Source organism: Mesorhizobium sp. M0437 (genome assembly GCF_040321335.1).
In the GTDB taxonomy this organism is placed as follows: domain Bacteria; phylum Pseudomonadota; class Alphaproteobacteria; order Rhizobiales; family Rhizobiaceae; genus Mesorhizobium.
Map to the genome: position 1 here is coordinate 1 of NZ_JAMYRK010000003.1, position 53067 is coordinate 53067.

Here is a 53067-nt window from a genome sequence, read left to right on the forward strand (position 1 = left end):
CCGCCCCCCCCCCCCCCCCCCCGCCCCCCCGCCGCGCGGGGCCCCGACACCACCCCCCCCCCGCCCCGCCCCCCCCCCGCCGCCCGCGCCGCGCCCATCGCACGCTCGCGCTTCCTGATGATAGCAGTGGCGGTTTTTGCCGGCCTCGGCCTCGCCTGGTGGGCGGCAACGGGGTTGGGGCTGGTAAAGCCGATTTTCCTGCCCTCGCCGGGGAGCGTGGTGACCCAGCTCGGCAAGCTCTCGGGTGACGGCACGCTGTGGCTGGATCTCAGGACCTCAATATACCGTATTTCTGTTGGCTTCCTCATCGCCTCGGCATTGGCGATTCCGATTGGCGTGCTGATCGGCAGCTTCAGGACTTGGGAAGCGGCGATCGAGCCGCTTGTGGATTTCATCCGCTACATGCCGGTGGTCGCTTTCGTGCCCCTCTCCATCCTGTGGTCGGGGACCGGCGATGCCCAGAAGTTCCTGATCATCTTCATCGGCACCTTCTTCCAGCAGGTGCTGATGATCATGGACAATGTGAAGCGGGTTCCCGCTGATTTCATCGGCCTTGGCAGGACGCTCGGCCTGCCGGATCGCAGGATCCTGACGCGCATCGTGGTTCCCAGCGCCTTGCCAGGCATCTGGGATACGTTGCGCATCAGTCTCGGCTGGGCATGGACCTGGCTGGTGTTGGCGGAACTTGTCGCGGCGACATCAGGGCTCGGCTACCGCATCACCGTGTCCCAGCGTTATTTCCAGACCAACACCATCATCGGCTACATCTTGCTGCTGGGCGTGCTTGGCCTCATCACCGACCAGGTCATGAAGGCACTGGGAAAAGTGCTGTTCCGGCAGGAGGGCCACGTGCAATGAGGCCGGGCCGATGAGTTTGCCCAAATTGCGGATCGAGGGTCTCCACAAGAGCTTCGGCACGGGCGCGCGGCGCACGGAAGTGCTGCGCGATATCAATCTCGATCTTGCCGACAACGAGTTCGTCTCGCTGGTGGGCACGTCGGGTTGCGGCAAGAGCACGCTGCTGTCGATCGTTGCCGGACTGCAGGATTTCGACGCGGGAGATCTTGCCATCGATGGCGCGCCGATCCTGCAGCCGGGCCTCGACCGCGGCGTCGTCTTCCAGTCCTACACCCTGCTTCCCTGGCTGACGGCGCAGCAGAACATCGAGTTCGCCCTCAAGGCCGCGGGTCATGATCGCGCGACCTGCCGCAGGATAGCACGCGAGCATCTCGATCTGGTCAAGCTCCCTCACAGCGCCAATCGTTATCCGTCTGAGCTTTCGGGCGGCATGAAGCAACGGGTGGCCATAGCGCGTGCTCTTTCCTATCGACCCAAAATGCTTCTGATGGACGAGCCCTTTGGCGCGCTCGATGCCTTGACCAGGCATCAGATGCAGGAACTCCTGACGCAGATCTGGGAGGAGCACAGGCTCACCGTGCTCTTCGTCACCCATGATGTGGAAGAAGCCGTCTACCTGTCGGACCGCATCGTCGTGATGGGGATCGGCCCAGGACGCATCATGCAGACCTTCAATGTCGACATCGAGCGCCCGCGCCGGGAAGAGGTCATGGAAACCCCGGCCTTCATGGATTTGCAGCGCAGCGTGCACAAGGCGATCCGCGAGGCCTCAAAACGTCCCGAAATGGTTTAGGCGGGCCACTCAATTACTTACAATCGGCGACCAGCGTTGCGCCCAATCTCGATATCGCGCCATCGCGATTCCTGACCAGGGGAGCCGCGATCGGCGGCTTCTCCTCAACCTCGAAAAAAATTTGCAGGACAATGTCGATTTCCTAAACTCCGTTCGTCGTTTCGATGCCGGGCCGGTGAGTCCGGCTCAACAAGGAGACAGACGATGCGTGTGATGGTGCTCGTGAAGGCTACCGAGGACAGCGAAAAGGGCTTTGTCCCCACGCCCGAGGCGAAGGAGGCGATGGAGGCGATGGGCAGGTTTAACGACGAGCTGCGCAATGCCGGCATCTTGCTCGACGCCGATGGCCTCAAGCCCTCCTCGCAGGGCAAGCGCGTTGCCTTCGATGGCCCCCGCCGGACGGTCATCGACGGGCCTTTCGCCGAGACCCGCGAACTGGTCGCCGGCTTTTGGCTCTGGGAAGTCAAGGACATGGACGAGGCGGTCGCCTGGGTGAAGCGCTGCCCCAATCCCATGCCGGGACCGAGCGAGATTGAAATCCGGCCGCTGTACGAGATGGCTGATTGGCAATGGGAATCTGACGCCGGAGGTCACGGAAATCCATGACCGGACGCGCGAGAAGCTCAGCGGCAACTGAACCTGTCGGCCGCAACCTGCTTTGCCTTCGTTATGGCTTTGGCCGATAAGGCAGCATGACGGCAGGCGAGACGCAGCAGGCGATCGAGGCGATTTTTCGCATTGAACGGGCCCGGCTCATCGCGGGCCTGGCCCGCCTCGTGCGCAATGTCGATCTTGCAGAGGAACTGGTGCAGGACGCCCTCGTCATAGCCCTATCCGAATGGTCCATGACCGGCGTTCCGGCCAATCCTGGCGCTTGGCTGATGACAGTCGCCAAACACCGCGCCATCGATGCGATCCGTCGCGACAAGATGCGCGAGCGCAAGCATGAGGAGATCGCGCGGGAGCTGGACGGCGAGTGCGACGATACGGCCGAGGGAAACGAAATGGCCATGAACAACGATCTTGGCGACGAACTGCTGGGCCTCATCTTCACAGCCTGCCACCCCATACTTTCGGCCGACGCCCGCGCGGCCCTCACGCTGCGTGTCATCGGCGGCCTGACGACGGACGAGATCGCCCGTGCTTTCCTGTCGAGCGAGGTGACGATCGCCCAGCGCATCGTCCGCGCAAAGCGGACGATCGGAAAGGCCAGGCTCAGCTTCGAGGTGCCGCGCGGCGCCGAGCGTGCGGCGCGTCTGTCCTCGGTGCTGGAGGTCATCTATCTCATCTTCAATGAAGGCTATGCCGCCACGGCAGGCGACGACCTTGTCCGGCCGAGCCTGTGCCTGGAGGCACAACGGCTCGGCCGCATGCTGGCGGGGTTGATGGCCGAGGATGCCGAGGTGTTCGGCCTGCTGGCTCTGATGGAAATCCAGGCATCGCGCCTGCCGGCACGCATCGGGCCGGACGGCGCCCTCTTGACCCTGACCGAGCAAAACCGCGCGCGCTGGGACCAGCTGCTGATCCGCCGAGGCCTTGACGCGCTGGCCCGTACCGAAGCCCTTGGGGGCGATGGCCCCTATGTGTTGCAGGCCGCGCTTGCAGCCTGTCACGCGCGGGCGCGCAGTCCGGCCGACACCGACTGGCCCCGCATCGCAGCGCTCTACGACCGGCTGCGTGCAGTGATGCCCTCGCCGGTGGTCGATCTCAATCGAGCGGTCGCCCACAGCATGGCCTTCGGGCCCGAAGCGGGCCTGCGGCTGGTAGACGAGATTGCCGACGCCGCCGCCTTGCGCAATTATGCGCCATTGCCGGCGGCGAGAGGCGATTTTCTGTTTCGGGCCGGCCGGCTGGCCGAGGCCCGCGCCGAATTCGAGGCTGCGGCCAAGCTCACCCGCAACGTGCGCGAAGCGGCCTTTCTCCTCGCCCGCGCAGACGCTTGTGGTTGACAGCATCGCTCTCCGTGCCCGACGCGCCGCTCGGCAACATCGAAAGCCGCCAGTTCGCTCCCGGCCAGCCCCCTTCAATGAGCGTGATCAGCTCGCAACGCGAAAGGGATTAACGATGCGCAAGCCTTCGTCGAGCGCCATTCCGTGCTGCATGTCCTCTGACCAGAGTGTATCGCAGCCAGCGTGAACCGCCGCGGAGGCGATCATCGCTTCATAGGTGGAAAGGCCGTACCGCTCGGCGAGCCTCAATCCTGTTTCGTGGGTCTCGTGCGTGAGCGGATGAACCGTCAACAGGCCGCGCAGCGTGGTCAGCAGCGCATGCGTGTCGTCCCATGACATTTGCATCTTCCGACGCGCGACATTGGTGAGTTCATTGAGAACCTGCACGCTGATCGCCCCGCCATCGGCGATGACCGCCTCGGCCCGATCCGCCTTCGCCGTGTCGTCTGACGCGATATAAAGAAGGACATTGGTATCGAAAAAACTAGCGGGCATTTGCCTCGTCCCGATCGAATTTGAAGTCAGCGGGAAGCCGACCGCGGAAGGCGCGGAGACGCTTCAGCAACTCCTCACGCCCGGGCTTCCGCGCGACGCCAAGCTGGCGGGCGTCAGCGACATGGATTTCGATCTCATCGCCTTCCCTGAGTTCAAGCGCTTCGACCACAGCGGCGGGAAGGCGGACCGCAAGACTGTTTCCCCATTTGGCGACCTGCATGCCACTTCCTCGCTTAGATATACGCTGGAAGCAATGTATATCCACAAGTCGTGAAGGTCAAGAATTGCAGCCAATAGGTGTGTTCATTTTGGAGGAGAGGGCCTCGATCATGCCATCAACTGCGTCGGCACGCCGACAATCGGTCCTGCCTCGGCGAGCCGCTGGTCGAGGGTCCACACCGTGGCGCCATGCTCCGATGCCGTCGCGAGGTGCAGGGCGTCGCCAGCACGAAGCCCGAGGATATGCTGATCGGCGAATTTCGCGGCGACCCGAAAATGCCCGCCCGTCACCGGCAGCACGGTGAAGCTCTCAGCGACAAGCTTATTGAACATCGCGAGCGCTGCCGCGCGTTGATCCAGGTCGATCTGTCCGGTCCGAAGCTTGACCGCCATGGCGGAGGACATCTCGGTGATGGTCCAGTCGCTGATCACAAGTTGCGCAGGGTCCTGCTCCGCCAGCCAGCCCTGAACGCGCGCGGTCACGGCTTCGTTGGATAGCGCCGCGATGATCAGCGAAGTATCGAGATAGGACGTCAATAGCGATCGCCATCTCGCATCGATCGCACCAGATCGGGGGCAGCCTGAGCCTGCAGAGACATGGTTGCGGTCAGGGATTGGAGCAGGACGGCGTCGATCCGTTTGCGAGGGCGGGCCACGGCCGTGAGCCTGGCGACCGGCTTGCCACGCCGGGTTATGTCGATCGAGTCTCCAGCTTCAACCCGGTCGACGAGCTCACTCAGATGTGCCTTGGCGTCCGCCAGATTGACTGCATCCATGTCACGCTCCTGACCATGTAGATGGTCATGTAGCGCATAACGCGTGACAATTCCAGTGCAGAGCACGGGGAATAAGCAACTGGCTGCGTGAGCGAAGCAGGTGACCTGCAACGAGAATTATGCCGCTTCCCGCTTGACTCACACATATCCCGGCGGTTATACATCGATCAATAGCCGAAGAGTTATCGATCCCAATGCCAAACGCTCACGATGTACTCTTCAGAACGCTTGCCGATCCGACTCGGCGCGCTATTTTTGAGCGGCTGTGTCGCGAAGGAGAGCAGACGGTCGGGGCTCTGACGGCTCAGGCCGGAATTTCGCAACCGGCCGTGTCAAAACATCTCGGCGTTTTGAGGCAGGCCGGGCTCGTGCGCGACCGCCATGCAGGGCGACAGACCCATTATAGCGCGCAGCTTGCTGCGCTTGCCCCCCTGATCGACTGGACAAGCCAGATGACCGGGTTCTGGCAGAGCCGGTTCGACGACCTCGAAGACCTGCTCAAAAGGATGGACCAGTGAACCGAACGTCGACCGAAACGCTCTCCGTCGTTGTCGAACGGGAAATCGCTTATCCGCCCGAGAAGATCTGGCGCGCGCTCACGCAACCACACTTGATCGAGGAGTGGCTCATGAAAAATGACTTCAAACCTGTCGCGGACCACCGTTTCAATCTTCACGCAGACTGGGGCGTTGTCGAATGTCAGGTGCAGACGGTCGAGCCGAACAGAACACTGACTTACACGTGGGATACCAAGGATCTCAAGAGTGTCGTCTCCTGGACCCTCACCCCCACGAGCACCGGAGCCCGCTTGCGCATGGAACAGTCGGGCTTCCGGCCGGATCAGCAGCCTTACTTCCGGGGTGCCAAAATCGGCTGGCCGAGGTTCTTTGACGATCTGGAGCAGGTTCTGGCGCGGACGGACTGAGATCCGCTGGGCTATCCAGGCAAGGGCTCTGTTACAGAGCGACATCACGAGGCGATAATGGAGGCAAGCCAATGAAGATCAAGTTGGCCAAAGTATACGTGGACGACCAGGAAAAGGCACTGGGCTTTTACACCGAAACGCTCGGCTTTACCAAGAAGGCCGATTTCAGCAATGGGCCGTTTCGCTGGCTGACCGTCGCATCACCCGACGAGCCGGACAGTGCCGAGCTGCAACTCGCGCTCAATGACAACCCCGCTGCAAAGACCTACCAGCAAGCCATTTTCCAGCAGGGCCAGCCCGCGGTCATGTTCTTCACCGATAACGTCAAGGGCGACTACGAGCGCATCAAAGCGCGCGGCGCCGAGTTCACGATGCCGCCGACCGAAGTGACCGGCTCGACCATCGCCCAGCTGAACGACAACTGCGGCAATCTCGTTCAAATCACCCAACTGGCGCGCTGGTAAAGCATGCGTTCAGTGGCGTGGCTGCCCGGCGGGAGTCGCCAAACGGGCTGCCCGATCCGCTTCGGTTCGTCTTCAGAGGAGGTCTCAATGGATTGGAACAAATGGGTTCGGCAGATCCACCGCTGGCTATCGATTATCTTTGCGACGGTCGTCGCCGCCATCTTCATCAGCCTGGGAGTAGGCAAGGAACCCGCCTACTGGGTATACCTCTTGCCGCTGTTTCCACTCGGCTTGCTCCTGCTTACCGGGCTGTACATGTTCGTGCTGCCTTACGCTCCCAAGTGGCGCAACGCAGGGGGCACCGGCGCATTGGAGTGAACGCATGGCCGACAAGACGTCCATCAAGTCAGCGGCGGTCGCGAAGAAGCCCGCCGCCAAGCCTGCAGCCGCCAAGCCGGTCCTCCTCGCAGGCGGCAACCCGCAGATCCCGAAGGGTGATGGTGACGCTCCCGTGCAGGCCTACATCGCGGCCATGCCGGGCTGGAAACGCGACGTCGGCCGCCGCCTCGACGCACTCATCGAGCGCAACGTTCCCAACCTGCGCAAGGCCGTCAAATGGAACTCGCCCTTCTATGGCGTAGAGGGTCAAGGCTGGTTCCTCAACTTCCATTGCTTCACAAAGTACATCAAGCTGGCTTTCTTCCGCGGCACGTCGCTGCATCCTGTCCCTCCAGGCGAGTCCAAGCACAAGGACGTGCGCTACCTCGACATCCGCGAGGACGACCAGCTCGACGAAGCTCAACTCACCGGCTGGGTAAAGCAAGCCAGCCAGTTGCCTGGCGAGCGAATGTGAGTGGAATGCGAGTCATTCCCGCAAACCCGGTGCCGACTAGCGGTATTCATGTGACGGGCGAGCGGCAACAACCCTAGGGAAAGCGACAATGATGATGAAGAGTGGCTCTATGGAAGGAAATGCAGAGAGCTCTCCCTCTCAGCTGATAGATGCGAGGATCAGTGAGCTGGGCGATTGGCGAGGCAAGACGCTTTCCCATGTCCGCGCTCTCGTCAAGCAGGCTGACCCGGAAGTCGTCGAGGAGTGGAAGTGGCGAGGCGTTCCGGTGTGGTCGCACGCCGGAATAATCTGCACCGGCGAGACCTACAAGAACGTCGTGAAGGTGACCTTCGCAAAGGGCGCCGCCCTGCAGGATCCTTCAGGCCTGTTCAACTCCAGCCTCGAAGGCAACACCAGGCGCGCCATCGATATCCGTGAGGGCGAAGACATAGATGAGAATGCGTTCAAGGCGCTGATACGCGCCGCTGCCGCCCTGAACACGGCCCGATAGTCAGCTCCGGCCGATATGGTCGGCTAGCGGGCCGAGAGCGGCGAGCAAAGCTTCGCCGGTGGCTTGCGTCGCGTTCTCATGGGGCGCGCGCAGGTTCAGCCAGCGTCTGTCGCCGGACCGTACCGCCAGCACTGCCTTCATCGCGGAGATGAGGCCGGCGTCCTGGATGATTTTGCGGAACGCGTTGATGGCGGCATCCGCGTCAGTAATGTCCTCTCCCGCCAGCGCTGCGTCGTAGAGGGCCCGGATCGCTGCGGCATTCAGATTGACCGTCGCCGAGATGCACCCCGCAGCACCGTTGGCGAGGCCTTTCGTCAGCTGTGCTTCCGAGCTCGGGAACACCGCGACCCCTGGAGCTGCCGCAATGACCGCCACGGTGTTGTTCCAATCGCCGGCGCTGTCCTTGTAAGCCACCACGACATCCGGAAACGCTTGGCTCAAGCGGGCGGTCAGCGCCGGGCTCACCGGTACGCCGGAATTCTGCGGGATGTGGTAGAGGATCATCCTCATCGCCGGGTTCGCCACCCGTTCGATCAGCTCGCCATAGTAGCGGGCCTGTCCGTTGTCGCCGGCGGCCGTATAGAAGAACGACGGCAGCACCATCACCCCGGCACAGCCGAGCCCGACGGCATGCGCCGTCAGCTCGACGGTCTCGGCAAGTGCCGTGACACCGGTGCCGGGCATCAGATGGCTTGGCGAAATGCCGGCCTCGACCAGCCACTCCAGCGCTTGCATGCGCTCGCGCAACGAGACGGACAACGCCTCGCCCGTGGTGCCGAACGGCGACAGGAAATGCGCTCCCTGATCCAGCACCCACTTGGCGTGTGATATCCAGAGGTCGCGGGCAATGCGGCCGTCGTTTTCGAACGGCGTCAGGATCGGTGCGATGGTTCCTTGTGGGCGGATCATGTGCGTCCTTCTACGGGTGAAAATCTGTTCTGTGCTCAAAGCCGGCATCAGAAATGTCGAGCAAGCTACATGAAGCAGTGTTGCTGAGTACCGGCCGTTCGACCTCGAAATCAAGCGGCTCGCGCATAGGCGCGCGATTGTGATCGGGCGGCGGTTCTGAGGCTCTCGAGGTATATCCTTGTCACGGGACAACCTCGTCCGGCCGAAAGGGGGGTGACAAACGAGTTCTGCTGTTTCATCAATGCCGCCTTTTGAGGAGAAGCCCATGCGCAGCATCGGCGTCGGCATTATCGGCTGCGGCAACATTTCGGATGCCTATCTGAAGGCATCGCCACAATTCCCGGTGCTCGACATTGTCGGCGTCGCCGACGTCAACCGGACGGCGGCCGAGGCCAAGGCAGCGACCTACGGCCTGGCTGCCATGCCGGTCGACGCGCTGTTGGCCGATCCGCGCGTCGAGATCGTGCTCAACCTGACGACGCCGCAGCATCATGTGCCGGTCGGCCTGCAGGCTGTCGGGCAACGCAAGCACGTCTATTCCGAGAAGCCGCTGGCAACGACGCTCAGCGACGCCGAGCGGCTGGTCGCGGCCGCGCGCGAAAAGGGCGTGCGCGTCGGCTGTGCACCCGACACCTTTCTTGGCGGCTCCCACCAAACGGCGCGGCGGCTGGTCGATAAGGATACGGTCGGGACCATTGTCGCCGGCTCTGCCTTCATGCAGGTGCCCGGCCACGAGCTCTGGCATCCCAATCCGGATTTCTACTATCAGCCCGGCGGCGGGCCGATGCTCGACATGGGACCGTACTACCTGACCTGCCTGGTCAATCTCCTGGGTCCGGTAAAATCCGTGACCGGGCAGGCGAAGTCATCCTACGCCACCCGCACCATCGGTTCTGGACCGCGCCAGGGCGAGACCATCCGGGTCGAGGTGCCGACCCATATTTCCGGCCTGCTCGCATTCGAGAATGGCGCCGCGGTCTCGATCACCACCAGCTTCGACGTCTGGAAGCATGAACACAATCACATCGAACTTTACGGAACGACGGGCTCGATGATCGTCTCCGATCCCAACCAGTTCCAGGGCGACATCAGGACCAGCCAGCGCAAGGGCGACTGGACGGTGGCCGATCAGATCCATTCCTATGGCGACGGCAATTACCGGGGCCTCGGCCTTGCCGACATGGCGCAGGCGATCGTCTCGGGCAGGCAACACCGCGCCAGTCTCGACCTTTCCCTCCATGTCCTGGAAATCATGGAATCGATCATCTCTTCAGCAGACGTAGGGCAGCGTATCGATCTCAGATATGGCTGCGCCCGGCCGGCGCCGATGCGCGCCGATCTGCCTTTCGGAATTCTGGAATAGGGAACAATGCGATGAGCAAGACGGCACTGATTTTCTGGGGCGGCTGGGAAGGTCACACCCCGGCTCGAAGCGCCGAAATCGTCAAGGAGATGCTGGCCGGCAACGGCTTCGACGTGCAGCTGGAGCAGGGGACTTCGGCGCTTGCCGATCCGCAGCTGAGCAAGCTCGATCTCATCGTCCCGGTGATCACGATGTCGACGATCGAAAAGCCGGAGCTGCAAAACCTGACCAGCGCCGTCGGGGCCGGCACCGGCCTTGCGGGCTTTCACGGCACGATGTGCGACAGCTTCCGAAATGAGCCGGAATACCAGTTCATGACCGGCGGCCAGTGGGTCGCCCATCCCGGCAACATCATCGACTATCACGTCGATATCACCAGTCCAGACGATCCGGTCATGCAGGGCATCGACGGCTTCGCCTACCGTTCAGAGCAGTATTACATGCATGTCGATCCGACCAACGAGGTGCTGGCGACGACTACTTTCACCGGCGAGCATCTCGATTTCATCGCCGGCGTCGTCATGCCGGTCGTCTGGAAGCGCCGCTACGGCAAGGGCCGCGTCTTCTACAGCGCGCTCGGCCACACCGCCGACGAGTTCGCCGTGCCGCAAATGCGCACGATGTTCGAACGCGGCGCGATTTGGGCCAGCCGAAACTCGGACCTTGCATAGCCGTTCAATCTGAACGCCACGTACCGTTGTAATCTCTCATAGGGCGGCCGCCCGAACGCGGACACAGGACCGGCTGCGGCAAGCAATTGCCTGCCATGGTAGTATCCAATATATCAGCGGTTCTCATCGAGAAATTCCGCAGCTGGAGGTCGAATGGAGCAGACGTGGCGATGGTTTGGCCCGAGCGACGCGGCAACGCTTGCTCATGCCAGGCAGGCCGGCGCGACCGGCATCGTGACGGCACTGCACGACATCCCTTGCGGCGAAGTCTGGCCGATCGACGCCATCAGGCAGCGCCAGGCGCTTATCGAGGCGGATCCGGCGATGGGCCTGAAATGGAGCGTCGTCGAGAGCGTGCCCGTGCACGAGGACATCAAGCTCGGCCGCGGCGATCTCGACCGGCTCTACGACAATTTCAGGCAGACCTTACGCAATCTCGGCGCCTGCGGTGTGCGCACGGTCCGCTACAACTTCATGCTGATCCTCGACTGGACCCGGACCGACCTGGCTGCGCCCCTGCCGGGCGGCGGACGGGCGCTCCGCATGAACATGCACGAGCTTGCCGCGTTCGATTGCTACATGCTGCAGCGCAAGGGATCGGAGCGCGACTATGCGTCCGATGTTCTCCAGCGGGCGAGCGAATGGTTCGAGACGACGCCGGATACGTCAAAAGAACGTCTCCTCGCCAACATCATGGCCGGCCTGCCGGGCGCCTTCAAGCGCTACGACATAGCAGAATTGCGCGAAGTGGTGGCCGAGCAGTCGGGCCTGTCGCACGACCGGCTGCGCGAGAATCTCGTCCGTTTTCTCGAAAACGTGCTGCCGGCGGCCGAAGAGGCGGGCGTCACGTTGGCGATCCACCCGGACGATCCGCCGCGCGATCTCGTCGGCCTGTGCCGGATCGTCAAGAACGCCGACGACATCGCGCTTATCCTGGACGCCGTGCCGTCGGCCCATAGCGGCCTCACCTTGTGCACGGGGTCTCTGGGCGCCAACCCGGCCAATGACGTGCCCGCCATCGCCAAGCGCTTTGCGCACAAGATAAACTTCGTGCATCTGCGCAACGTCAGCAAGGACCCGGACGGTTCGTTCATGGAATCCGAGCATCTGCGCGGCGATCTCGACATGGTGTCGGTGGTTTCGATCTTGCTCGACGAGCAGCAACGCCGCCGCGACGCCGGCGAACCGACGGCGCTGCTGCCGTTTCGCCCGGATCATGGCCACGAGCTGATCGATGACGCTGCGCGGCACACCCATCCCGGCTACCCCGTAATCGGCCGTCTTCGCGGCCTTGCCGAATTGAGAGGCGTGATGACCGCGATTGCCCATCAGCGCGGCTACCGGCTGCAATGACAGCGCCCCGCCTGCTCTGCGTGGGCGCGCTCACCTACGACACGATCTTGCGCCTCGATGTACTGCCCTCCGGCGCCGGCAAGTTCCTGCCAAGCGAGGCCGTGCAGATCGCGGCCGGTATGGCGGCAACCGCCGCCGCGTCAGCCAGCCGCCAGGGCGGGCAGGTCTGGCTATGGGCAAGCGTCGGCGACGATGCTGTCGGCCGCGATGTCATCGGCCAGATGGAGGCGGAGCGGGTCGACTGTTCGTTGGTGCGCAGGGTTGAAGGTGGCCGCTCGGCCATTGCCACGATCCTGGTCGATGCCGCCGGCGAGCGTATGATTGTGCCCTTCTACGATGCCGTCACGCAAGCCGATCCTGACCTTCTTCCGCCCGCGGATTTTTCCCGCTTCGACGCCGTGCTGGTTGATGTCCGCTGGCCCGGAGCCGCGGCCCTGGCGCTGGCGAAGGCTCGCGAGTGCGGCATCCCGGCGATCCTTGACGCCGATGTCGCGTCGCGACCGGTGCTCGACCGGCTACTGCCGCTCGCCTCGCATGTCGTTGCTTCGCTGCCGGCGGCACGCATCCTTTGCGGTCCAGAGGTTTCCGCCGGTTCCGCCGTCGCCATTCTCGGCGAACGGACCGGCGCCTTCGTGGCGGTCACCGATGGCGCGAACGGCACCGTGTTCCGCTACTCGGGCAGCAATGACGTCCGTCATCTGCCGTCGCCGCGGGTCGAAGCCGTCGACACCCTGGCGGCGGGCGACGTGTTTCACGGCACCTTCGCTCTCGGCCTGGCCGAAGGTTGGGACGAAGAGCGGGCGATAGCAGTGGCCAGCGCCGCCGCCGCGCTAAAGTGCCTGCGCTTTGGCGGACGGCTCGGCGCACCGACGCGCGCGGAAACGCTGGCTTTCATGCAAGGATCGACATGACGCCGAACACGCTTGGGCCGGTTCGGCAAAGAAAGGCACGTCAAGTGGCGCCGATCGACTACCATGGTAGTCACTGCGCAACTGTTCGAGGGAGAATAAATGGCTGAGTTCAAAAAACGCGCACTGGTCACGGGAGCGGCCATGGGCATCGGCCGTGCTGTCGCCGAAAGACTGGCCGGGCAAGGCGTCGACCTGATTCTGTTCGACCGGGCGGGCGATCAGCTGGATGACGTCGCGGCGCAGCTTTCGGCGCGCGGCGTGACCGTGCACACCGTGCTTGGCTCGACCGCCGACACTGAAGCCTGTGGCCGCGCCGTCGAGCTTGCCCGGTCCGCGTTCGGCGGGCTCGACATGCTTTCCCACAATGCCGGCATTCAGCGTTACGGAACGGTGGAGACCACGGACGAGGCGCTTTGGGACGAGGTGATGAACGTCAACCTCAAGGCTGCCTACCTGCTCTCCCGCGCGGCGATGCCGCTGCTGCGGCAAAGCCGCGGCGCCATCGTCCATATGAGCTCGGTGCAGGGTCTGGCCAGCCAGGAAGGGGTTCTGGCCTACAGCACGGCCAAGCACGGCCTGATCGGCCTGGTCAAATCGATGGCGGTCGACTATGCGCCGCTCGGCGTGCGCGTCAATGCCGTGGCTCCGGGCGCGGTCGACACGCCGATGCTGCGGGATGCGGTTAAGCTCAACGATAAGCCCGACGAGATCCTGCGCATCCTCGACAACATGCATCCGCTCGGCCGTACCGCCCAGCCGCAAGAGATTGCCGCAGTCGTCGCCTTCCTGCTGTCCGACGATGCCTCCTTCGTCACCGGCGAGGTCGTACGCGTCGATGGCGGCCTGCTGGCGCGCATCGGCGGTTCTCCGCGCAAGGAATAACGTCGGCGCTGCTGCTTGCGCAGGCATTTCATGAACGGCTTGAAGCTGCAGAGCCTATAAGGGGTCGCCGATGGCACGGCTTTTGGGAACGCGGACCATCACCGAGGGGCGGCTCGACGAAACCACCCCCGGCGCTTCAGTCGCGGCTAGGACGTTCGAGGTTTTGCTCGACCAGATCCTGACCTTCCGTCTGAAGCCGCACGAGTTGATTTCTGAAAAGGCGATGTCGGAAGCCCTCGGCGTGAGCCGCACGCCGGTCAGGGAGGCCCTCGCCCGGTTGGCCGGTCTTGGCTTGATCGACATTTATCCGCAGCGCGGCAGCATGGTGGCGCCGCTCCGGATTGCCGATCTCGAGAAATCGCAGTTTCTGCGCGAAGCGCTCGAAGTCGGCCTGATCAAGCGCGCGGTCGAGAGCCCGCGCCGTGCCGACCTGCTTGCCGTGCTCAAAGGCGAACTGGCCGTCCAGGAGACGTTCGCCTCCATCGCGGACGACAGGCGCTTCTTCAAGTCGGACGAGCTGTTCCACCAGCACATCGCGAGTCATGCCGGGTTTCCCGGAATCTGGGCCGACATCAGCGCGGCGAAGCTGCACATGGACCGCTTCCGCTTCCTGTCTTTTCCGCGCCTCGACAGCGTGTCGGTAGTCCTCGGCCAGCATCGGCGGATTGTCGATGCGCTTGAGCAGGCCGACGCGTTTGCGGCGGAAGAGGCGATGCGAACGCATCTTCGCCGCATCTTCGAGGTGCTCGAAATCGTCCAGGAGCGCTATCCCTATTATTTCGAGGCAAACGGCAGTGTGAGCCCGCTTTCGGCCGGCTCAATCCAAGCCTGAGCCTTTCTTGCGCGCTTCCGAAGGTGTCTTGGTCTTGCTGCCGGATTTGTCGCAAGCTGGCTCGGCTTTGCGATTTTGACCCTCACCGCCTTGCTCCTTGCGGAGCTGCTTTTCCACTATCGATCGCGATCCTTCCGCCGGGTCTTGTTCAGGATGAGTATCGGTTCCCGTCATGTCGGTTCCTATCCATTTTGATCAATTGCGTGCGGCGTGGGCTGACCTCCGCCGCCGGTTCTGTCGCGCCCGATCATCAGCCAGGCGGCGAACAGCACGACCAGTACGACCACGATCCAGGCGACGAAACGAGGCATCGGCCTCATGTCCCTCGCCGCCGCTTGCTGCCGCGTGCCTCCGGATCGGAGCCGGCCTCGACCGTTGGATCGGGCACGACCGGGCCGCGTTCGGCCTCGGAACCCTCAGCTTCGATCTCCTGCACGGCCTGAGCCCAATGCTCGCGCTCGCGTCCTTGCGGACGGCCTTCGCGCTCCCAGATCTCATGGGCTCGCTGCCTGATACGCTCTTCCCTGTCCATGGCCTTTGCCTCCTCATCCCCTAATCCGGCGATCGCTGGTTTGTTCCGCGGTGCCAGCGCCGTTCATCGCGGTTCAGTTGACCTGATCACCCAGCGCTCTAGATCAAACTTCGCGCCGAAGTCGCCTGGTGCCGGGGAGAACAATCGTGTGGCAGCAACGCTACAAGCACGTATTGTAAATGCCGTTACAGCCGTCGGTTCTCGACCAGACCGCCTGCGCTTGCTGCTGATAATATTTGTAGTGACGGCATGCTCGCCTTCCGGCCAGGTCGAGCAGCAGTCGAAAACCGCGGCTTCCGCCACACAGACCGCATCGCTGGTCCTGGAGAGCTGGATCGCTGGGGAAGCCCCGTCGGAATACACGTCGCGCACTTTGCAATCGGCCGGCAAGGCGCTCGCCGATGCCGGTGCGCAAATCCAGTCCGGCAAGTCGCCTGAGTCCAGCGGCCAAGCCGGTCTGAAGATGGCGGTTGGACGGCTTTCGGCAGCGGTAATTCGCGCGGCGACGGCCGTGCAGAACGGCAACCGCTCGGAAGTGGAACACGCGCAGCAGGATCTGCGGGCCGCCGCCGCCGACCTGAGCACGTCCTACGCGAAATATTTCGCGCCGAAATCATGAAGAAGCTGCTCGAAATATCGCTCGGCGTCGTCACCAGCGTTGGCGGCTTTCTTGAGGTCGGATCAATGGCGACCGCCGCCCAGGCCGGCGCGGCGTTCAGGTTTCAGCTGATATGGGCCGTCGTCCTGGGCACGATCTGCATCATCTTCCTGGTCGAAATGGCCGGACGCTTCGCCGCAGTTAGTCATCACACCATCGCCGACGGGATCCGGGAACGGTTTGGCTTCAACGCCTTTCTGTGGCCGTTGCTCGCCACTTTGCTGGTTAACTTCCTGGTCATGGCAGCCGAAATCGGCGGTGTTGCCATTGCGCTCGAGCTCGCCACCGGCATCGGCTTTCAGTGGTGGGCGCTGCCGGTCGCTTTTCTGGCATGGCTGTTCCTTTGGAAAGGCACGTTCGGACTCATCGAAAAAGGCGTCGCGATCCTCGGGCTGGTCACGCTGTGCTTCGTGGTTGGCGCCGTCATGCTGAAGCCCGATTGGGGGCAGGTCGCGGCCGGGGCCGTGCCAACACTGCCGGATCACGACGCGGCCAACTACTGGTTCATGGCGGTCAGCATTCTTGGTGCGTCGATCTCGCCCTATCTGTTCATGTTCTATTCGTCGGGAGCGATCGAGGACGAGTGGGACAAGAGCTATCTCGGAGCCAATCGGGCGATTGCCGGCCTGGGCATGAGTTTTGGCGGCACAATCGCTATGGGTGTGCTGATTGTGGCGGCGCTCGTTCTGGCAGCACACGGCATAGTGCAGGTCGACGACTACCACCAACTGCCGCTGATGCTGATCCAGATCTTCGGTTTCTGGGGATTTGTCCTGTTCGTTGCGTCACTAGGCATTGCCTGTTTCGGCGCCGCGCTCGAAATCGGCCTGCAGCAAGCCTACCTTGTGGCGCAGGGTTTCGGCTGGACCTGGGGCGAGAACCTGAAACCGCGCGACGACCCGGGCTTCAGCGCCGTGTATACGGTCTCGCTGTTTCTCGCCGCCATTCCGATCGCACTGGGTCTCGATCCGCTGAAGCTCACCATCTTCTCCATGGCGCTGACGGCCGCCAGCCTGCCGCTAACCGTGGTGCCGTTCCTCTTCCTGCTGAACGACGAGCGTTATGTCGGCGAGCACCGCAATGGCATGATAGCGAATGCCGCGGTCATCTTCATCATCGCGCTCGGTTTCGTGCTCGCGATCGTGACCATTCCTTTGCAGATATTCGGAGGCACGTGATGGATTTGCTGCGCGACATCCTGGACAAGCAAGTGGTCGACCGCGAGCAGGTCAAGATCGGCAAGGTTGACGGGCTGGTGGCCGAACTCAGGCCAGGCAAGCCGGCAAAAATCATTGCGGTCGAGCTCGGCTCGATCACGCTGGCGCGCCGGCTTGGCCAGCGGCCCGGGCGCTGGATGGCGCGGCTTGCGGCAAGGCTCGGCGGCAAGCGCCATGCCGAGCCGCACCGCATCGCCTGGAACAAGCTGCGCGACATCGGCGTCGACATCGAGTTCGATATCGACGTCCGCGAAACGGCGATTTTCGACTGGCAGGACTGGCTGCGCGACCGTGTCATTGGGCGTATCCCGGGAGCTGGATGATGGCTACTATCAATCTCGAGCAATTGGCTGGCAGGAATGTGCTTTCGCAGCGCGGCAAAAGCATCGGTCATATCGAGGAGATACGCGCAGAATCGGATGGCGACGACCTGGTGATTGCCGAGTACCATGTCGGCATCTACGCGGCCTTCGAGCGTCTGTCCGCTTCGGCCATCGGCATTGCGGTCCTCAATGTCTTTCGACTGCGCAGTCGCGAAAGCATGTACCGCATCGCTTGGGACAAGCTCGACATCTCCGATCCGGCGCGGCCGCGGTTGTTATGCACGACGGAAGAACTTTCCGGTATGAAGGGGAGTATCGAGGGCGATAAACCGGAATGAACGATACTTTCCCGCCGTCGGAGAATGGGGTCCAGTGAAAGTCCTGGTTACCGGCGCCACCGGCCTAATCGGTGCCTCCGTCGTGGCACGCCTTCTTTCCGAAGGACATGAGGTGATCGGATTGGTCCGCAGCCCCGGCGCAAACCGGACCGGCAATTATCAATTGCTGGTGCTGGACATGGCGGTGGCGCTGCAGCCCGAAGACTGGCTACCGCATCTCAGGGGCATAGACGCCGTCGTCAATTGTGCCGGCGTTCTGCAGGATAGCCCTCGTGAAAAGACGCGCGAAGTCCATCGCGAGGCGGCGGCAGCACTCTTCCTCGCCTGTGCGCGGGCAGGGGTTGCCCGGGTGATCCACTTCTCGGCAATCGGCGTCGATCGGGCGCAGCCTTCGGCATTCTCGGCGACGAAGCTGGCTGGCGACCAAGCGCTTATGGCGCTTGATCTGGATTGGGTGATCCTGCGCCCGTCCGTGGTGCTCGGCCGGCCGGTGTTTGGGGCCAGCGCATTGTTTAGGGGTCTCGCCTCGCTGCCGGTGCTGCCGTCCATGCCCGGCACCGGCCGGCTCCAAGTGGTGCAGCTCGACGACGTGGTCTCAACCGTCGTCTTCCTTCTCGATCCCGCCAGTCCGTCTCGCATCGTGCTGGAACTTGTCGGTCCCGAACAGCTGAGCACGGACGAGGTCGTCGGCAGCTATCGCCGATGGCTCGGCTGGGCTCCTGCAGCCAGGTTTGTCTTGCCGGCGGCTGTTGCAAGGCTTCTCTACCGCCTCGGCGACCTTGCCGCGATGTTCGGCTGGCGTCCACCGATGCGCACCAACGCGGCCAGAGAGATTGCCCGAGGAGCGGTTGGAGATCCCTCGGACTGGACCGCCACGACCGGCATACGCCCGCAAACCCTGGCGGGCTTCCTCGCGCTCAATCCGGCAACGGTGCAGGAAAAATGGTTTGCCCGGCTGTATTTCATCAAGCCTGCGATCTTCGTCGTCCTGCCCTTCTTGTGGATCGTGACGGGAATTGTGTCGCTGACCACCGGCTACGGCAGCGGCGTCGATCTGATGCAAGGCACTGGGGCGGGCATCTTGTCGGCGCCGATCGTGATAGCCGGTGCTCTTGCCGACATCGCCGTCGGCGCGCTCCTAGCCTGGCGGCCGGCGGCGCGAAAAGGCCTCTATGGCGGCATCGCGCTCTCGCTCTTCTACCTGGTCGTCGGAAGCTTTCTGAGCCCCGAGCTGTGGAACGACCCGCTTGGGCCGTTCCTCAAGGTGTTGCCGATCCTGGTGCTGCACTTTGTGGCCTTGGCAGTGCTGGAGGAGCGTTGATGCTCTATTTCCTGCTGAAATTTCTGCATGTCATCGGCGCATCCGTGCTGCTTGGTACCGGCGCCGGTATCGCTTTCTTCATGTTGCTCGCCCACAGGACCGGCAATGCCGCGACGGTTGCGGCGGTGGCGCGTGTCGTCGTCGTCGCCGACTTCCTTTTCACCGCGACGGCCGTGGTCGCGCAACCTTTGACCGGAGCCGCGCTCGCCTGGCAGGCCGGCTACTCGCTGTCGGAGGGCTGGATCGTACTTTCGATCGCGCTCTATATCTTCACCGGAATGTTCTGGCTCCCGGTCGTCTGGATGCAAATGGAGATGCGCAAGCTGGCATCGCAAGCCGCCGCTGCAGGCGCGCCGTTGCCGCCGCGCTATCATCGGCTCTTCTGGCTGTGGTTCGCCTTCGGCTTCCCCGCCTTCGCTGCCGTACTCGGGATTTTCTGGCTGATGATCGCGCGGCCTGCGATCGAGTGGTAGGTCGCAGGCAGGTCCCACTGCGATAATGCCCAGTCAAAGCACTACGGAAAGATTCCGGCCCATGCAGCGCCATGTGCCGGAGCGGACCTGCGCCTCGACCTGTAAGTCGCACCGGAGTCCGGTCTCGTATCATTTCCAACCGCGCGCTCACCGCCATCGGCACAGGACAACATCCCGTCTTGAGGCTGGTTAGGCTTCGCTTACCAAAAAAGATGACGCCTGAGGGGAACACGGGAAGCACAGGCAAGTTCGGTGCGCAGTGGAGGAGATTGCGCCATGAACAGCGTTATTTATCTCATCGGCCTCGTCGTCGTCGTGCTTGCGATCCTCTCCTTCCTCGGATTCCACTAGGAGACACCATGCAGGACCAGGACGATCAGGGCCGTCAGACGGCCGATTTCGAGACAGCCAGAAGCGAGCTTTCGGAAAGACTACAGCGAGAAAAGCAGACCGCGACGGAAGCGCTCCACGATGCGCGTGACGAGATCACCAGGAAAGCCGGAGACTCCGCATCGGAAGCAAAGCAAGCATTGTTCAACAAGGCGGAGGGAACGCAGCGCGACGTGAGCGCCAATCTGAAGGCCTTCAGCGGCGCATTGCGCGCGGCAAGCGAGCATCTTGCCAATAGTGATCAACGGACCGCTTCGAAATTCGCCCTTGACGCCGCAGGCGGGCTCGAGCGGCTTTCCTCGTCCCTGAAGGATAAACCGTTCGACGAGGTGCTTGGCGAAATTCAGTCGTTCGGCCGCGAAAACTCGGGGGCGCTGATCGCCGGTTCGGTATTGGCAGGCCTGGCGCTGGGGCGGTTCATCAAGAGCTCGCCGCCCTCTGCCCAAGCCGGAGCACCGCGCCGGTCGGGAGCAGGCCGGGCGCCCGAGACCGGTCCTAGCTCGAATGAGTTCGGAGGGCGATCGGCAGAGGCAGTGGAGCCGGCCCCGCTAGTATCCGATCAGTCCGGCGATGACTGGGCCAATGCAAGCCTGGAGCAAAACCCATGACTGACAATCAGGACACTCGCAGCCTGACAACCCTTGTCAGCGATCTGGCACAGCAGGTCACAACACTGCTTCAAACCGAAAGCAGGCTGTTGCGGGCTGAAATGTCGGAAAAGGTAAGCAAGGCCGGCGCCGGCGCCGTGGAGGTAATGGGAGGCGCCATTTGCCTGCTCGCCGCCCTGATAGTGCTTTTGCAGGCGCTGGTGATTGCCTTGGCGAGCGCCGGGCTGGGAGCCGGATGGTCCTCGCTGCTCGTCGGCGTCGTGGTGGCAGTACTGGGCGTCATACTCTTGCGCTCCGGCAAGGCAAGCATGGCTCCCTCAGAGTTGACCCCCGACCGGACACAAGACCAACTTAAACGCGACGCACGCGTGATCAAGGAACAGATAAGATGACCGACAAATCCGCAGCCGAGTTGGAACGCGATGCTGATATTGCTCGCGCCAGAGTGGCAGATACCGCAGACTCGATCCGCAGCAAGATGACACCGGGCCAACTGATCGACGAATTCACCGGGATGTTCAGCGGCGAGGGATCCGCCATGCTCAGCAATCTTAAGACTCAGGTCAGGGACAATCCGTTGCCGCTTACATTGGTCGGCGCGGGCCTGGCCTGGCTGATGCTTGGCAAGGGCACGTCGGTAGACAGTTCAGCACTTGGTGCCTATTCGACCAGCAGGGAACCTGACGGCAGCCGAACCTTCTCTGACCAGCGGAGCTTGGGCGGGGCCTGGCAGGACTCAAGCGGCGATGAGTACGGTGCCGAGAGCGAAGATTCCGCCGGCTCCATGCTCTCCGATGCCGCTCGTTCGGTTGCTTCCGTGGCAGGCGGTGGGACTGAGGCTGTCGCAGACGTTGCGAGCGGCGCCAAAGAAAGATTAAGAAGCACGGCCGGGCAGTTCGGCTCGAGCGCCAACGATATGGCGGGGCGGGTGCGGCAGTCGACGCGGGACCTGTTCCAGCGCGAACCTCTGGCAATGGCCGCGGTGGGCCTTGCCGTGGGCACCGCCATCGGCGTGATGCTGCCTCACACCGCCGCGGAAGACGAACAACTCGGCCCCTACCGCGACAAGCTTCGTGACAGTGCCGAGGAGCTCTTTGAAGAAGGCGTGGAACAAGCCAAGCAGGTCGCCGCCGAAGCATATGAGACTGTAAAGGAAGAGGCTGACCGACAGGGTTCCAGCAGCGACGCCGAGACCTTGGTCGACCGCGTCAAGAAAGTCGTGAAAAAGACGGCAAGCAAAACTGAGGAAGCGATTCGCGATCGTTTGCCGGAGACCGACGAGGTTCCTAGTTCGAACGATTCTCCCGAAACAACGTGATAGCGCTGCGGTCGTTCGTGGCGATTCCGACCACGGGCCGCCTCGCGGTTGGCACATCGAAGTCGGCTAGGAGTCCGCAACCTTCCGCAGACAAATATGATCGCGGCGCTCAAGTCATTAGCCGAGGCGCTCCGGTCCGTTCCGATTCTTCGCTCTGAATCCGTTCGGTTCGTCGGGCTGCATGAAGCGTGTCTGGCCAACGGGCCTCAGCAGCACTGTCCATTCTGAAAAAAAACAACCACCCCGTCAATTCGACAGGGGTGGTTGCTAGGAATTCCTCTCGGCCCGCCGGGCGGCCTAACTCTTGGCGGTCTCTCCCGCCTCACGCAGCCTGGCGTATTGCAAGGTGACACCGCGCAGGTTCTGCCTCAACCAGTCGGCCATTTTCTCTTCTTCGCTGAGATTCTGCTGAAGGGAATTGGTTGCCTGACTAAACCCTCCGGCCTCGGCGAGTACGAGCAACGAGTTGTAAGCGGCGATCTCGTAATTTTCGAATGCAAAGTTGGCGAAGCTGTTCTTGAGGATTTCGTCGCCGGCTACGGAATGTCCCATCGCGGCCATGCTGCCGACCATCGACATGGCCGTGTCCTTCAATGTGGAATGGTCCTCACCGAGGCCATCCAGAATGGATTCCAGGCGGGCCATCTGCCCTTCGGTCTCCGTGATATGCTGCTGCAGGCGGTCGGCGACCTGCGGATAGTTCTCGATCCGCTTGACCTGAGGTTTCATGATCGACAGTGCCTGGTTCTCCATGGCGTGGGCGTTGCGCAGCCCGACAATGAAGATCGAGCGGGTTTCGGAATTGACATCAGTATCCATAGGATTTCCTCGCGGTTTGACGTGTAGAACCAAACCGTGGCTATGCCGATTTGTTCCTGGCGAGGTGTTGACTGTCGAGCTTTTACACCTAACCCTGCTCTTCAAGAAGTGCAGCATAAACAGCTCTCACAACCTGCGACAGTACGTCGAAAGCATAGCCGATGTGCAAACGGTCGCACGGCGTATGGTAGTCTCGTTCCCCACCATATTGAGGGTAGGAATGTTGCCCACATCGGCGTGTTGCGGACGACGACGTCGGACCGGACTCGGCCCCCTCGCCAAAGAAGCTCATATCCGAGATGCCCGCGAAACAATCCGCACCAGCAGATTGCCCGGGCCATAGCGGGCGCTCGCGTCGGCCGCGATGTGCGACGCGACCGCGGGCAGCCTCGCCGATGCGGGCCGGTTCCGAAAGGTTCGTCGGCAAGCAAGGCATCGAGCCGAAGGCGGTGACGATTGCCGGTCCGGCAAACCGGCATCGGTAGACTGCCGGCAGTGTTTGATCTCGACTAGGCGAGCAACGATGTCATTTCAGCGAATAGAGGTAGGCAGCGACGTCCCGCGCCTCCTGATCGGAAATTCTGGTCGAAGGCATTGCCGTATGCGGATTGATCTCCCTTGCCGCACGGATCCAGCGGATCAGGTTCTCCGGCCTATTGCGCAAGACGCCGCCGACATAGACCCGGGTGGCCAGGCTTGCGTCGAGGCGTGGACCGACTAACCCTTGCGCGCCGGGAACACCGGTGATGGTGTGGCAACCGGCGCAGCCATTGGCCATCATGATCGGAATGGCGCGGGCGCCGACGCCGCCGGTCGCATTGTCGGCCTTCTGCTCGACCCGACGGCTTTGCTCGAAGTACAACAAAATCCCGGCCAGGGCTGCAACGAGCACGACAATAACCGCAGCGCCGATTACGGCTTTAGACAGCGTGAAGCGCATGCGACGCCTCCCGGTCCTTTCGGCTGCTCGAGCGGATCCACAGGCCGGCCAGCAGCAACGCCGCGCCGCCATAGATCAGGCCGGCCGGAACCCACATGACCAGACCGGCGAGTTGCTGGTCCTCGAGCGGGCTAAGATTCCATAGGTCTGCGCCTGCGCCATTTTCCGGATACCACAGCCTTGGCGAGACCAGGAGCAGCACTCCGAGCAGGCCAGTGTGCAGCGACGTGAAGAAGAGGTGCATGACTGCGCTGCCACAGGCTTGTTCGCGGCCTGAACGCGGCAGCATCACCCACCAGAACAGCAGGCCGGAACCGAAGAAGCTGGCATGTTGCGCGTAATGAAGGACACCCTGTGCAAGCGCCGCCTCGAACAGCGCCGGAATATGCCATGCCCATATGGCGACGCCGTGCAGGACGGTGGCCGTTACAGGGCGGCTGATGGTGGCCCAAACCGCCTGCAGCATCTTCGCGTGCCCGGCTGGGCCAAATGCCAGCCGCAGCTTGATCGGCAATGCCCACATCATCGCCGCCGCCGGCCGGGAGGCGACCAGCAGGGGTGCCGCCACCGCCATCAACAGTTCGTGCTCGATCATGTGGGCGGTGAAGACCCGCTCACCGAATGCGTGGAGCGGGCTGACCAGTGCTGCCGCCAAAATGGCCCAGCCGGTTGCAAACAGCAGGGCTTGCCGCAACCGCAACGGGCGGCTGCGGGCACTCCGCCGCCACAGCCGAAAGGCGCCTGCCGCGTAAAGCAGTGCGACCAAGGTTAGCGGCAGCGTGATCGGCAACGCCAGCGTCCAGCCGGCCTGCGCGGCGCCGGCACCGTAGCAGATCGTGGTAGAGAAGAGCGCGTCGAAGCTCATCGCAGGCAGCCGTCAAGAATGAGCGAGGCGGCGCCTTGCATGACAATTACCAGCGCAAACAGCACCGCGCTGAGAATGCCGATATTGGCGACGAAATCCTCGGTGCCGCGCGTACGATCCGGTTTAAAGGCGGCGCCACCTTGCTGGCGCGCCCGCCACGAAAGCACGCCGCCGAGCAAGGCCAGCACTGTCAGCACCAGCGCAATGACCAGTATGAGGGGAACGCCGTGGGCGCACTGCCACTCCACGAACGCATAGTTCAGCTGCGTCGACACCGCCCAGGCCAAAGGCCCGGACAACAGCCCGCCCCATGATGTGCCCAAGCGAAGCGCACGCATCTCAGTCAAGCCTCGGCATCCAGTAGATCAACAGATAGATCGGGATCCAAGTCGCGACCACGAAATCCCAGTAGAAGACGTTGTCGCCAACGTCCCCGAAACGCCGGCCGTTATAGCCATGGCGCGTGAACATCAGGACCGTCAGCACCAGCGTATCGCCGACGTCGGTAATCAGATGCGTTGTGTGGAGGCCGAGCAGGACCCACAGCATTGAGCCGTACGCATTGGTATCCCAATAGATGTTGAGGGCCGGAAACTCGAACCACCGCACGACAAGCGGTGCGATACCGAGCAGCGACATGACGATCAGGCCGATGCGCACGGGCACCATGGCACAGGCTTCGGCATAGCGGTTCAGTATGTGGTTGGGCACCACGCTGGCGAGCAGCAACAGCGTGACGATGGTGCCTGGCCAATGGTTGGGCGGCGGCACGCCCAGCGGCCATTCGGGCGACAGATAGGCAAGATAAAGATAGGCGCCTGCGGCGAGCGCGAACCCAGTGCCCTCCAGCGCCATGAAGGCGAGAGTGCCCCACCAGGTCGGGCTGCGTGGTCCGAGCCCGAAGGTCGGGAGTTGGGAAAGATCGGCGGTAGGGCGCTGTTTCATTCCTCATCCTCCGGGTCGCCTTTCGGCCAGAACCAGCCGATCAGAGTGATGGCAATCGGCCCGGCTCCCCAGACCACCGCCCACGGGCTGAAGATCGAATAGAGAAAGGTGGCGCCGACGGCGAGCGCGGCGAACAATGGCCAGATCGACGGTGTCGCCGACTTCTCGCGCACATCTGGATGCGCCTCTGCCACGGTCGATATGACAAGTTCGCGCGCGTCGACGCGAAGCCCGGTCGCGACAGGCAGCGTGTCACGTTCGGCCCAGAGCGGCTCGGCGTGGGTAACCACCGGGATCCGAGCGAAATTATAGCTCGGCGGTGGAGAGTTCGTCGCCCATTCCAGCGTGCCAGCATTCCAGGGATTGTCCCCCGCCGGGGCGCCCCTCGAGGCGCTGTACACCAGGTTTATAGTGAACAGAACGAAGCTTAGGAACAGGATGACCGCGCCGGCTGTGATGAACAGGTTGATGTTGCCCCAGCCGAGTTCCACCGGATAGGTGTAGACCCGCCGCGGCATACCCCACAGGCCGACAATGTGCATCGGAAAGAACGCCGCATTGAAGCCTAGGAAGGCAAGCCAGAAGTGCCAGCGTCCGAGACGTTCGCTCATCATCCGGCCGGTGATCTTGGGGAACCAGAAATAGGTCGCGCCGAGCAGCGGGAACACCGACCCGCCGATCAGCACGTAATGGAAATGCGCGACCACGAAATAGGTGTCGTGCACTTGCAGGTCCAATGGCACCGACGCCAGCATCACCCCAGTCAGGCCGCCCGCGACGAACGTGAAGAAGAAGCCGAACACAAACAGCAGCGGCGTCCGGATTACAGGGCGTCCGTCCCACAATGTCGCCAGCCAGCAGAAGATCTGCAGCCCGTTCGGGATGGCGATCAGCATGCTCGAGGCGGTGAAGAAGCTCGCGCCGAGCTTGGGCAGACCGGTTGCGAACATGTGGTGAACCCACAGGCCGAACGACAGAAAGCCGACCGCGATCAAGGCCAGTACCATGCCCAGATAGCCGAATACCGGACGCCGGGCGAAAGCGGCGATGATCGAGGACACCACGCCGGTAGCCGGCAGGAATATGATGTAGACTTCGGGGTGGCCGAAGAACCAGAACAGGTGCTGGAACAGCAAAACGTCGCCGCCCTCGGCGGGATTGAAGATATGGGTGCCGACCAGCCGGTCGAGGATCAGGAACGTCGACGTGATCATGACCGCCGGCATGGCGAACACGATTACGAAAGAGGTGACCAGCATCGCCCAGACGTAGAGCGGAATCTTATCGAGCGACATGCCCGGCGCACGCTGCTTCAGCACGGTTACGATGGTGGCGACCGCGACCGCCAGCGATGACACTTCGGTGTAAGTGATCATCTGCGCCCACACGTCGGAACGCTTGCCTGGCCCAAATTCAGGACCGGACAGCGGCACGTAGGAGAACCAGCCGACGTCGGGCGCCATGTCGAGTGCAAACGACACCCAAGCGAAGAGGCCACCGGAGAGATAAATCCAGAAGCTGAATGCATTGAGGCGCGGAAAGGCGATGTTGCGGGTGCCGACCATCAGTGGCACGAGGTAGATGCCGGTCGCCTGAACGATCGGCACTGCAAACAGGAACATCATGGTCACGCCATGCATGGTGAACAGCTGGTTGTAGCGGTCGGGCCCGATCAGCCCACGCTCCGGCCCCGACAGTTGGATGCGCATGGCAACGGCGCTGAGGCCACCGAGGCACAGGAAGACGAAAGCGGTGATCAGGTAGCGCCGCGCGACAATTTTGTGGTCGACGCTCGAGAGCGCACCGATGATGCCTGGCGCCGTCTGCCATGTCCGCGCCAACCAGCCGTCAAGGCTGGAGTCGTCGAGGCCGGTGTCGCGAGGACCGTCGCGCTCGGGAGCTAGGTCACCCTTTTGTGCTGCGGCGCGTTGCTGGGCGAGGTCACGCCCATGGGCCAGGTCGGCGCTACTCATTTCAAGCCCTCGAGATAGGCTACGATTGCATTCAGCTCGTCCCCGTTCAGTCCCACCACGGGCATGTGGGCACCTGGCTTGATCCCTTGCGGATCGGCTATCCAGGCAGCGAGATTGCCCCGGCTCATCGCCAGCGTTCCGGCAGCGAGCGTCCGCCGGCTTGCGATATGTGTAAGGTCGGGAGCGACCGTACCGCCGGCGATGGTGCCGCCGATCTTGTGGCACATCACGCAGGGCCGTTTGAGGAACAGGTCGTGGCCGGTTTTGGCCTCGGCCGACACGGGGGCGGCCGCCGGCCGCAGCTGATCGTTCAGCCAGGCATCGAAGACGGGCCGAGGTTCGGCGATGATGAAGGTGCTCATATTGGCATGCTGCGCGCCGCAGAACTCGGCGCACTGGCCGCGATAGACGCCGGGCTTGTCAGCCTTCAGATCGAGAACGTTCTCGTGGCCTGGAATGAGGTCCAGCTTGCCCGAGAGGTTCGGCACCCAGAAGGAATGGATGACGTCGGTCGAGGTCACTACAAGCCGCACCGGCTCGCCCGCCGGGATGTGGATTTCATTGGCGGTCGTCAGGATGCGGTTCGGCTGATCATTTTCGTAGCGCACCTCCCACCACCATTGATGCCCGGTCACCCGGATCGTCAGCGCCGCATCCGAGCCGATAGCAGCGAGCGTCCGGTTGGCGAAGTAGCTCAGCAGGGTCAGGCCTACCAGGATCAGGGCGGTAGCGGCGAGTGCGGCGACGACAATTCGCATCTTGCTGCGCTCGGCGGCAGCTTCGAGTACAAGTGGATCGCCGAGCGGCGCCGCGCGCCGGGCCAATGGCATGATCAGCACAGCCAGCACTAGAAGCCAGACCACCGTGCACAGCGCGGTGAAGAACCAGATCAGCCACGCAAGCTCACCCGCGGCCGGGCCTTTTGGGTCGAGCGCCGATTGCCAGCCGCTGCATCCTGCAAGGAGCAGCATGAAGGCTGCGCCGCAGCACACCCTGCAAACAAGGCGGTTCACGGCGACTTCCCCAGAGTCGCGGCATCCGGCAGGCGATTTTCGGATGGATGGGGCATCATGTCGTCGTCGCGGCTCGGCGCAGCGGATTTTGGCGCGTTGCCGCTCAACGCGCGGACGAAGGCGGCAAGCTCCCAGATCTGGTCGTCCGGGATCTTGTCGCGGAAGCTCGGCATGCCGTTTGGCCGACCGTCCCTGATCGTGGCGTGGATGCTTTCGATCGAGCTGCCATAGAGCCACTTCTTGTCCATAAGGGCCGGGCCCATGCCGCCACCGCCATTGGCATGGCAACCGGAACAGTTGAACCAGTTGAACAGACGCTTGCCCTCGCTGAGGTGGAAGGCGTTGGCCTCGAACACGCCGGCCTTGGTATCGGACGAGGCCGGCCGTTGGCCGCCCGGCTCGAGGGCCGTCACGGCTGACGGTTGGTCGCCCGAGCCGAGCGCCGACTGTGGACGCGTGTCGCGTTCCTCACGCTGGCACCCGGAAACCGCGAGGATCGCGAACACCAGCAAGGGAAGACCGCGCTTCATTTCAAGGCGCTCCGACAGGATCGAGGCGGGGCACCTGGTAGGCCGCCAGGATCGCGTCGATCTCGTCGCGGTGTCTGGTCAGGGCGGCGTTCACCTCGTCGCGCAGCGTATCGTCGCCACGGCGCACGCCCATCGAGATGTCGTAGATCATCGGCAGTTGCGGGCCGTCCACGCGCGGCGAAACCGGCGTGATCCGCAGCGCCACCTTCTGCTTGGATGCGAAGTAGCCGGCCAACGGTCCCCAGACGACGGCCATGTCGATGTCGCCATTCGCGACCGCCTCAATAATGCGCGCTGGCGGGTTCGGCGCCGAATAGTCGCCATAGACGGGGAAACCGATGAGATGGCCGACGATGCCGCGGCGGCCAAGCGCCTGGACGGGCGGCGAGTTGGCGCCGTCGTCGCCGATCAGTTGGACGCCAATGTGCAGATCGCGCAGGCGAGGATCGTTGAAGGACGTGATTTCTGGCACATCCTTGCGTGTCACGAACACATAGGAAGACCGGTAGTAGGGCGCGGTCATGCGCAGCATCTCGAGATTGACGGGCGCGCCGGGCACCAGATCGCACAAGCCGGCTTTCAGCGTGTTGCGGACGAAGCCGCGCCGCTGTGCCCACCACGTGTAGGACACCGTCGCACCAAGCTCCCCGGCGACGAGTTCGGCAATCTTGTTTTCAAAGCCTTCCCTGGCGGCATTGGAGAACGGCATGTTGTTGGGATCGGCGCAGATCCTCAGCTCGCGCGCATCGGCAAGGGTGGCGACAAGCGAGAGCGCCAGTGCGCCAACCGCGACGGCTAACCGCCGCGAACGCGTTCTCCGTGGCCGCGCAACTCGGCCGATCGTCTCAAGGCAGCCGGAACACATACAGCGTACCTCCCGGCGTGGTTACATCCTTCAGATCTTTCATGACGTTGACGAAGCCGAGCGCGGCGGTGGCGTCGCGCGGGTCGAGATCGCCGGATACGATCGCGCCGGCCCAGCCACCGACGCCCGAAAGAATCGCGACATATTGGTGCCCGTCCGGGCCGCGATAGGTGATCGGCTGGCCGATGATGCCGGACGACGTCTTGAACTGCCAAAGCAGTTCGCCGGTCCTGGCACTGATCGCCTTGAACCAGCCTTCCATAGTGCCGTAGAACACGACGTTGCCGGCGGTGGCGACGGCGCCGCTCCACACCGGAAAGTTCTCCTTCAGGCTCCACGCCGGCTTGGCGGCGGCGACATCCCAGGCCGTGAATGCACCACGATTGCCGCCCGGACCGGGAATCATGCGCACGTTCATGCCGACATAGGGCGTGCCAGCGATGTAATTTACCTCGACGCCTTCTTCGTCCATGCACATGTTGTTGTGCGGAATGTAGAGCAGGCCGGTCTTCGGCGAGAAAGCCGAAGGCTGCCAGTCCTTGAGGCCGGACGCGGTCGGGCAGATGTCGCGCACGACCTTGCCGGTGCCGGTTTTTTTGTCCGGATTTACAATCAGCCGGCCGGTCTTGAGGTCGACGCCCTTGCTGGAATTGACCGGCCCGAACGGCACTGCCGACAGGACCTCGCCCGTGGTGCGATCCAACAGATAGACGTAGCCGTTGCGTTCCGGCCGCACCAGCACCTTGCGGGGCTTGCCCTGCCAGGTCATGTCGAGCAGCACCTGTTCGTTGATGCCGTCGTAGTCGTGCAGATCGTGCGGGGTCCATTGATAGAACCATTTGGCTGCGCCGGTGTCGGGATCGCGGGCAAAGATGCCGGCGGTCCATTTGTTGTCGCCAGGCCGCAGATCCGGATTCCACGGACCGGGATTTCCGGTGCCATGGAAGATCAGGTTGAGGTCCGGGTCATAGGAGATCCAGCCCCACACATTGCCGCCGCCGATCTTCCAGGCGTCGGGCGGCCACGACGTCACGCCGAGATCCTTGCCCTTGTCCATGTCGTAATGCGGCTTGAAATCCGGGCCGATCAGCACCTCGGTGTCCGGGCCGGTGTTGTAGGCCGTCCAGACGACGTGGCCGTCGCCGGCGTCGAGCGCCTTGATCCAGCCGCGTACGCCCATTTCGCCGCCGGAATTGCCGACCAGCACCTTCCCCTTTACCACCAGCGGCGCCATCGTGATGGTCTCGCCGACATTGATGTTGCCGATATGGGTGTTCCAGACCGGTTTGCCGGTGGCCGCATCCACGGCGATGGTGTGGCCGTCGAGCGTGTTGAAATAGATGCGCCCGTTGAAGAAGGCCGCACCGCGGTTCACCACGTCGCAACAGGCAACGCCCTGGGCGGCAGGCTCGGGATTGGGCTCGAACTTCCACTTCATCGGCGCGCCGGGCTTGGTAAGGTCAAGCGCATAGAGGATGTTGGGAAACGGCGTCACTATGTACATCGTGTTGCCGACCACCAGGGGCGCAGCCTCCTGGCCCTTGTTGACGCCGGTCGAGAAGGTGAAGGCCACCTGCAGGGTCTTGACGTTGTCTTCGGTGATTTCCGCGAGATCGCTGTAGCGGGTCGAGGCGTAGTTCTTTGCCGGCATCGCCCACTGGCCGTCGTCGGGCGGAGCGGCTGCGGCCGGCGGATTTATCGCAGGGCTTGACGTTGACTGAGCAACCGCCGCGGTAATCAGCGCGAAGCCCGCCAGCAGCGTCCATCCCAGCATCGCAGTCATAGACCTTTTTCCCCCGTTGGCTGACACACTGGTTTGCACGGCCACCTGTCGCACTTTCTTCATTTGTGTATTGACCCGCCCACGCCGGCGCCGAGCTCCGCCGCCACGTCCGCCTCACTTCCGGCACACAATGGATGCCCCCAGCCGGAGGCGCTCTTGCCGCCGGGATCGAGGTCGTAAATGATGGCGTCCTTGCGGTCTGGGTTGATGCCGGCCGGCACCTTGTCCAGCCCCAGCGCGGCGCGCACGCGCCAGGCGACATTGTGGTCGGCACAAGAGGAATCGCCGCTTATGCCAAGCGCCCCGACCATCCCCTTGGCGTCGTAAAGAGCCAGGCCGCCGCCAAATGCGACGACACCGCCGATGGGCTTTCCCAGCAACGGATCGCTGGAGCTTCCAAATGTCGAAGGATCGCCGGCATAGGCTACCGCTGGATTGACCGGATTGGTGGCCTGCAGGCCGTATAGAGGACCGCCGGGCTGCACCGGCGCATAGAGGTTCGCGGTGGACAACGCCATCTGGGCGAGGCTGAGCCCGTTGGCGGTATTGGCTTTTTCGGCGGCGATCAGCCGGCTGCCGGGCCACTGGGCGTCGGCGGTAGGCCCGCTGAACGCGACGGCGCAGACCGTTCCGTCGCGAGCCACGACTGCGGCCCATTCATGAGTATCGAAGCCGCCATTGCCCGGGCCGCCGCTTGCTTTGACGTTGGCCTTGAGAGCGGCCAACAATTTGTCGTGGTCGGCCGGGCAAGGTGCTTGAGCCCAAGCTTTTTGCTGGACGGCGCAGATCGTAAGCAGGAACAGACATAATGCTACTGAGTCAATCCGATTGCGATCCATCAGCTGCGCCGTGTTTGTTGAACACTCCCAACGCGTGACAGGCGCAGAAGTGCCAAATGGAATGAAATAAATATCGGATGGGGTGAGCTAAACTCGGCGGCGGGCGCTCGGGAGGCATTCAATCCGAAATCGGAGTTATTCTCCCGGTGGTCCGGGCTCGGCTGGAACGGAGCGGTATCTATTGCAGTTGTGTCGAATGCTGTCTGCAGTCGAGCAACTGGCCCAATCGGTGAAAGAGCGACGAGCGATCCTGTTCGTTGGAGCCGGGGTGTCGATGAGCGTCGGCTTGCCGTCTTGGCAAAAGCTCATCGAGCACATGCAAAACGAGCTCGGCCTTCACGAGGACATGATAGGCGCACCAGAGGCCAGCTATCAGGCCATTGCAGAATATTACCGGCTGAAGCAGGGGAGCCTCAGCCATTTGCGCAGTTGGATGGATCGCGAATGGAGCGTCTCGCGGGAAGAAGTGCAGCGATCGGCAATCCACAAGCTGATCGTATCGCTCGATTTTCCGATCATCTACACCACCAATTATGATCGCAACCTCGAGGTGGCCTTCGAGATCCATAGCCGCCCCTTTGTCAAAGTCGCCAATGCGAAGGACTTGCCAAAGGCCACCGGCGAGGTGACGCAGATCATCAAGTTCCACGGCGATTTCGACGACGATAAATCGTTGGTCCTGGCGGAGACCGACTATTTTGAACGGCTGTCGTTCGATTCGCCGCTCGATGTGAAATTTCGAGCCGACGCGCTAGGGCGCACCATCCTGTTCATCGGCTACAGCATGTCCGACATGAACATCCGTCTGCTGCTGCATCGGCTTTGGCAGACCTGGCGCAGGTCCGGTTACGAGAAGAACCGTCCGAAATCCTTCATCTTCATGTCGCAGCCGAGCATCGTCCAGGAGGCTGTTCTCGGCCGCTGGGGCATCGATATGCTGACCGAAGAGGCCGACGATCCTGAAGACGCGCTGCTCGCATTCCTGAACGAACTCAAGGACAGGGTCGGCCGGCCGGACGGCGCGTGAGAAAACCTGCGGAAACGAATTGGTCAGGCAGTGGGAACCGGCTGATCCGATGTGAGTTCGGGAGGACTAACATAGCCGGGACCGAGCCTTGGTGGGCGCACGCAAACACAAGCGAAGAATGTATGCCAAACACGACCTGTCGGCCGAGTTGGCCTATGAGATCGATTTTTTTGCCCGCAAGTGCGGCCTGACGAGGGACGAAGCGCTCAAGATGATGCGAGATGCCGGCCAGTTGAAGGACGGCGCAAAGGCATCTTGCGAAACCGGGGCGAAGTAGCGACGTGGATCCCGCTTCGTGGACGGCTTTTGTCGGAACGGTCATCCTGATGCAGATGCCGCCGGGGCCCGACAGTCTGCTGGTGATTGCGCGCGGCATCGGGCAGGGCCGTGATGTTGCCCTGTTCACCGTCCTGGGAATGACCCTCGGCGCCGGTATGGTCCAGCTGCCGCTGCTTGCCCTCGGCATATCGTCGCTGCTCCAGGCATCGCCGTTTGCCTTTGCCATGCTTCGATGGATGGGCGCAGCCTATCTGGTTTGGCTTGGATCGCGTCTGGTGCTGCTGCCGTCGGCCGGCGTCGCCGTCGAGGAGCCCCGCAGTGTCGGGGCGCTTGTGGCCGCACGCGAAGGAATGATCGCCAATCTGATAAATCCCTGGCCGATAACCTTCATGCTAGCTTTCCTTCCACAGTTGGTCGATCCCTCCCGCGGATCGGTCACGCTGCAATTGCTGCTGCTCGGTGGCACCCAGAAAATGACCGGTGTGTTGGTGCTGGGCACATATGCACTCGCATCCGGCACGCTCGGGACCTGGGTCATGAAACGCCCGAAGGTAAGGCTCTGGCAGCAGCGCGTGGCAGGCTGCTTCGTCGTCTGTCTCGGTATCCGCATGGCAGTCGGTGGCGCGCACCGCTGAGGACCAAGCGATGCACCGGCCACCGCCGATGGAACATCCGCCGACAATTTTCGTTGACCTGCTCCACAAGGCGAGAGGTCGAACATGTCGAAGTTCCAAGCCGCTACCCCGGAGCGTTTGCAGCAGCTCAGGCTTGAGGCGACGGCGCACTTTGCGCCACTCATACTGCGCGAGGCGCTGGTGCGTCTCTGCCGGGCCTGCGGAAACGATAATCTCGACCGGTTCGAGAAGACGATGGTCGACCAAATCGAGGCATCGCGTGACGAAAAAGCCGATTTCGACACGATGAAGGAATTTGCCATCGAACAGCTCTACGGCTGGATTCGAGAGGTAAAGTCTTCACCGGACATGAAGCAGCCACTGGAGAACGTAGATACCCGAAGGACCCCCGGCCGGTCTGAAGAGCCGCAAACGCTGGAAGACCAGTTGCAGGCGGGTCTGGAGGATTCTTTCCCGGCAAGCGACCCACCGGCTGTTGTGTCCACCGCGATTCCCGGCGGATCGAAGAAGCTGGTCGGAACCGACGAGGTCCTCAGGCAGCAGCGCGAGAAAAAGGCCGAGAACGCCAATCATTCGCGATAAACCAAGCTTTGGACGGAACTGCGGGAAAACAGCGTGCCGGTTCACCCGCTGTCCGACATGAAGGCTGTCAGGCCACGCGCGTCATGCGGCTCGCCTTCGACAAGAATGTTCGCCTCCCAAGCGGCGTCGACAAATGCTTGCCGCGCTTTGCCGGACGTAATTTCACCGGTCCGGGCGCGATTCAATACATCAGCGGCCGCCAGCGCCAGCGGAGCATTGCGCGCCGGCCATTTCTCGCTTTTCAGGCAATGTACTGCTTCGAAAACGGAACTGACCAATCGCGATCGCCCAGGCTTGCCGAAATAGATGCAAACAGGGGTATCGAACTCTGTTCTCAGCACCGTATTCCTCCCGGTTCAAGCAAGGTGGCCGCTTCAAGCAAGGTGGCCGCTTCAAGCAAGGTGGCCGCTTCAAGCAAGCTGGGCGTCTTCAGGGTCTACACGGCCGTCCGATGGGCATTTCGGCCAGACGTCGTGGCCCTTCGCAGCTGTTGTGGGGCGTGCTGGTATTTCGGCTGCGATATCGTAGGCCAGAATGCCCGCCTTGCGGGCGAACGTATCGAACGCCGCGCGCACCGTCTCGACGTCGACCTCGTCAGCCAGCCCGGCGCGACAGGCGTCGAACGCCGCCTTGTGCGCCGGACCGCGGCTCGGCCATTCGTTTAAGACGTCATAGGCCTGCCAGATATTCTCGACATGGCGAGGGAAACCAAGGCCGACGAGAATTGGAACGGGACGGCCAAACGATTTTTTTGTCATCTGTGTCTCCGCGAAAGAGCCCGTCGCATCAACGTCCGGGGCGCACACGAGGCTCATGCTCTTTAACGCGGGATTGCTGCACGGGTTGCAGCAGGTTTGTTCGATCGTGCGCAGCCGGTCACTTGTTGGTCCGCATCTTTTGCCGGGGATTGATACCGCCTTGCGGCGTGGTGTCGTTCTCGACATCGCCTTCGAACGTATTGTTGCCCTGATCGAGCCGGTCGCCCTCCTTGATCGTGCCCCTGGAACTGCCGATGCCGGGATCGTTGGCAAGATCGCTATCGGCCGGCGTTTTGCCTTTGGCGTGCTTGTTTCCTGTCATGGACTCCTCCTGTTTCTTGAGGTTGCGGGCCGCCCTTGAGGTCGCAGCCAAGGCTCGCTGCGAGATCGCATTTCGACGCGCCAAATGTCGGCGCGCGAATTTGTCGGACGACCTTGATTTTGAACTCCGCGATCCCGATGGTTGTTCCGTCAAAAATATCGCCGTCGCCGGGATTGCTCAGCCAAGTCCTCTCCGGTGTCTGGAGCCGGGTGCTTTCGCCAACCGGAACGATCTTTCGCCCAATGCATTTAACTGGTCTGCGCTCACGAACTCATTCTGGACGGGAGCTGGACCATTGCCACCTACAGCCTACGCCTTGGCGACTCGCGAAACCGAAGAAGTTTCCATCGTCGACCTCATACCCGCTTTGAGGGCTTTCGCCCGCACCTTCTGCCGCACCCCCGATGATGCCGACGACCTGGTCCAGGAGACGCTGACCAAGGGCTTGGCTAACATTGACAAGTTCGAAGCTGGAACGCGCATGAAGTCATGGCTCTTCACGATCATGCGCAACACCTACTACACGCGTGTCAGGGCCGCGGTGAGGGAAGCGCCCGGCCTGCTCGACTGCGCTTCGCTGCGGCCGATCTCGGAAGCGACGCAGGAATGGTCCGTACAGGGCAAGGAGGTCCACCAGGCCATCCAGAGCCTTCCTGAGCATCAGCGCGAGGTTCTGATGTTGATAGGCGTTCTGGGCGTCAGCTATGAGGAAACGGCCGAAATATGCGGTTGCGCGGTGGGAACCGTGAAGAGCCGGCTCAACAGGGCACGCGCCGGCGTGCTGGAATACCTTGGCGAAAGTTCCTCGCAAACCCTGATGGAAAGGCGCAGCTATCTGTCCGAAGGACAACTGGACTTCGAAGCCGAGAGGCGCCGCTAATACACGTGACGTTAGTTGCTGGTCTCGCGCAAGCGCCTTTCGACAAGCGCATGCTGCAACTCGATCGCAAGTTTGGTCAGCCGGTCAGGAACCCTTTCCTGTTCGATGGCCGCAAGCAAGGAAGCGATTTCCCGGTCTATCGTCAGATCGGCACGCGTGCTGACAGAATCTTCCCTTGAGCGAGACATCGCGTTCTCTTGGCAAATGTTGGTCCCTTCACCTCACTCTGGTGGCAACAGTGCGAGTTTGCAAGAATTTGCAGGCCATCCATGCGACCGGCTTCGGTCCTTGCACAGCTTCGTCAGCGGTTGGCCTCTCGCTGCGTTTCAATTGCTCGCCGGCTGCAAGCCATATGCCGCCGCAACGATCAGTCTTCAGGCCGCCGATCCGCCGAATGATCCTGGTACTGCTCGGACTTGACCCGATTGCCGTCGAGCCCACGCTCCTTGGTGTGCTGCTTCTTGTCTCTGTTGGACAGAACGGCGTTCTCTCCGATCTTGTCCTTGGAAAGATCGGTCATCGCGCCAGCGCCAGCGCCTTTGCCGTGACTGCCGCGACCGATGTGCTTCTTGCTGCCGGACGCCATCTTGTCCTCCTTCATACCGTCGAATAGCGGCTTTTCCCGTTCGGCATCCGAACCAGCGTTGGGCCGCAATGTTCCGCCGGAAATCGTAAGCAGGAAGGCATCGCCGTCCCAGTGCCGGAACGGCTTTTCGCCGTCGACAAGGACTTGCATGCCATTTGCGTTGGCGAAGTTTTGGACATCGGCGCGATCCAGCGCCGGCGATCCGCGATATGAATAATTCAAAAGCGCGGCCATGCCCGGCCTCTTCAGCACGCGCGCGATTTCCACGAAATGTCGCTCCGCAAGGCCGGCCAGCACCAGATAGGGAAAGCTGTCGACGGCCAGCACGCGGTCGAAGCTGGCATCGCAAAAATCGGCAAGATCGAAACCGCGCGCAGGGCGGAATTCCACATTGCCGAGCCCGGCGCATCGCCGGCGGGCGATCGAGATCATCGCTGGGGATATATCGACGCCGACGAGCCGGTGCGACAGAGCGGAGAGCGCGCGTTCGAAGCGACCGATACCACAGCCGATGTCCAGTATGTCGCGGCCGGTGCCGGTAAAGCCTCGCCTCTCCAGCCATGCGACGATCTCAGCCGTAGCGGCAGAGAGGTTTTCCTCATCGCCCAACGACGACAGCTGGACGCTCGCCGCCGGGGAGATCGCCGCCGCCGCGTCAAACCCGGCCGCCAGCCGCTTGACGACCGCATCGTCGGTCTCGTCCTCGCCACGCTCGTGCCGAACGGCACCACCTGTTTTGCGCAGCGTGGCGAAGATCTCGGGCCTGCGCCGAAGCAGGTCGGCAATCCGTTGCAGTTTTGCCGTGTTTCGCGGGTCAGCCGAGTGCGTGTTTTGCGCAATCTTCGCCAATTCTGCAGCATCGATTCCTGTCTCGAAACGGAGAGCCAGCCTGGCGATGACGGCTTCGACGCCGGCACCGTCTGCCATGCAATCCTCCAGCACCCGCCTTGCTGATATCGACCGCCGAGATTCTGGCTGGGTCGCGCTCATCGCCCTTTGCTCCGCGTCCAGATCTTGCGCATCGTCCACCGGTCGACGGCGCCCCAGCTGTACTTGTAGGCCTCTTGTCCGCGCAGAAAATCGAACTCTTCCGCGCCTTCGCAGATCGCCTGCCTTATCGCCTGGCCGATGAGCAGCGCGCCCGGACTTTCCTCGGCATAGGCCGGATCGAAGCCACCGAAATAAGCGCAAGCGCGGCCACGATGATGGAACCCGTAATAGGCGCCCACGATCGCGTTACCGATCGTGATGAGCCAGCATCGGGCAAGCACCTGTGCGACCAGCTGCGGCAGCGCCTGACGGTGGAATGCTTCAACGCGGGAATCGGACAGAACGCCGTCGCCGTGTCCGGCCCAGCGCGCGCGATGAAGGCGGATCAGGTGGTCGAGGAATGTCTGCGGATCGGACAAAGCGGGTTCGATGGAGACACTGCCGCGTCTCGACGCGGCCCTGTGGGCGCGCCGCAATTGGCGCCTCCGCCGTGCCGGAACGCAGCCTTGAAGCGTCTGGTCGCCGGCGAGGGCGAGCACCGGGCAAGCGGCATGACCGACGGCTTGGCACGATTCGAGCGCGGCATGCCTGATGGCAAGGCCGGCGCCGCCGGGAGGCAGGTCCTGCAAGATCCACTGTGACCAGCCGACGGAAAGAACGGCGCCACCGATGACTGCGCCGACCGGTTCGGCCATCTCGGGAAGACAAAGGACATCCAGATAGTCGCTCAACGAAATGCCGAGCGGAAGCAATCGCGCGGCGGCGTCGTGGCGTTCCAGATAGAGTGGCGCCAGGCCGACCAGATCGTCGCCACGCCAGACGGCGACCGTCGCTAGCTCGCCGGGAGCAAATGTCCGCCACCATGGCAGCAACCATGCGGGAGACTGGAACGGCGTCGCCGAGGGACTGCGCGACCAGAGTTCCCACCAGTGCGGCTCGAGGGCTTCGAGGTCCGCCGGATCGTCGATGATCTGACTGCGGAGCATGTCCTGCTCACCTCGCCGTCGCGAGCTGCCCGCTGTCTGTGCCGAGCCGTGCCAGCGCCCGATAGGCGTCCATGTAGGAGGAAACCATGCGGTCGAGTGAAAAGCGCCGCCGCGCCTCGGCTCGGCAGGTCTCGGGGTCCAGGCTGCGTGCAGCAGCGATGGCTTCGGCCATCTCGTCGACATCCCCGACCAGATACCCGGTCTTGCCGTGCTCGACCACATCCGGCAGTGCGCCATTCGGGAAGGCCACCACAGGGGTGCCGCAGGCGAGCGCCTCCATTGCGACGAGCGAACTGGTCTCCGCGGCAAGGCTCGGGATGACTAGGCAGCGGGCTGTATTCAGCAGGCGCCGCTTGGCGACAAAGCCGAGCGGACCAAGGAAGCGGCGCCGGTCGTCCAGCCGGCGTTCGACCTCGTCGCGAAAATACGTTGTGTGCGTTTCATAGGGGTAGACCTTGCCACCGATGACCAGCGGCACGCTGGCCTTCTTGGCTGCGTCGAGCGCCAGATGGATGCCCTTTTCCGGGCAGACGCGGCTGAGCACGAGCGCAAAGTCGTGTTTGGCCTGCGGCTCGCTCAGCGCGTCGACGTCCACTCCGTTGGGAATCGGCCCAATCAGCCTGGCTCCCGGCGGCGCGGTTCTTTGCTGAGCCGCCGATACCGCATGCAGCCACAGATCCTCCCGCGCCGGATTGAGGGCGTCGGCCGGATACCAGTCGAGCGGCAAATGCAGGGTCACCAATGTCGGCCCGTCGCCCGGCAGATAGGCATCGAAATCGATACCGTGCAAATGGACCACGTCGATTCGCCAGCGAGCCCGTGCGGTAGCAATTGCGGCGCAATGAGCACGCTGCGCCCGGCGCTTGGCCGCTTCATCGAGCACGCCCGGTTCGGCCGGCGTCTCGATGAGGACACCCGCAGCGCTCGAGCCCTGGCAGCCGATCACGATCGAGCGGTGTCCGGCCTGTACGAGCGCCTGGTCGAGCATCGACAGCACCTGCTCGGCACCACCGACCGCATCCGGCCCGACCGGGGCGAGGGGATAGGCGACGTTGAGGACGGTGAGCGTCATGGCTGGAGAGCCGAAGCTCCTCACGCTGCGGAGGCGCGCAGCCTGCCGAACGAAGGGGCAGCGATGCTGCCGGCATATCGGCGCGTCATTGCCGCGCAGAAGTCGGCGAATTCCTCCGGCACCAGCGGCGGACTGCTGTGGTGCGGCATCATTCCGCGGTGTTCCGGCGTGAAGCAGAAAGTAACCGTCACGTCGAAGTCGGCCAAAGCTTCCATCTGCCGGTCGAACCAGTCAAGTGCGTTCGGCCTGAAGCTGTCGGCCCAGGAAAGCCCGGTGCGCAGATTGGTGACGCCGAGGCGTTTCATCCAGGCAACGGCATCGTCCAGCCGGTGATCTTCGAAATGGAACCACTGCACCAGTCCCATTGCCGGCGTGTGGTGCAGGAACTCCTCAAGCGCGGGCTTTGGCGTGCCGTCCTGGCGGAGCAAGCCCATGTAGAAATGGCGGTAGTAAGACGAGCCTTCCGCCTCGCGATGGCGCGTCGTCGCTTCCCACTCGCGCGGCAGGTCGTAGAGGCTGTACCATTGGATGCGCGGTGCGTTGCCGATCAGCAATTCCGCGGTCCGGCGCAGGCCCCAGACCTGTACCTCCTCGGCGCCGAAGGTCGACACGCCGACCTCGCTGACCCATACCGGAAGATCGGTGACAGCCGAAATCTCGCCGATCTTCTGCGGCCATTCGTGGATCTGCCAGAGGTTCCAGTCGAGCGGAAAGCCGTGCACGGCGACTGCGTCGACATGATCGAGCACGCCGAATTCCTTCATCCGTGTCATGAAGCCGGCATCGATCGGCGAGATGCCGCCAAGGACCTTGGTCAAGGCCGGATTCTCCAACGCGATCGCGTCAGCGGCCAGGATTGCCGTAGCGGCGAAGCGACTCCAGTCGGGGTCGAGCTCGGGATCCCAGTGGGATTTGTTGTTGGGCTCGTTCCAGATCATGGCGGCTTCAATCATTTATCTGTCCTTTCGACGGGTAGACGGCGCCGCCGCCGGCCGGCACGTCGCCGGTGCGGCAGAAATAGACCTCCTGCTCCGGTTGCAGCACGATCTCGAAGCCGGCGCTGCGCAGCATGGCTTCGGTGCAGGCGCGATTGGGAATCCACCAGTTGGTCGGGTCGTCGGCATAGCGATGCTCGATGAAATGCAGCTTTGGGAACTCCGGCCGGTCGAACAGGTCGTGGGTCCAGAAATGATAATTCTGCTCGAGCGCCGGCACGTTGGTGCTGCCGCGCTGCATCGACTGGAAGATCATCAGGTCCCGGGCGACGTGCTCCCGGATCAGATCGAGTGCGAGCAAGGGATGGCGCAAATGGTAGAGCACGCCCATGAACAGCACGATGTCGAACCGCTCATGCAGGGCGCCAACGTCGTAGACCGAGAGCTGCCGGAATTCGATGTCGCAGTCTGCTACCTCGGCGGCAAAGCGCGCCTGCGCCAGGTAAGCCTCATCGAAATCGATGCCAAGCACGCGGCCGGCGCCGCGGCGTTTCATCTCGATCGAATAGAAACCCGCATTGCAGCCTATGTCGAGCACCGCCTTGCCGGAAAGATCGGCGGGAATGGCGTCGGCGAATTTGCGCCATTTGATCAGCGGATAGTTGCCAAGGAAATGGTCGGGAGCGGTTTCGATGCCGGCCAGTTCCATATTGTGGAACCATGGGCCGAGCGCATCGATACGGCGGCGGATTTCGGCATCGGAATGCAGCATGGCTAGCCTCCTTCGCCTGCGAGGACAGGGACGTGCTGGTGGCCGGGCAGCGTAATGGCGGCTTGGTCGTCCTTGGTACCGGCGGCGCTTTCAAGCAGGCGAAGTGCGGTGCGGTAGCCGTTGAAGGTGCCGACGTCGACATAGGCGGTGCCAGCCTTGATGCCGCAGGCATCGCCTCCGGCGGCGAGATAGGCATTGACCAGCGTGCCGATATATTCGTCGCACCGGTCCCGTTCCCGCCACAGCGCGGCGAGCTGGTGAAGGGTGCGGCCGGGCATCTTGAACGCACCCCAGATCCAGTTCGACGCGGCATTCTGCTGTTTGACCTGGATTTGCTTCACCCGGCTGTCCTGGTCGACAACGACGGCGTCGAAGAACTCCGGCTGGTCCACCGGAAACAGCAGGAAGGACAGGCCGTCGTCCGGGAGGGCCAGGAAGCCGTCTTCGGGAAACCAGATCGTATCGGGCAACCCGACCAGAACGGTCTCATCGGCTGTGACGAGCGGTGCGGCACGGAAGATGGCGTCGCAAAGGCCGACCGGAGAGGGCTGCACCACAAACAGCGCAGTCGCGTCGGCATAGCCGGCAGAATAATATTCGAGGATATCCGACTTACCCGAGCCGATGACGAAGCAGATCTTGTCGGCCCCCGCGCGCACCATGCGGCGCACCAGGTATTCGCTGACCGCGCAAGGCCGCTCGGTGTTGCCGTCGATGCGGCTGCCGACCGGCAGAAGCTCCTTCGAAAAGCCGAGCGGCTGGATGCGGCTTCCCCGTCCGGCTGCGGGCACGATGCCCAACATCAAACTGCCTCCTTCAACGGCTCGCCATGCGTGGAGCCGTGCAGTGCATCGGACAGGATGCGGTCGAATTCCTTCGCGCGCCGTGCCGAGGTGTGTTCCTCCAGCACCCGCTCGCGCGCTCGGCGGCGGATGGCGTCAAGCTCGGCGTCGGACAGGTCGAGCGCGGCGACCACGTCGTCGGTGCTGTTCGCCACGACGATCTCTTCGCCGGGCCGGAAAAAGGCCTCCAGTCCCGGCCATGTGTCGCTCACCATCGCGGCACCGCAAGCGGCGGCTTCGAACAGCCGGCCGGATGGGCACCAGCCCCTTTCTGCCATCGCCTCGCGGGTCACATTCAGAGTCAGCCGTGATGATGAAAAGAAGGCGGGGTGGTCGGCGGGCGGCAGGTGACGGACGAAGAAAATATTGTCGCTCCACGGGAATTCCTGCGGATATTGTGCGCCGCCAATGATGAAGCGGCGCTCCGGCAGGCGCGCAGCCGGACTGACCAGCAGCCTCTCGACCCCGGCCTGGCGGTCTGCCGCATAGGTCCCGAGATAGGAAAGGTCGCCGGCAAACTCCGGCCTGGGCAGAGCCGGCCGGTGTCGCTCTGGATCGACATGGCCGTAGAGCGGCATGACGTGGCGCGCACCCAGCATCGACCTCAATGCGTCGATCGCGGTTCCTCCCGTGTAGCTCAGCACGAGATCGAAATCGCGAAGCCCTTCCGGCCCGAAATAGGCCGGAGGCTCACCTTGTTCGATCCGCGCCAGCGTCACCGGCGTGTCCAGATCGTAGAACACCTTCAGTCCGCGGCAGGCCTGGTGGGCAAGGCGCGACGCGCTCACGGCATCGGGGCAATAGGAGGTGACGATGACGACATCGGCCTCACTCATCGCCTGCTCGGCAACGCTCTGGATGTCCTGCCAGTCCGGATAAAGGACAATGCTGCCGCCATCCAACTGATCGAGGTCGCGCGTCCCGGCATAATAGGGAGTGTTGCGTTCGAAGAAGGTGATGGACCAGCCCAGCCCGGCCATCGCCCGGATCAATCCGCGCCACAGTGTGGCGTGCCCATTGCCCCACGACGATGTCACGGTAAGACCGAAAATAGCCATGCGCATCCGGCAATTCCTCGTCAGGCAGCTTCGTTGAGTCTGATCAGCTTCGACCCCCAGTCCCCCCAAACAACCGTGGTGATCGAGGCTGGGTCGATATCGAAGCGAAAGCAGTTCCCCAGCGATAGGCCGAGCACCTTGCACACGGCGGCCTTGATGACGTCGGCATGGCTGACCAGTGCGACGCCCTGGTTCTGGTACGTGCCGCGGACCTGCTCGATCAATGAGACGACGCGTTGCTGCACGTCCAGCATGGTCTCGCCGCTCGGTGTTCTCGCCTGCTGACGCTGGTCGTTCCACACCCGCCAGTCGGCATCCTGGTTCAGCTCCTCGAAGGTCTTCCCCGACCAGGTGCCGAAGTCGATCTCATCGATCTCCTCGCGGATCGCGATTTCACCGGCATTGCAGGCGAGCGCGATCGGATTGGCAGTCTCCTGCGTGCGTTCGCGCGGGCTGCAGAAGATTGCCGCTATCGCCTCACGTGCCATGCGGTCTGCCAGATGCGAGGCCTGTGCCTTGCCGGCTTCGCCGAGGCAAACGCCGGCCATCCTTCCGGCAAGATAACAGCCGACATTGTCGTGCGCGGCGTGGCGCACCAGAAAGAACGTCGTCGTCATTCCGCGGCATCGAGCATCGGCTCGTCCTTGCCGGCGATAAAAGAGAGCGTGCGCTGGCGCGCTTCCGCGTCGGTGAACTGCTCGGGCGGCGATTTCATGAAATAGCTGCAGGGACCGGTCAGCGCGCCCGCGATACCGCGGTCGAGCGCCAGCTTGGCGCAACGCACCGCATCGATGACGACGCCGGCCGAATTGGGCGAATCCCACACTTCCAGCTTGAGCTCGGCATTGAGCGGTACGCCGCCAAAGGTCGTGCCTTCGACCCGGATATAGGCCCACTTGCGATCGGTCAGCCACGGGACATGGTCGCTCGGCCCGACGTGAATGTTGCCGGGCTCCAGGGGAACGTCGATCTGGCTGGTGACGGATTGCGTCTTTGAGATCTTCTTCGATTCCAGCCGCTCGCGCTCCAGCATGTTGAGGAAGTCGGTGTTGCCGCCGAAATTGAGCTGGTAGGTGCGATCGATGCGCACGCCGCGCTCGCGGAACAGGTTGGCGAGCAGCCGGTGGACGATCGTCGCACCGACCTGGCTCTTGATGTCGTCGCCGATCAGCGGCAGGCCGTGCTGCTCGAAGCGCCGGCGCCACTCCGGCCGCGAGGCGATGAAGACGGGTATGCAGTTGACGAAGGCACAGCCCGCCTCGAGCGCGCACTCGGCATAAAAGCGCGTTGCCTCCTCCGAACCGACAGGCAGATATGACACCAGGATTTCGGCGCCGCTTTCGGCGAGGATCTTGCTGATGTTGGCGACGGGTTCGTCGGCCTCCACGATCTCGTCACGCAGATATTTGCCGATGCCATCCAGCGTCGGTCCGCGTTCGACGCGGGCGCCGGTAGGCGCTACATTGGCAAAGCGGAAAGTATTGTTCGGCGCGCTGTAGATCGCGTCGGCCACATCGCGTCCGACCTTGCCCTTGGCGACGTCGAAAGCGCAGACCACCTCGATGTCCTTGACATGGTAGCCGCCAAGATCGGCATGCATCAGCCCGGGTATGGGCTCATTGCTTCTTGCGTCGCGGTAATAGGTGATGCCCTGAACAAGGGAGGAGGCGCAGTTGCCGACGCCGACTATTCCGATCCGAACTTTCTTCGATCCCACGAAACCGCTGCCTATGCTGTTGAAGGTAAGTTCTTCGTGCCAAACCGCCTGCCTCGCTGATTGTTCCTTGCCGGCTGCAAAAATCGTGCAACCGATGGTGGATCAAAGTAGCGCTCGCCGAGTTGTGCAGTGAGGCCAACCGGGACGGGACAATGATCGTCTATGGCGACCACAAGCGAATTGAGAGCGCGCGACATGTTCGCAGCTCGGCCTGCGAAGCGGCCGGGCACATTGCGGACATGCCCAGCGGGATCGAACGCCACGCAGCCCTGGTCGGCCTGTTCATCAAGACCTCGGAATTGGTCCAGGGCCTTGCCGATGCTGAATTCGAGGCCAACGGCATGGACAGGAATTCCCGACAGCGGATCGCGGGCGCAAATCTCCTGGTCGGCTTGGCCCGGGACGTGGGCAGATCGTGGAGGGCCGGATTCGCCGTCGACGGCCCGATCGATGCCGACGTGCCGCGAATGCTGGCCGAACTCGATTGCGACGGCGAAATCCTCATCGGCACGGCCGAGGGCTACGCGCATTACGCGCTCTATCCGGAAAGCTATTTGGTCGCCGCGCGGCAGTCGGGTCTCGATGCGAACACATGCGTAATCGGCATCCGCAGCATCGGCCTGGGGCTTGCAGCGATGGTGGCTGCAGCCATCGGCGCACCGGCACCCGTCAGCGTCCGTCCGACCGGTCATCCGTTTCGCAGGCGGCTTGCCGCCGATCCGGAGTTGATCGGTAGCTGGATGGCGAAGCCGTCGGCCCGCTTTGCCATCGTCGATGAGGGCCCGGGCCTGTCCGGCAGCTCGTTTCACGCCGTCGTCGCATGGCTGCAAGCGCTGGATATCGATGCCGGGCGCATCCATCTGTTCCCCAGCCATTCGGGTGGGCCGGGGGCCGAGGCATCGGCGGACATCCGTGAGGCATGGACGGTTTGCCAACAACACACAGCGGATTTCGAACGGACTTTCCCCGCGGGATCCGCTCTGCCGGCGCTGCGGGATTGGGTGGCCAGGACGATCGGCCGCGCAGCGGTCAGCCTGATGGAAATATCCGCCGGAGAGTGGCGTCGCTTGCATTATGGCTCGCAGGATCATTGGCCACCCGTCCACCGCGGCTTCGAGCGGCGAAAGTTTCTTGCTTCTGCGGGCCGGGAAAAATGGTCGGTCAAATTCGTCGGCCTCGGTGAAATCGGAATGCACAAGGCCGAGACTGCCAGGAGGCTGCATGACGCAGGCTTTGGCCCGGAAATTGCCGGGCTGTGCCATGGCTTTCTCGTCGAACGCTGGAGCGACGGTGCAACGCTGGAGCGGGCAAGGCATTCGAAACAAAAAATGGTCGCTCATCTCGCGCGCTATCTGTCCTGGCGCGCAGCCAATCTGCCCGCCTCCGAACCGGGCGCCTCGCTGAAGGCGCTTGCCGACATGGCCGTGCGGAATACAAGCGAGGCTTTGGGCGAAAGCCGCGCGGCGGAGCTGCGGAACTGGTTCTCGAAACAGGCTCCACCAAAGACCATGCAGCGGGTCGAAATCGACGGGCGGCTTCATCCGTGGGAGTTCATCCTTTCGCGCGGCGGAACGCTGATCAAGACGGACGCCCTCGACCATTGCCGATCGCACGATCTGATCGGCTGCCAGGACATCGCCTGGGACATTGCCGGCGCCCGTGTCGAGTACAGCCTCTCCGACGCGGCGACTGCGGCACTGTGCAAAGCTGTCGAGGCGACTACGTCTCGTCCCGTCGATGCCAAACTGGTCCACTACTACGAGCCCTGCTATCTCGCCTTCCAGCTTGGCTTGTGGAGCATGGCTGAGCGATCGGGCGATGATCGGGAACAGATCCGGCTGGCGGCCGCGGCAAGACGTTACGCTGCCGCGCTGCTTCGTTTCCTGGAAAGCCAAGGCGACCTGCCGCCGCTCGAGCGGGATCAGTCCAGCCGGCGCAGCATATCCGCTTCCTTTTCGAGGATGGCGGCTACCTCCTCGCGCTGAAGATGCGTCATCATCAGGCTCACACAACATTCCAGATAGGTAATAGAGGCGCGCCGCAGGAAGGCAGCCGTCTCCTTTGCGGCCATTTGTTCGATGTCTTTGGCGGATCGCTTCGGATGCACAATCGTCTCCATGCCGGTACCTTGGCAGAACCAGAAGCTGGACGGGTTGTTCCCGCGACGAGAAAAAGTGACCAATCCGAAACGACCGCGCGATCATGCAGCGGCCAGACACTCCTCGCCTCAGGCCGGCAGGTTTTGCAGCCGGCCTGATGCAGAACGCACGGTGGCGGCAATTCGACGTCTTCTGTCGATCATCTGCGCCGTCTCAAGCTCGGCAAAATAGCCGATCGTGTGCATCAAACCCTGCCTGAGCGGCACTTTTGGCGACCAGCCGAGAAGCTTTCTTGCGCGGGAAATGTCGGGTTGCCGACGACGAGGATCGTCTTGCGGCAGCGGCAGGAATTTCAGGCCCGATTTGGTTGCGGTCATACCTCTCACCAGGCTCGCCAGTTGCAGGATGGTGAACTCCCCCGGATTGCCCAGATTAACCGGCTGGCGTGGATTGGGATCGACCTCCATCAACCGGATCAAGCCGTCGACCAGATCGGAAACGTAGCAGAACGACCTGGTCTGCAGCCCGTCGCCGAATATCGTCAGCGGCCGTCTCTCGAGTGCCTGCATGATCAGATTGGAAACGATCCGTCCGTCCGCAGGGTCCATCCTGGGACCATAGGTGTTGAAGATGCGCGCGACACGGATATCGGCCTTTCCCATTCTCAAATAATCGAAGCATAAGGTTTCGGCGGTGCGCTTGCCTTCGTCATAGCAGGCGCGGGGGCCGATGCAGTTCACGTGGCCGACATAGTCTTCCTTCTGCGGATGCTGTTCGGGATCGCCATAAATTTCGCTGGTGGACGCCTGCAGGAACCGGGCGCCATTGCGGGCGGCGAGCTCCAGCAGATTGAGCGTTCCGATGACGCAAGTCCGCGTCGTATGGACCGGGTCGGCCTGGTAACGCGGCGGCGAGGCCGCGCACGCCATGTTGAAGATGCGGTCAACCGGTTCGCCAAGCTCCAACGGTCGGCAAATGTCTTGCTTGATCAGCCGAAAATCCGGACGATCGGCGATCGATGCTATGTTCTCCATGCGGCCGGTAAGGAAATTGTCGACGCAGATCACGCGCCAGCCGGCCTGGAACATTGTCTCGCAAAGATGCGAACCGAGGAAACCTGCGCCGCCGGCGACAAGCACGGTCTTGGTCCGTTGCGCCTTTCTTGATAGCTGCATCTCTATCTTCTCCCGTCTGCGGGTCATGCTGCGCTCTCGACGTCCAGATCGAGAACAGAACGTGGCGATTTGGCCTGCGCCAGCAGCGAAACGAATTCGCGGGCTCTTGCGATGCTTGTGTGAGCTGCGAGGATGAGCACGCGCGCCTGCCTGGCCATGGCAAGCCGGGCGCCGTCGGATTCCCCGGACAGGATACCGACTACGTCCTCGGTCCTGCGAGCCGTGTGGATCGTCCGCTCTGGAAACAGGCTGTCCAGTCCGGCCCAGCTATCGCTGATGATCGCCGTACCGCAGGCGGCTGCCTCGAAGAGGCGCACGCTGGGCGACCATCCGGCCGCGATCATGGAACTGCGCGTGACGTTCAACGTGTAGCGTTGGCGGCTGTAAAAGGCGGCGTGATCTGCCGGCGGCAGGTGTTCGATGCGATCCACATTGTCCGGCCAGGCGATTTCGCGCGGATATTGCGAGCCTGCCACGACGAAGCGGCGCTCCGGCATGCGACGCGCCGGTTCGAACAGCAGCGCCTCCAGCGTCGCCTGGCGGTCGGGGCTGTAGGTGCCGAGATAGCCGAGATCCCATCGAGTTGGATCACCGGTTCCGTGATGCCGTTCCGGGTCGACGGAGCAGTAGAGCGGCTCGGCCCGCCTCGCGCCGAATTCCGCCGTCAGACGGGCAAGCGTCGGCCCGCCGGTGAAGGAGAAATAGACGTCGAAATACGGGACCTGCCGCCGGCCAATGTACTCGCAATCATCGCTCGAAAGCTTTGCCAGCGTGATCGGCGTGTCGATGTCGTAGAAGCAGAACTGACCCGTGCACAGCGATGCCACGACGTCGATGATTTCAGGGCCTTCGGGAACGAAGGAGCCGACGACCACGATATCGGCATCGCGCAGGCAGCGCGCAAAATTGCGGCGAAGATCATCGATCGTTTCATAGTAGCGCAAGGCGCAGAAATCGGGATCGCGCAGATCCCGGTGACTTGCGTACCACGGCACGTCGCGTTCGAGAAAAGTGACGCGGTGGCCGAGTTCGTGGAGACCTTTAAGCAGCCCCCGAAAGGTGGTGGCGTGGCCGTTTCCCCAGGATGAGGAGAGCGACAGGCCAAGAAAGACGATGTCGAGCGGCTTTGTCATTCGGCCGCCTCCACGGTCGGACGCTCGAAATAGCGCCTGAAGATGGCGTCGGCCAAAATGGCACGTGTCGTATAGGTATGTTCGCCAAGCACGCGCCGAAGCGCCGATGTCCCGATCGCCTTAGCCCGTTCGGCACTAAGGCTTTGCATGATCTCGGCGACGTCCTCGCCATCGCGCGCGACCAGGATTTCCTCTCCGGGTTTCAGGAACAGGTCCACGCCGAGCCAGGCGTCGGTGATGAGGCATGCGCCGGCGCCCGCCGCCTCGAAAACGCGCGTCGCAGGTGAAAAGCCATTGGCCGCCATGCTGTCGCGGCTGATGTTCAGCACCGCCTTGGCCGTGACGTTCAATGCATTGTGGTCACGCGTGCCGACATGGCCGAGCCATCGGACATTGGCGGGCATCTGCTTGTCGCCCCAGCCCGATCCGCCGAGCAGGAAGCGCTGATCGGCGGAGCGGCCGGCCGGGTCGAGGAAGAAGGCCTCGACGCGCGCCTCGCGGTCCGGCAGCCGGTTGCCGAGAAAGGCGAGATCGCAGGCAAAGCGCATATCCTTGCCGACCGGATGATGCGTTTCCGGATCGAGCGCGTTGTAGATCGGCACGCATTCGGCCGCCCCCATTGCCCGATAGGCCCAGACCACCGGGTCGCCGCCGCCATAGGTCAGCACGAGGTCGATTTCCTGCAGCGCGCGATGCAGCGGATGGTCGGGCTCGTCGCGCAACTGGCCAAGCGTCGCCGGCGCATCGACATCCCAGAATACGGTGAGCGCATCGGCACGGGCGTGATCGAGCACCGCCCGCAGGAGCGCGTCGTCGGCGAAACCGACGCCGCTCGCCTTGACGACGATATCTGCCTCCGCCGCTCGCGCCGCCACCTGCATCATGGCATGCGGAGTGGCCTCGTAGACGACGACGGCACACCAGTCCGGCGCCTCGATATCGCGGTTCTTCTGGCGATCGTAGACGTCCGGCTCGTAGAAGGTGATGTCGTAGCCGAGCCTTGCCAGGGCCTTGAGCAGTCCGCGGTAATAGGTGGCCGCGCCGTTCCAATAGGACGACAGCAGGCTCGACCCGTAAAATGCGATCTTCATTCGGCGGCCTCCTTTGCAAGGATCGTGTCGGCGGCTTGGCGGTGCCCGCATTCGGCGAGCACGCCGAACAGCTCATCCGCCCGGTGCCGGCATGTGTGCCGCAAGCGAATGGTCTCGAGGCCCGACGTCGCCAGAGAAGCGGCGAGATCCGCGTCGTGCAGCACGGCGCGAAGATGACGCCGCATCTCGGAACCGTTGTTTGCAAACAGAAAATCTACGCCTGGCCTGAACAGGCATTCGACATCGGACCACGGCGCCGAAACCAGCGGGATGCCGCAGGCGAGCGCCTCGAACATGCGGATGGTCGGGATGCCGGGCAGGCTTTCGCGGTATGGACGCCGCGGGATGTGAATCGTGATGCGGTTCGCCGCGAATGCCTTCGGCACGTCGGCATTGGCGATCCAGCCTTCGCAGCGCAGGCCGGCGGCCGCAAGGTCGGCGAGCGCCTCCCGCGGATAGCGAACGCCGTGGACGGTTCCGCTCAGGCCGAGTTCACGCACCGGGCCGACCAGGAACTCCCTGATTTCGGCACTGCGCTCGTCGTCGCCCCAATTGCCGATCCAGATAAGGTCGGAACCACGCTCGATTTCAGGATGCGGCTGGAACAGGTGGTCATCGGCTGCTTCATGCCAGGTGAAGACCCGCTTGCCCCATCCGGCGCGAAGATAGCTTTCCCGCAGCGCCTCGCCGAAGGCGAGCACGCCGTCGTAATGTTCAAGCCGCAAGGCGGAAATCGCTTGCGTAGCCGAGATAGCGCGATGGTGCGTGTCGTGGAACAGCAGCGTGAAACGGCCGCCAGTTGCTTTCGCCCTGCCCAGCCGCGCAACAAGGTCCGGCTCGGTCCACTCATGCACGATCACCACATCGGCGTCGGAGATCCAGGCTTCGTGGTCGAAAGCGGCATCGTAGGTCACCGGCATCAACTCGGGAAAGTCCTTCCGGAATCGCTCGATCGCGAAGGACCCTTTCTCGGCCAGCAGGTTCGACCGGCTCCAGCCGTCGGCGGGCTCCAGCGCGATAGCCTGGTGCCCGCGCGCGACCAGCTCGCGCATGATGCCGCGCAGGAAATGTGCGTTGCCGTGGTTCCAGTCGGAAACGATCGAGTGGGTGTAGAACAAAAACCGCATGATCAACTATCCGCCATGGTGGCCAGGGCCGCCTTGTCGTAAACGCCGCGCATGGCGGTCGCCTGCCTTGCCAATGAAAATCTGCGGCTTCGGCGAGCCGCTGCTTCACCGAGCTCTCGCCGGCGCTGCGCGTCGCTGCAAAGGCTGTTGACGCATCTGGCGAGATCGCCCGAATCCCGCGCGTCGAAGAACATGGCCGCCCCGTCCCACAATTCGCGATAGGTCGAGATATCGGCGAGCACCAAAGGCGTCTTCGACATCGCGGCTTCCAGCGTGGCCAGGCCGAACGGTTCGTAGAGCGACGGCGATACGAAAATGCCTGCCCGGGCCATCAGCGAGCGCACTTCCTCATGTGGCACCGGTCCGACCGGAACGGCGTGACTGAAGCCAACATGCTGGCCGTCCGGGCCCTGCAAGGAGCCGGCGACGAAGACCGGCCATTGCGTCAGGGAGGCGGCCTGGTCCAGCACCGCCGCATTCTTTCCTTCGTCCCACCAGCGCGCGGCGGCGAAAACCACCGATTCCCGTCTTTCGCTCTTCGCGCCGGGCCGCGCCCCGTTGCCGACGA

Annotated in this window: 69 protein-coding genes and 1 pseudogene (1 of these 70 only partly in view); 32 read left to right on the forward strand and 38 right to left on the reverse strand. The window is 62.9% G+C overall.

Annotation, left to right across the window (positions count from 1 at the left end; all coding sequences use genetic code 11):
• The first annotated feature begins 117 nt into the window (after positions 1-117).
• From NKI72_RS02565 to NKI72_RS02580, 4 genes are all read left to right on the forward strand, one after another.
• The gene (locus NKI72_RS02565; protein WP_352457396.1) at positions 118-858 is read left to right on the forward strand and encodes an ABC transporter permease; all 741 of its coding nucleotides are present in this window, start codon (positions 118-120) and stop codon (positions 856-858) included.
• A gap of 10 nt (positions 859-868) precedes the next feature.
• Positions 869-1651, forward strand: a complete 783-nt coding sequence (locus NKI72_RS02570) for an ABC transporter ATP-binding protein (protein WP_352451005.1) — start codon at positions 869-871, stop codon at positions 1649-1651.
• Between the two features lie 204 nt (positions 1652-1855).
• A complete protein-coding gene (locus tag NKI72_RS02575) occupies positions 1856-2257 on the forward strand; it encodes a YciI family protein (RefSeq protein WP_051406115.1) in 402 nt (133 codons plus the stop codon).
• A gap of 86 nt (positions 2258-2343) precedes the next feature.
• The gene (locus NKI72_RS02580) at positions 2344-3600 is read left to right on the forward strand and encodes an RNA polymerase sigma factor (protein ID WP_352849882.1); all 1257 of its coding nucleotides are present in this window, start codon (positions 2344-2346) and stop codon (positions 3598-3600) included.
• A gap of 87 nt (positions 3601-3687) precedes the next feature.
• On the opposite strand, the gene NKI72_RS02585 is transcribed toward NKI72_RS02580, so the two are convergent.
• The 4 genes from NKI72_RS02585 to NKI72_RS02600 all read right to left on the reverse strand — a co-directional run bounded on the left by NKI72_RS02585 (position 3688) and on the right by NKI72_RS02600 (position 5090).
• Entirely contained in the window at positions 3688-4095 is a 408-nt protein-coding gene (locus NKI72_RS02585) for a PIN domain-containing protein (protein WP_352502141.1), read from the reverse strand.
• Positions 4085-4315, reverse strand: a complete 231-nt coding sequence (locus tag NKI72_RS02590) for an AbrB/MazE/SpoVT family DNA-binding domain-containing protein (RefSeq protein ID WP_023676182.1) — start codon at positions 4313-4315, stop codon at positions 4085-4087. Before NKI72_RS02590 ends, NKI72_RS02585 begins: the two co-directional genes overlap by 11 nt.
• Before the next feature lie 107 nt (positions 4316-4422).
• Entirely contained in the window at positions 4423-4851 is a 429-nt protein-coding gene (locus tag NKI72_RS02595; RefSeq protein ID WP_352849884.1) for a type II toxin-antitoxin system VapC family toxin, read from the reverse strand.
• Positions 4848-5090 carry a type II toxin-antitoxin system Phd/YefM family antitoxin gene (locus NKI72_RS02600; RefSeq protein WP_352849885.1) on the reverse strand — a complete coding sequence of 81 codons (243 nt, stop codon included), beginning with the start codon at positions 5088-5090 and terminating at the stop codon, positions 4848-4850. Before NKI72_RS02600 ends, NKI72_RS02595 begins: the two co-directional genes overlap by 4 nt.
• Before the next feature lie 194 nt (positions 5091-5284).
• On the opposite strand from NKI72_RS02600, the gene NKI72_RS02605 reads away from it, so the two are divergent.
• From NKI72_RS02605 to NKI72_RS02630, 6 genes are all read left to right on the forward strand, one after another.
• Positions 5285-5608 carry an ArsR/SmtB family transcription factor gene (locus NKI72_RS02605; protein ID WP_023716560.1) on the forward strand — a complete coding sequence of 108 codons (324 nt, stop codon included), beginning with the start codon at positions 5285-5287 and terminating at the stop codon, positions 5606-5608.
• Positions 5605-6015, forward strand: a complete 411-nt coding sequence (locus tag NKI72_RS02610; RefSeq protein ID WP_352502144.1) for an SRPBCC family protein — start codon at positions 5605-5607, stop codon at positions 6013-6015. Before NKI72_RS02605 ends, NKI72_RS02610 begins: the two co-directional genes overlap by 4 nt.
• 71 nt (positions 6016-6086) lie before the next feature.
• The gene (locus NKI72_RS02615) at positions 6087-6479 is read left to right on the forward strand and encodes a VOC family protein (protein WP_352502145.1); all 393 of its coding nucleotides are present in this window, start codon (positions 6087-6089) and stop codon (positions 6477-6479) included.
• An 87-nt stretch (positions 6480-6566) separates the two neighbouring features.
• Positions 6567-6797 carry a hypothetical protein gene (locus tag NKI72_RS02620; protein ID WP_352473441.1) on the forward strand — a complete coding sequence of 77 codons (231 nt, stop codon included), beginning with the start codon at positions 6567-6569 and terminating at the stop codon, positions 6795-6797.
• A 4-nt stretch (positions 6798-6801) separates the two neighbouring features.
• The gene (locus NKI72_RS02625; protein WP_352473439.1) at positions 6802-7272 is read left to right on the forward strand and encodes a DUF1801 domain-containing protein; all 471 of its coding nucleotides are present in this window, start codon (positions 6802-6804) and stop codon (positions 7270-7272) included.
• Positions 7273-7363: 91 nt separating this feature from the next.
• Entirely contained in the window at positions 7364-7762 is a 399-nt protein-coding gene (locus NKI72_RS02630; RefSeq protein WP_352502219.1) for a DUF1801 domain-containing protein, read from the forward strand.
• On the opposite strand, the gene NKI72_RS02635 is transcribed toward NKI72_RS02630, so the two are convergent.
• Positions 7763-8671, reverse strand: a complete 909-nt coding sequence (locus NKI72_RS02635) for a dihydrodipicolinate synthase family protein (protein ID WP_352502147.1) — start codon at positions 8669-8671, stop codon at positions 7763-7765. It lies immediately after the preceding gene.
• A 265-nt stretch (positions 8672-8936) separates the two neighbouring features.
• Between NKI72_RS02635 and NKI72_RS02640 the strand changes: the two genes are divergently transcribed.
• From NKI72_RS02640 to NKI72_RS02665, 6 genes are all read left to right on the forward strand, one after another.
• A complete protein-coding gene (locus NKI72_RS02640; RefSeq protein ID WP_352768230.1) occupies positions 8937-10034 on the forward strand; it encodes a Gfo/Idh/MocA family protein in 1098 nt (365 codons plus the stop codon).
• An 11-nt stretch (positions 10035-10045) separates the two neighbouring features.
• Positions 10046-10705, forward strand: coding sequence for a ThuA domain-containing protein (locus tag NKI72_RS02645; RefSeq protein ID WP_352502149.1), 660 nt, complete (start codon positions 10046-10048; stop codon positions 10703-10705).
• Between the two features lie 153 nt (positions 10706-10858).
• Positions 10859-12058 carry a mannonate dehydratase gene (gene uxuA, locus NKI72_RS02650; RefSeq protein ID WP_352849886.1) on the forward strand — a complete coding sequence of 400 codons (1200 nt, stop codon included), beginning with the start codon at positions 10859-10861 and terminating at the stop codon, positions 12056-12058.
• Positions 12055-12969, forward strand: a complete 915-nt coding sequence (locus tag NKI72_RS02655) for a PfkB family carbohydrate kinase (protein WP_352502151.1) — start codon at positions 12055-12057, stop codon at positions 12967-12969. The genes uxuA and NKI72_RS02655 overlap by 4 nt, the downstream gene beginning before the upstream one ends.
• Positions 12970-13068: 99 nt before the next feature.
• Positions 13069-13851, forward strand: a complete 783-nt coding sequence (locus NKI72_RS02660; RefSeq protein WP_352451506.1) for an SDR family NAD(P)-dependent oxidoreductase — start codon at positions 13069-13071, stop codon at positions 13849-13851.
• Between the two features lie 70 nt (positions 13852-13921).
• The gene (locus NKI72_RS02665; RefSeq protein ID WP_352502152.1) at positions 13922-14683 is read left to right on the forward strand and encodes a GntR family transcriptional regulator; all 762 of its coding nucleotides are present in this window, start codon (positions 13922-13924) and stop codon (positions 14681-14683) included.
• Here NKI72_RS02665 and NKI72_RS02670 read toward each other — a convergent pair.
• Genes NKI72_RS02670 through NKI72_RS02680 form a run of 3 tightly spaced genes read right to left on the reverse strand, consistent with a single transcriptional unit; the run spans position 14669 to position 15215 of the window.
• On the reverse strand, positions 14669-14857 hold the full coding sequence (locus tag NKI72_RS02670; protein WP_352502153.1) for a hypothetical protein: 189 nt from the start codon (positions 14855-14857) through the stop codon (positions 14669-14671). The two genes, NKI72_RS02665 and NKI72_RS02670, sit on opposite strands and share 15 nt — an antisense overlap.
• 8 nt (positions 14858-14865) lie before the next feature.
• The gene (locus NKI72_RS02675; RefSeq protein ID WP_280952094.1) at positions 14866-14994 is read right to left on the reverse strand and encodes a hypothetical protein; all 129 of its coding nucleotides are present in this window, start codon (positions 14992-14994) and stop codon (positions 14866-14868) included.
• 5 nt (positions 14995-14999) lie between these two features.
• Positions 15000-15215, reverse strand: coding sequence for a DUF2934 domain-containing protein (locus tag NKI72_RS02680; RefSeq protein WP_352502154.1), 216 nt, complete (start codon positions 15213-15215; stop codon positions 15000-15002).
• On the opposite strand from NKI72_RS02680, the gene NKI72_RS02685 reads away from it, so the two are divergent.
• From NKI72_RS02685 to NKI72_RS02725, 9 genes are all read left to right on the forward strand, one after another.
• Positions 15214-15834 (forward strand): hypothetical protein, encoded by a 621-nt coding sequence (locus NKI72_RS02685; protein WP_352502155.1) that lies wholly within the window; start codon positions 15214-15216, stop codon positions 15832-15834. The genes NKI72_RS02680 and NKI72_RS02685 overlap by 2 nt on opposite strands.
• Positions 15831-17051 (forward strand): NRAMP family divalent metal transporter, encoded by a 1221-nt coding sequence (locus tag NKI72_RS02690; RefSeq protein ID WP_352502156.1) that lies wholly within the window; start codon positions 15831-15833, stop codon positions 17049-17051. Before NKI72_RS02685 ends, NKI72_RS02690 begins: the two co-directional genes overlap by 4 nt.
• Complete coding sequence (locus tag NKI72_RS02695) at positions 17051-17413, forward strand: hypothetical protein (RefSeq protein WP_352502157.1); 363 nt, start codon at positions 17051-17053, stop codon at positions 17411-17413. Before NKI72_RS02690 ends, NKI72_RS02695 begins: the two co-directional genes overlap by 1 nt.
• Entirely contained in the window at positions 17413-17751 is a 339-nt protein-coding gene (locus NKI72_RS02700; RefSeq protein WP_352830903.1) for a hypothetical protein, read from the forward strand. The genes NKI72_RS02695 and NKI72_RS02700 overlap by 1 nt, the downstream gene beginning before the upstream one ends.
• Positions 17752-17785: 34 nt before the next feature.
• Entirely contained in the window at positions 17786-19072 is a 1287-nt protein-coding gene (locus NKI72_RS02705) for an SDR family oxidoreductase (RefSeq protein WP_352502159.1), read from the forward strand.
• Positions 19072-19545, forward strand: coding sequence for a DUF2269 family protein (locus NKI72_RS02710; protein ID WP_352473424.1), 474 nt, complete (start codon positions 19072-19074; stop codon positions 19543-19545). The genes NKI72_RS02705 and NKI72_RS02710 overlap by 1 nt, the downstream gene beginning before the upstream one ends.
• Positions 19546-19814: 269 nt before the next feature.
• Positions 19815-20543 carry a hypothetical protein gene (locus tag NKI72_RS02715; protein WP_352502160.1) on the forward strand — a complete coding sequence of 243 codons (729 nt, stop codon included), beginning with the start codon at positions 19815-19817 and terminating at the stop codon, positions 20541-20543.
• Positions 20540-20935 (forward strand): phage holin family protein, encoded by a 396-nt coding sequence (locus NKI72_RS02720; protein ID WP_352502161.1) that lies wholly within the window; start codon positions 20540-20542, stop codon positions 20933-20935. The genes NKI72_RS02715 and NKI72_RS02720 overlap by 4 nt, the downstream gene beginning before the upstream one ends.
• Positions 20932-21861: a hypothetical protein gene (locus NKI72_RS02725; RefSeq protein WP_352502162.1), complete on the forward strand. Its 930-nt coding sequence runs from the start codon at positions 20932-20934 to the stop codon at positions 21859-21861. Before NKI72_RS02720 ends, NKI72_RS02725 begins: the two co-directional genes overlap by 4 nt.
• Positions 21862-22158: 297 nt before the next feature.
• Here the strand turns inward: NKI72_RS02725 and NKI72_RS02730 are convergent, their stop codons facing one another.
• From NKI72_RS02730 to NKI72_RS02780, 11 genes are all read right to left on the reverse strand, one after another.
• On the reverse strand, positions 22159-22680 hold the full coding sequence (locus tag NKI72_RS02730; RefSeq protein ID WP_352472854.1) for a ferritin-like domain-containing protein: 522 nt from the start codon (positions 22678-22680) through the stop codon (positions 22159-22161).
• 526 nt (positions 22681-23206) lie between these two features.
• A complete protein-coding gene (locus NKI72_RS02735; RefSeq protein WP_352472855.1) occupies positions 23207-23620 on the reverse strand; it encodes a c-type cytochrome in 414 nt (137 codons plus the stop codon).
• The gene (locus NKI72_RS02740; RefSeq protein ID WP_352830899.1) at positions 23601-24485 is read right to left on the reverse strand and encodes a cytochrome c oxidase assembly protein; all 885 of its coding nucleotides are present in this window, start codon (positions 24483-24485) and stop codon (positions 23601-23603) included. Before NKI72_RS02740 ends, NKI72_RS02735 begins: the two co-directional genes overlap by 20 nt.
• Positions 24482-24823 carry a hypothetical protein gene (locus NKI72_RS02745; RefSeq protein WP_352472927.1) on the reverse strand — a complete coding sequence of 114 codons (342 nt, stop codon included), beginning with the start codon at positions 24821-24823 and terminating at the stop codon, positions 24482-24484. The genes NKI72_RS02740 and NKI72_RS02745 overlap by 4 nt, the downstream gene beginning before the upstream one ends.
• A gap of 1 nt (position 24824) precedes the next feature.
• A complete protein-coding gene (locus NKI72_RS02750) occupies positions 24825-25430 on the reverse strand; it encodes a cytochrome c oxidase subunit 3 (RefSeq protein ID WP_352472857.1) in 606 nt (201 codons plus the stop codon).
• A complete protein-coding gene (gene ctaD / locus NKI72_RS02755) occupies positions 25427-27403 on the reverse strand; it encodes a cytochrome c oxidase subunit I (protein ID WP_352849887.1) in 1977 nt (658 codons plus the stop codon). Before ctaD ends, NKI72_RS02750 begins: the two co-directional genes overlap by 4 nt.
• Positions 27400-28374, reverse strand: a complete 975-nt coding sequence (gene coxB / locus NKI72_RS02760) for a cytochrome c oxidase subunit II (protein WP_352849917.1) — start codon at positions 28372-28374, stop codon at positions 27400-27402. The genes ctaD and coxB overlap by 4 nt, the downstream gene beginning before the upstream one ends.
• A gap of 38 nt (positions 28375-28412) precedes the next feature.
• Positions 28413-28946, reverse strand: coding sequence for a c-type cytochrome (locus NKI72_RS02765; RefSeq protein WP_352830893.1), 534 nt, complete (start codon positions 28944-28946; stop codon positions 28413-28415).
• Between the two features lies 1 nt (position 28947).
• Positions 28948-29811 carry a substrate-binding domain-containing protein gene (locus NKI72_RS02770; protein WP_352502167.1) on the reverse strand — a complete coding sequence of 288 codons (864 nt, stop codon included), beginning with the start codon at positions 29809-29811 and terminating at the stop codon, positions 28948-28950.
• On the reverse strand, positions 29792-31594 hold the full coding sequence (locus NKI72_RS02775) for a methanol/ethanol family PQQ-dependent dehydrogenase (protein ID WP_352502168.1): 1803 nt from the start codon (positions 31592-31594) through the stop codon (positions 29792-29794). The genes NKI72_RS02770 and NKI72_RS02775 overlap by 20 nt, the downstream gene beginning before the upstream one ends.
• A gap of 59 nt (positions 31595-31653) precedes the next feature.
• Positions 31654-32319: a GlcG/HbpS family heme-binding protein gene (locus NKI72_RS02780; RefSeq protein ID WP_352502169.1), complete on the reverse strand. Its 666-nt coding sequence runs from the start codon at positions 32317-32319 to the stop codon at positions 31654-31656.
• Positions 32320-32629: 310 nt separating this feature from the next.
• Between NKI72_RS02780 and NKI72_RS02785 the strand changes: the two genes are divergently transcribed.
• From NKI72_RS02785 to NKI72_RS02800, 4 genes are all read left to right on the forward strand, one after another.
• Entirely contained in the window at positions 32630-33460 is an 831-nt protein-coding gene (locus tag NKI72_RS02785; RefSeq protein WP_352472864.1) for an SIR2 family NAD-dependent protein deacylase, read from the forward strand.
• Between the two features lie 118 nt (positions 33461-33578).
• The gene (locus NKI72_RS02790) at positions 33579-33737 is read left to right on the forward strand and encodes a hypothetical protein (protein WP_352472865.1); all 159 of its coding nucleotides are present in this window, start codon (positions 33579-33581) and stop codon (positions 33735-33737) included.
• Positions 33738-33741: 4 nt separating this feature from the next.
• The gene (locus NKI72_RS02795; protein WP_352502170.1) at positions 33742-34374 is read left to right on the forward strand and encodes a LysE family translocator; all 633 of its coding nucleotides are present in this window, start codon (positions 33742-33744) and stop codon (positions 34372-34374) included.
• An 84-nt stretch (positions 34375-34458) separates the two neighbouring features.
• Positions 34459-34956 carry a hypothetical protein gene (locus tag NKI72_RS02800; RefSeq protein WP_352472867.1) on the forward strand — a complete coding sequence of 166 codons (498 nt, stop codon included), beginning with the start codon at positions 34459-34461 and terminating at the stop codon, positions 34954-34956.
• A gap of 41 nt (positions 34957-34997) precedes the next feature.
• Here the strand turns inward: NKI72_RS02800 and NKI72_RS02805 are convergent, their stop codons facing one another.
• The 3 genes from NKI72_RS02805 to NKI72_RS02815 form a co-directional block, all read right to left on the reverse strand.
• The gene (locus NKI72_RS02805; RefSeq protein ID WP_352502171.1) at positions 34998-35297 is read right to left on the reverse strand and encodes a DUF982 domain-containing protein; all 300 of its coding nucleotides are present in this window, start codon (positions 35295-35297) and stop codon (positions 34998-35000) included.
• A gap of 69 nt (positions 35298-35366) precedes the next feature.
• Entirely contained in the window at positions 35367-35714 is a 348-nt protein-coding gene (locus tag NKI72_RS02810; RefSeq protein WP_352849888.1) for a DUF982 domain-containing protein, read from the reverse strand.
• 118 nt (positions 35715-35832) lie between these two features.
• A complete protein-coding gene (locus NKI72_RS02815) occupies positions 35833-36036 on the reverse strand; it encodes a hypothetical protein (protein ID WP_292657608.1) in 204 nt (67 codons plus the stop codon).
• A 316-nt stretch (positions 36037-36352) separates the two neighbouring features.
• On the opposite strand from NKI72_RS02815, the gene NKI72_RS02820 reads away from it, so the two are divergent.
• Positions 36353-36916, forward strand: coding sequence for a sigma-70 family RNA polymerase sigma factor (locus NKI72_RS02820; RefSeq protein WP_352488584.1), 564 nt, complete (start codon positions 36353-36355; stop codon positions 36914-36916).
• Between the two features lie 50 nt (positions 36917-36966).
• A complete protein-coding gene (locus tag NKI72_RS02825; RefSeq protein ID WP_352502174.1) occupies positions 36967-37095 on the forward strand; it encodes a hypothetical protein in 129 nt (42 codons plus the stop codon).
• 188 nt (positions 37096-37283) lie between these two features.
• Here the strand turns inward: NKI72_RS02825 and NKI72_RS02830 are convergent, their stop codons facing one another.
• The 10 genes and pseudogenes from NKI72_RS02830 to NKI72_RS02875 all read right to left on the reverse strand — a co-directional run bounded on the left by NKI72_RS02830 (position 37284) and on the right by NKI72_RS02875 (position 45874).
• A complete protein-coding gene (locus NKI72_RS02830; RefSeq protein WP_352502220.1) occupies positions 37284-37502 on the reverse strand; it encodes a hypothetical protein in 219 nt (72 codons plus the stop codon).
• 192 nt (positions 37503-37694) lie between these two features.
• Positions 37695-38492, reverse strand: a pseudogene (locus NKI72_RS02835) (class I SAM-dependent methyltransferase); the annotation flags it as partial.
• A complete protein-coding gene (locus NKI72_RS02840) occupies positions 38489-39478 on the reverse strand; it encodes a GNAT family N-acetyltransferase (RefSeq protein ID WP_352502175.1) in 990 nt (329 codons plus the stop codon). The gene NKI72_RS02840 and the pseudogene NKI72_RS02835, both read right to left, overlap by 4 nt.
• 7 nt (positions 39479-39485) lie before the next feature.
• Positions 39486-40550, reverse strand: coding sequence for a glycosyltransferase (locus tag NKI72_RS02845; protein ID WP_352830888.1), 1065 nt, complete (start codon positions 40548-40550; stop codon positions 39486-39488).
• A 20-nt stretch (positions 40551-40570) separates the two neighbouring features.
• On the reverse strand, positions 40571-41503 hold the full coding sequence (locus tag NKI72_RS02850; protein WP_352502177.1) for a glycoside hydrolase 5 family protein: 933 nt from the start codon (positions 41501-41503) through the stop codon (positions 40571-40573).
• Complete coding sequence (locus NKI72_RS02855) at positions 41496-42257, reverse strand: TIGR04290 family methyltransferase (RefSeq protein WP_352502178.1); 762 nt, start codon at positions 42255-42257, stop codon at positions 41496-41498. The genes NKI72_RS02850 and NKI72_RS02855 overlap by 8 nt, the downstream gene beginning before the upstream one ends.
• A 2-nt stretch (positions 42258-42259) precedes the next feature.
• Positions 42260-43060 carry a nucleotidyltransferase family protein gene (locus NKI72_RS02860; protein WP_352502179.1) on the reverse strand — a complete coding sequence of 267 codons (801 nt, stop codon included), beginning with the start codon at positions 43058-43060 and terminating at the stop codon, positions 42260-42262.
• Positions 43060-44163, reverse strand: a complete 1104-nt coding sequence (locus NKI72_RS02865; RefSeq protein WP_352502180.1) for a CgeB family protein — start codon at positions 44161-44163, stop codon at positions 43060-43062. Before NKI72_RS02865 ends, NKI72_RS02860 begins: the two co-directional genes overlap by 1 nt.
• A gap of 14 nt (positions 44164-44177) precedes the next feature.
• Positions 44178-44774, reverse strand: a complete 597-nt coding sequence (locus tag NKI72_RS02870) for a histidine phosphatase family protein (RefSeq protein WP_352472876.1) — start codon at positions 44772-44774, stop codon at positions 44178-44180.
• A complete protein-coding gene (locus tag NKI72_RS02875) occupies positions 44771-45874 on the reverse strand; it encodes an inositol-3-phosphate synthase (protein WP_352488477.1) in 1104 nt (367 codons plus the stop codon). The genes NKI72_RS02870 and NKI72_RS02875 overlap by 4 nt, the downstream gene beginning before the upstream one ends.
• 152 nt (positions 45875-46026) lie before the next feature.
• Here NKI72_RS02875 and NKI72_RS02880 point away from each other — a divergent pair, with 152 nt between their 5' ends.
• On the forward strand, positions 46027-47859 hold the full coding sequence (locus tag NKI72_RS02880; protein ID WP_352849889.1) for a hypothetical protein: 1833 nt from the start codon (positions 46027-46029) through the stop codon (positions 47857-47859).
• Here the strand turns inward: NKI72_RS02880 and NKI72_RS02885 are convergent.
• The 6 genes from NKI72_RS02885 to NKI72_RS02910 all read right to left on the reverse strand — a co-directional run.
• Positions 47796-47993, reverse strand: coding sequence for a hypothetical protein (locus tag NKI72_RS02885; RefSeq protein ID WP_023676132.1), 198 nt, complete (start codon positions 47991-47993; stop codon positions 47796-47798). The genes NKI72_RS02880 and NKI72_RS02885 overlap by 64 nt on opposite strands.
• A 108-nt stretch (positions 47994-48101) precedes the next feature.
• Positions 48102-49148: a UDP-glucuronic acid decarboxylase family protein gene (locus tag NKI72_RS02890; RefSeq protein ID WP_352472879.1), complete on the reverse strand. Its 1047-nt coding sequence runs from the start codon at positions 49146-49148 to the stop codon at positions 48102-48104.
• A gap of 23 nt (positions 49149-49171) precedes the next feature.
• Positions 49172-50281: a CgeB family protein gene (locus tag NKI72_RS02895; protein WP_352502182.1), complete on the reverse strand. Its 1110-nt coding sequence runs from the start codon at positions 50279-50281 to the stop codon at positions 49172-49174.
• A complete protein-coding gene (locus NKI72_RS02900) occupies positions 50278-51372 on the reverse strand; it encodes a CgeB family protein (protein WP_352849890.1) in 1095 nt (364 codons plus the stop codon). The genes NKI72_RS02895 and NKI72_RS02900 overlap by 4 nt, the downstream gene beginning before the upstream one ends.
• Positions 51369-52499, reverse strand: a complete 1131-nt coding sequence (locus NKI72_RS02905; RefSeq protein WP_352830885.1) for a CgeB family protein — start codon at positions 52497-52499, stop codon at positions 51369-51371. Before NKI72_RS02905 ends, NKI72_RS02900 begins: the two co-directional genes overlap by 4 nt.
• A gap of 2 nt (positions 52500-52501) precedes the next feature.
• A protein-coding gene (locus NKI72_RS02910) for a glycosyltransferase family 4 protein (RefSeq protein WP_352502185.1) crosses the window boundary here: on the reverse strand, positions 52502-53067 show its 3' portion. Its footprint extends 535 nt past the window's final position; only the last 566 of its 1101 coding nucleotides appear in the window; its start codon lies beyond the right edge, outside the window; it ends in the stop codon at positions 52502-52504.

Bases quoted from the DNA above. Each gene is read 5' to 3' on its own strand.
- NKI72_RS02565 (WP_352457396.1), top strand. From the start codon at position 118: ATGATAGCAGTGGCGGTTTTTGCCGGCCTCGGCCTCGCCTGGTGGGCG.
- NKI72_RS02570 (WP_352451005.1), top strand. From the start codon at position 869: ATGAGTTTGCCCAAATTGCGGATCGAGGGTCTCCACAAGAGCTTCGGC.
- NKI72_RS02575 (WP_051406115.1), top strand. From the start codon at position 1,856: ATGCGTGTGATGGTGCTCGTGAAGGCTACCGAGGACAGCGAAAAGGGC.
- NKI72_RS02580 (WP_352849882.1), top strand. From the start codon at position 2,344: ATGACGGCAGGCGAGACGCAGCAGGCGATCGAGGCGATTTTTCGCATT.
- NKI72_RS02585 (WP_352502141.1), bottom strand. From the start codon at position 4,095: ATGCCCGCTAGTTTTTTCGATACCAATGTCCTTCTTTATATCGCGTCA.
- NKI72_RS02590 (WP_023676182.1), bottom strand. From the start codon at position 4,315: ATGCAGGTCGCCAAATGGGGAAACAGTCTTGCGGTCCGCCTTCCCGCC.
- NKI72_RS02600 (WP_352849885.1), bottom strand. From the start codon at position 5,090: ATGGATGCAGTCAATCTGGCGGACGCCAAGGCACATCTGAGTGAGCTC.
- NKI72_RS02605 (WP_023716560.1), top strand. From the start codon at position 5,285: ATGCCAAACGCTCACGATGTACTCTTCAGAACGCTTGCCGATCCGACT.
- NKI72_RS02615 (WP_352502145.1), top strand. From the start codon at position 6,087: ATGAAGATCAAGTTGGCCAAAGTATACGTGGACGACCAGGAAAAGGCA.
- NKI72_RS02620 (WP_352473441.1), top strand. From the start codon at position 6,567: ATGGATTGGAACAAATGGGTTCGGCAGATCCACCGCTGGCTATCGATT.
- NKI72_RS02625 (WP_352473439.1), top strand. From the start codon at position 6,802: ATGGCCGACAAGACGTCCATCAAGTCAGCGGCGGTCGCGAAGAAGCCC.
- NKI72_RS02630 (WP_352502219.1), top strand. From the start codon at position 7,364: ATGATGAAGAGTGGCTCTATGGAAGGAAATGCAGAGAGCTCTCCCTCT.
- NKI72_RS02635 (WP_352502147.1), bottom strand. From the start codon at position 8,671: ATGATCCGCCCACAAGGAACCATCGCACCGATCCTGACGCCGTTCGAA.
- NKI72_RS02640 (WP_352768230.1), top strand. From the start codon at position 8,937: ATGCGCAGCATCGGCGTCGGCATTATCGGCTGCGGCAACATTTCGGAT.
- NKI72_RS02645 (WP_352502149.1), top strand. From the start codon at position 10,046: ATGAGCAAGACGGCACTGATTTTCTGGGGCGGCTGGGAAGGTCACACC.
- uxuA (WP_352849886.1), top strand. From the start codon at position 10,859: ATGGAGCAGACGTGGCGATGGTTTGGCCCGAGCGACGCGGCAACGCTT.
- NKI72_RS02655 (WP_352502151.1), top strand. From the start codon at position 12,055: ATGACAGCGCCCCGCCTGCTCTGCGTGGGCGCGCTCACCTACGACACG.
- NKI72_RS02660 (WP_352451506.1), top strand. From the start codon at position 13,069: ATGGCTGAGTTCAAAAAACGCGCACTGGTCACGGGAGCGGCCATGGGC.
- NKI72_RS02665 (WP_352502152.1), top strand. From the start codon at position 13,922: ATGGCACGGCTTTTGGGAACGCGGACCATCACCGAGGGGCGGCTCGAC.
- NKI72_RS02670 (WP_352502153.1), bottom strand. From the start codon at position 14,857: ATGACGGGAACCGATACTCATCCTGAACAAGACCCGGCGGAAGGATCG.
- NKI72_RS02675 (WP_280952094.1), bottom strand. From the start codon at position 14,994: ATGCCTCGTTTCGTCGCCTGGATCGTGGTCGTACTGGTCGTGCTGTTC.
- NKI72_RS02685 (WP_352502155.1), top strand. From the start codon at position 15,214: ATGGCCTTTGCCTCCTCATCCCCTAATCCGGCGATCGCTGGTTTGTTC.
- NKI72_RS02680 (WP_352502154.1), bottom strand. From the start codon at position 15,215: ATGGACAGGGAAGAGCGTATCAGGCAGCGAGCCCATGAGATCTGGGAG.
- NKI72_RS02690 (WP_352502156.1), top strand. From the start codon at position 15,831: ATGAAGAAGCTGCTCGAAATATCGCTCGGCGTCGTCACCAGCGTTGGC.
- NKI72_RS02695 (WP_352502157.1), top strand. From the start codon at position 17,051: ATGGATTTGCTGCGCGACATCCTGGACAAGCAAGTGGTCGACCGCGAG.
- NKI72_RS02700 (WP_352830903.1), top strand. From the start codon at position 17,413: ATGGCTACTATCAATCTCGAGCAATTGGCTGGCAGGAATGTGCTTTCG.
- NKI72_RS02710 (WP_352473424.1), top strand. From the start codon at position 19,072: ATGCTCTATTTCCTGCTGAAATTTCTGCATGTCATCGGCGCATCCGTG.
- NKI72_RS02720 (WP_352502161.1), top strand. From the start codon at position 20,540: ATGACTGACAATCAGGACACTCGCAGCCTGACAACCCTTGTCAGCGAT.
- NKI72_RS02725 (WP_352502162.1), top strand. From the start codon at position 20,932: ATGACCGACAAATCCGCAGCCGAGTTGGAACGCGATGCTGATATTGCT.
- NKI72_RS02730 (WP_352472854.1), bottom strand. From the start codon at position 22,680: ATGGATACTGATGTCAATTCCGAAACCCGCTCGATCTTCATTGTCGGG.
- NKI72_RS02735 (WP_352472855.1), bottom strand. From the start codon at position 23,620: ATGCGCTTCACGCTGTCTAAAGCCGTAATCGGCGCTGCGGTTATTGTC.
- NKI72_RS02740 (WP_352830899.1), bottom strand. From the start codon at position 24,485: ATGAGCTTCGACGCGCTCTTCTCTACCACGATCTGCTACGGTGCCGGC.
- NKI72_RS02745 (WP_352472927.1), bottom strand. From the start codon at position 24,823: ATGCGTGCGCTTCGCTTGGGCACATCATGGGGCGGGCTGTTGTCCGGG.
- NKI72_RS02750 (WP_352472857.1), bottom strand. From the start codon at position 25,430: ATGAAACAGCGCCCTACCGCCGATCTTTCCCAACTCCCGACCTTCGGG.
- ctaD (WP_352849887.1), bottom strand. From the start codon at position 27,403: ATGAGTAGCGCCGACCTGGCCCATGGGCGTGACCTCGCCCAGCAACGC.
- coxB (WP_352849917.1), bottom strand. From the start codon at position 28,374: ATGCTGCTCCTTGCAGGATGCAGCGGCTGGCAATCGGCGCTCGACCCA.
- NKI72_RS02765 (WP_352830893.1), bottom strand. From the start codon at position 28,946: ATGAAGCGCGGTCTTCCCTTGCTGGTGTTCGCGATCCTCGCGGTTTCC.
- NKI72_RS02770 (WP_352502167.1), bottom strand. From the start codon at position 29,811: ATGTGTTCCGGCTGCCTTGAGACGATCGGCCGAGTTGCGCGGCCACGG.
- NKI72_RS02775 (WP_352502168.1), bottom strand. From the start codon at position 31,594: ATGACTGCGATGCTGGGATGGACGCTGCTGGCGGGCTTCGCGCTGATT.
- NKI72_RS02785 (WP_352472864.1), top strand. From the start codon at position 32,630: ATGCTGTCTGCAGTCGAGCAACTGGCCCAATCGGTGAAAGAGCGACGA.
- NKI72_RS02790 (WP_352472865.1), top strand. From the start codon at position 33,579: ATGTATGCCAAACACGACCTGTCGGCCGAGTTGGCCTATGAGATCGAT.
- NKI72_RS02800 (WP_352472867.1), top strand. From the start codon at position 34,459: ATGTCGAAGTTCCAAGCCGCTACCCCGGAGCGTTTGCAGCAGCTCAGG.
- NKI72_RS02810 (WP_352849888.1), bottom strand. From the start codon at position 35,714: ATGACAAAAAAATCGTTTGGCCGTCCCGTTCCAATTCTCGTCGGCCTT.
- NKI72_RS02815 (WP_292657608.1), bottom strand. From the start codon at position 36,036: ATGACAGGAAACAAGCACGCCAAAGGCAAAACGCCGGCCGATAGCGAT.
- NKI72_RS02825 (WP_352502174.1), top strand. From the start codon at position 36,967: ATGCTGCAACTCGATCGCAAGTTTGGTCAGCCGGTCAGGAACCCTTTC.
- NKI72_RS02830 (WP_352502220.1), bottom strand. From the start codon at position 37,502: ATGGCGTCCGGCAGCAAGAAGCACATCGGTCGCGGCAGTCACGGCAAA.
- NKI72_RS02840 (WP_352502175.1), bottom strand. From the start codon at position 39,478: ATGCTCCGCAGTCAGATCATCGACGATCCGGCGGACCTCGAAGCCCTC.
- NKI72_RS02845 (WP_352830888.1), bottom strand. From the start codon at position 40,550: ATGACGCTCACCGTCCTCAACGTCGCCTATCCCCTCGCCCCGGTCGGG.
- NKI72_RS02850 (WP_352502177.1), bottom strand. From the start codon at position 41,503: ATGATTGAAGCCGCCATGATCTGGAACGAGCCCAACAACAAATCCCAC.
- NKI72_RS02855 (WP_352502178.1), bottom strand. From the start codon at position 42,257: ATGCTGCATTCCGATGCCGAAATCCGCCGCCGTATCGATGCGCTCGGC.
- NKI72_RS02860 (WP_352502179.1), bottom strand. From the start codon at position 43,060: ATGTTGGGCATCGTGCCCGCAGCCGGACGGGGAAGCCGCATCCAGCCG.
- NKI72_RS02865 (WP_352502180.1), bottom strand. From the start codon at position 44,163: ATGCGCATGGCTATTTTCGGTCTTACCGTGACATCGTCGTGGGGCAAT.
- NKI72_RS02870 (WP_352472876.1), bottom strand. From the start codon at position 44,774: ATGACGACGACGTTCTTTCTGGTGCGCCACGCCGCGCACGACAATGTC.
- NKI72_RS02880 (WP_352849889.1), top strand. From the start codon at position 46,027: ATGATCGTCTATGGCGACCACAAGCGAATTGAGAGCGCGCGACATGTT.
- NKI72_RS02885 (WP_023676132.1), bottom strand. From the start codon at position 47,993: ATGGAGACGATTGTGCATCCGAAGCGATCCGCCAAAGACATCGAACAA.
- NKI72_RS02890 (WP_352472879.1), bottom strand. From the start codon at position 49,148: ATGCAGCTATCAAGAAAGGCGCAACGGACCAAGACCGTGCTTGTCGCC.
- NKI72_RS02895 (WP_352502182.1), bottom strand. From the start codon at position 50,281: ATGACAAAGCCGCTCGACATCGTCTTTCTTGGCCTGTCGCTCTCCTCA.
- NKI72_RS02900 (WP_352849890.1), bottom strand. From the start codon at position 51,372: ATGAAGATCGCATTTTACGGGTCGAGCCTGCTGTCGTCCTATTGGAAC.
- NKI72_RS02905 (WP_352830885.1), bottom strand. From the start codon at position 52,499: ATGCGGTTTTTGTTCTACACCCACTCGATCGTTTCCGACTGGAACCAC.